This window comes from Pseudomonas sp. EB271-G4-1, assembly GCF_058791355.1.
In genome coordinates this window covers 1-57,671 of the sequence record NZ_JBYTEO010000042.1, presented here as the reverse complement: position 1 = coordinate 57,671, position 57,671 = coordinate 1, and the positions used below count along the sequence as shown (strand labels likewise).

The 57,671-nt window shown below is 53.7% G+C and carries 45 protein-coding genes and 7 pseudogenes (1 of these 52 running past the window's edge); 9 read left to right on the top strand and 43 right to left on the bottom strand.

Features of this window, described 5'->3' with window-relative positions:
* Both AC3WWR_RS20525 and AC3WWR_RS20520 read right to left on the bottom strand, forming a co-directional pair.
* Nucleotides 1–366, bottom strand: the start of a protein-coding gene (locus tag AC3WWR_RS20525) for a DEAD/DEAH box helicase (protein WP_401315330.1). 1,020 nt of this gene lie to the left of the window's left edge; only the first 366 of its 1,386 coding nucleotides appear in the window; it begins with the start codon at nucleotides 364–366; its stop codon lies beyond the left edge, outside the window.
* The gene (locus tag AC3WWR_RS20520; protein WP_401315332.1) at nucleotides 363–944 is read right to left on the bottom strand and encodes a VspR family transcription factor; all 582 of its coding nucleotides are present in this window, start codon (nucleotides 942–944) and stop codon (nucleotides 363–365) included. The genes AC3WWR_RS20525 and AC3WWR_RS20520 overlap by 4 nt, the downstream gene beginning before the upstream one ends.
* Before the next feature lie 111 nt (nucleotides 945–1,055).
* Here AC3WWR_RS20520 and AC3WWR_RS20515 point away from each other — a divergent pair, with 111 nt between their 5' ends.
* From AC3WWR_RS20515 to AC3WWR_RS20505, 3 genes and pseudogenes are all read left to right on the top strand, one after another.
* Entirely contained in the window at nucleotides 1,056–1,310 is a 255-nt protein-coding gene (locus AC3WWR_RS20515; RefSeq protein WP_401315333.1) for a helix-turn-helix domain-containing protein, read from the top strand.
* A gap of 200 nt (nucleotides 1,311–1,510) precedes the next feature.
* Nucleotides 1,511–1,960: an Xre family toxin-antitoxin system antitoxin gene (locus AC3WWR_RS20510; protein ID WP_401315334.1), complete on the top strand. Its 450-nt coding sequence runs from the start codon at nucleotides 1,511–1,513 to the stop codon at nucleotides 1,958–1,960.
* A 960-nt stretch (nucleotides 1,961–2,920) separates the two neighbouring features.
* Nucleotides 2,921–3,257: pseudogene (locus AC3WWR_RS20505) on the top strand (membrane-bound PQQ-dependent dehydrogenase, glucose/quinate/shikimate family); the annotation flags it as partial.
* Nucleotides 3,258–3,682: 425 nt separating this feature from the next.
* Here the strand turns inward: AC3WWR_RS20505 and AC3WWR_RS20500 are convergent.
* From AC3WWR_RS20500 to AC3WWR_RS20430, 15 genes and pseudogenes are all read right to left on the bottom strand, one after another.
* A protein-coding gene (locus AC3WWR_RS20500; RefSeq protein WP_492599014.1) for an IS3 family transposase occupies nucleotides 3,683–5,235 on the bottom strand; the annotation gives its coding sequence in 2 pieces (ribosomal slippage) (nucleotides 3,683–4,773 and nucleotides 4,773–5,235; 1,554 coding nt in all).
* A 289-nt stretch (nucleotides 5,236–5,524) separates the two neighbouring features.
* Nucleotides 5,525–6,763, bottom strand: coding sequence for a hypothetical protein (locus AC3WWR_RS20495; protein WP_492599013.1), 1,239 nt, complete (start codon nucleotides 6,761–6,763; stop codon nucleotides 5,525–5,527).
* Nucleotides 6,764–7,022: 259 nt separating this feature from the next.
* Nucleotides 7,023–8,780: a UvrD-helicase domain-containing protein gene (locus AC3WWR_RS20490; RefSeq protein WP_492599012.1), complete on the bottom strand. Its 1,758-nt coding sequence runs from the start codon at nucleotides 8,778–8,780 to the stop codon at nucleotides 7,023–7,025.
* Nucleotides 8,780–10,669 carry an ATP-dependent nuclease gene (locus AC3WWR_RS20485; protein WP_401315339.1) on the bottom strand — a complete coding sequence of 630 codons (1,890 nt, stop codon included), beginning with the start codon at nucleotides 10,667–10,669 and terminating at the stop codon, nucleotides 8,780–8,782. Before AC3WWR_RS20485 ends, AC3WWR_RS20490 begins: the two co-directional genes overlap by 1 nt.
* A 363-nt stretch (nucleotides 10,670–11,032) precedes the next feature.
* Nucleotides 11,033–11,488, bottom strand: a pseudogene (locus tag AC3WWR_RS20480) (cytochrome c-type biogenesis protein); the annotation flags it as partial.
* Nucleotides 11,485–12,021, bottom strand: coding sequence for a DsbE family thiol:disulfide interchange protein (locus AC3WWR_RS20475; RefSeq protein ID WP_492599011.1), 537 nt, complete (start codon nucleotides 12,019–12,021; stop codon nucleotides 11,485–11,487). The gene AC3WWR_RS20475 and the pseudogene AC3WWR_RS20480, both read right to left, overlap by 4 nt.
* Nucleotides 12,018–14,006 carry a heme lyase CcmF/NrfE family subunit gene (locus AC3WWR_RS20470; protein WP_492599010.1) on the bottom strand — a complete coding sequence of 663 codons (1,989 nt, stop codon included), beginning with the start codon at nucleotides 14,004–14,006 and terminating at the stop codon, nucleotides 12,018–12,020. The genes AC3WWR_RS20475 and AC3WWR_RS20470 overlap by 4 nt, the downstream gene beginning before the upstream one ends.
* A gap of 3 nt (nucleotides 14,007–14,009) precedes the next feature.
* Nucleotides 14,010–14,465 carry a cytochrome c maturation protein CcmE gene (gene ccmE, locus AC3WWR_RS20465; RefSeq protein WP_401318349.1) on the bottom strand — a complete coding sequence of 152 codons (456 nt, stop codon included), beginning with the start codon at nucleotides 14,463–14,465 and terminating at the stop codon, nucleotides 14,010–14,012.
* Nucleotides 14,462–14,638, bottom strand: coding sequence for a heme exporter protein CcmD (ccmD, locus tag AC3WWR_RS20460; RefSeq protein ID WP_008055370.1), 177 nt, complete (start codon nucleotides 14,636–14,638; stop codon nucleotides 14,462–14,464). The genes ccmE and ccmD overlap by 4 nt, the downstream gene beginning before the upstream one ends.
* On the bottom strand, nucleotides 14,635–15,390 hold the full coding sequence (locus tag AC3WWR_RS20455) for a heme ABC transporter permease (protein ID WP_492599009.1): 756 nt from the start codon (nucleotides 15,388–15,390) through the stop codon (nucleotides 14,635–14,637). Before AC3WWR_RS20455 ends, ccmD begins: the two co-directional genes overlap by 4 nt.
* A 182-nt stretch (nucleotides 15,391–15,572) precedes the next feature.
* Entirely contained in the window at nucleotides 15,573–16,334 is a 762-nt protein-coding gene (locus AC3WWR_RS20450) for a 1,6-dihydroxycyclohexa-2,4-diene-1-carboxylate dehydrogenase (protein WP_492599008.1), read from the bottom strand.
* Between the two features lie 64 nt (nucleotides 16,335–16,398).
* The gene (gene benC, locus AC3WWR_RS20445; protein ID WP_401314403.1) at nucleotides 16,399–17,409 is read right to left on the bottom strand and encodes a benzoate 1,2-dioxygenase electron transfer component BenC; all 1,011 of its coding nucleotides are present in this window, start codon (nucleotides 17,407–17,409) and stop codon (nucleotides 16,399–16,401) included.
* A gap of 24 nt (nucleotides 17,410–17,433) precedes the next feature.
* Nucleotides 17,434–17,922: a benzoate 1,2-dioxygenase small subunit gene (gene benB / locus AC3WWR_RS20440; RefSeq protein ID WP_401314401.1), complete on the bottom strand. Its 489-nt coding sequence runs from the start codon at nucleotides 17,920–17,922 to the stop codon at nucleotides 17,434–17,436.
* Entirely contained in the window at nucleotides 17,922–19,277 is a 1,356-nt protein-coding gene (gene benA / locus AC3WWR_RS20435) for a benzoate 1,2-dioxygenase large subunit (RefSeq protein WP_401314399.1), read from the bottom strand. Before benA ends, benB begins: the two co-directional genes overlap by 1 nt.
* Before the next feature lie 159 nt (nucleotides 19,278–19,436).
* Entirely contained in the window at nucleotides 19,437–20,390 is a 954-nt protein-coding gene (locus AC3WWR_RS20430; RefSeq protein ID WP_401314398.1) for an AraC family transcriptional regulator, read from the bottom strand.
* A gap of 570 nt (nucleotides 20,391–20,960) precedes the next feature.
* On the opposite strand from AC3WWR_RS20430, the gene hisN reads away from it, so the two are divergent.
* The gene (gene hisN, locus AC3WWR_RS20425; protein WP_401314396.1) at nucleotides 20,961–21,752 is read left to right on the top strand and encodes a histidinol-phosphatase; all 792 of its coding nucleotides are present in this window, start codon (nucleotides 20,961–20,963) and stop codon (nucleotides 21,750–21,752) included.
* A gap of 136 nt (nucleotides 21,753–21,888) precedes the next feature.
* On the opposite strand, the gene AC3WWR_RS20420 is transcribed toward hisN, so the two are convergent.
* The 15 genes and pseudogenes from AC3WWR_RS20420 to AC3WWR_RS20350 all read right to left on the bottom strand — a co-directional run bounded on the left by AC3WWR_RS20420 (nucleotide 21,889) and on the right by AC3WWR_RS20350 (nucleotide 36,119).
* The gene (locus AC3WWR_RS20420; RefSeq protein ID WP_492599007.1) at nucleotides 21,889–22,044 is read right to left on the bottom strand and encodes a hypothetical protein; all 156 of its coding nucleotides are present in this window, start codon (nucleotides 22,042–22,044) and stop codon (nucleotides 21,889–21,891) included.
* A gap of 407 nt (nucleotides 22,045–22,451) precedes the next feature.
* Nucleotides 22,452–23,132 carry an OmpW/AlkL family protein gene (locus AC3WWR_RS20415; protein ID WP_492599006.1) on the bottom strand — a complete coding sequence of 227 codons (681 nt, stop codon included), beginning with the start codon at nucleotides 23,130–23,132 and terminating at the stop codon, nucleotides 22,452–22,454.
* Between the two features lie 331 nt (nucleotides 23,133–23,463).
* Nucleotides 23,464–23,874, bottom strand: a complete 411-nt coding sequence (locus AC3WWR_RS20410; RefSeq protein ID WP_401314390.1) for an ester cyclase — start codon at nucleotides 23,872–23,874, stop codon at nucleotides 23,464–23,466.
* A gap of 41 nt (nucleotides 23,875–23,915) precedes the next feature.
* Nucleotides 23,916–24,683: an MBL fold metallo-hydrolase gene (locus tag AC3WWR_RS20405; RefSeq protein ID WP_401314388.1), complete on the bottom strand. Its 768-nt coding sequence runs from the start codon at nucleotides 24,681–24,683 to the stop codon at nucleotides 23,916–23,918.
* A 73-nt stretch (nucleotides 24,684–24,756) separates the two neighbouring features.
* Nucleotides 24,757–25,290, bottom strand: a complete 534-nt coding sequence (locus AC3WWR_RS20400) for a TetR/AcrR family transcriptional regulator (RefSeq protein WP_401314423.1) — start codon at nucleotides 25,288–25,290, stop codon at nucleotides 24,757–24,759.
* 197 nt (nucleotides 25,291–25,487) lie between these two features.
* Nucleotides 25,488–26,003: pseudogene (locus AC3WWR_RS20395) on the bottom strand (methyl-accepting chemotaxis protein); the annotation flags it as partial.
* A gap of 342 nt (nucleotides 26,004–26,345) precedes the next feature.
* Nucleotides 26,346–27,455: pseudogene (locus AC3WWR_RS20390) on the bottom strand (PDC sensor domain-containing protein); the annotation flags it as partial.
* A 271-nt stretch (nucleotides 27,456–27,726) separates the two neighbouring features.
* The gene (gene qhpE, locus AC3WWR_RS20385; RefSeq protein WP_401314386.1) at nucleotides 27,727–28,395 is read right to left on the bottom strand and encodes a subtilisin-like serine protease QhpE; all 669 of its coding nucleotides are present in this window, start codon (nucleotides 28,393–28,395) and stop codon (nucleotides 27,727–27,729) included.
* Nucleotides 28,395–29,435, bottom strand: coding sequence for a quinohemoprotein amine dehydrogenase subunit beta (gene peaD / locus AC3WWR_RS20380; RefSeq protein WP_401314384.1), 1,041 nt, complete (start codon nucleotides 29,433–29,435; stop codon nucleotides 28,395–28,397). Before peaD ends, qhpE begins: the two co-directional genes overlap by 1 nt.
* 50 nt (nucleotides 29,436–29,485) lie before the next feature.
* Nucleotides 29,486–29,812, bottom strand: a complete 327-nt coding sequence (qhpC, locus tag AC3WWR_RS20375) for a quinohemoprotein amine dehydrogenase subunit gamma (RefSeq protein WP_126588088.1) — start codon at nucleotides 29,810–29,812, stop codon at nucleotides 29,486–29,488.
* Entirely contained in the window at nucleotides 29,809–31,242 is a 1,434-nt protein-coding gene (peaB, locus tag AC3WWR_RS20370) for a quinohemoprotein amine dehydrogenase maturation protein (protein ID WP_401314382.1), read from the bottom strand. The genes qhpC and peaB overlap by 4 nt, the downstream gene beginning before the upstream one ends.
* 7 nt (nucleotides 31,243–31,249) lie before the next feature.
* The gene (gene peaA / locus AC3WWR_RS20365) at nucleotides 31,250–32,797 is read right to left on the bottom strand and encodes a quinohemoprotein amine dehydrogenase subunit alpha (RefSeq protein ID WP_401314380.1); all 1,548 of its coding nucleotides are present in this window, start codon (nucleotides 32,795–32,797) and stop codon (nucleotides 31,250–31,252) included.
* A gap of 364 nt (nucleotides 32,798–33,161) precedes the next feature.
* A pseudogene (locus AC3WWR_RS20360) lies at nucleotides 33,162–33,372 on the bottom strand (HpcH/HpaI aldolase/citrate lyase family protein); the annotation flags it as partial.
* Between the two features lie 438 nt (nucleotides 33,373–33,810).
* A pseudogene (locus AC3WWR_RS20355) lies at nucleotides 33,811–35,175 on the bottom strand (IS3 family transposase); the annotation flags it as partial.
* A gap of 47 nt (nucleotides 35,176–35,222) precedes the next feature.
* On the bottom strand, nucleotides 35,223–36,119 hold the full coding sequence (locus tag AC3WWR_RS20350; RefSeq protein WP_492599015.1) for a LysR family transcriptional regulator: 897 nt from the start codon (nucleotides 36,117–36,119) through the stop codon (nucleotides 35,223–35,225).
* 136 nt (nucleotides 36,120–36,255) lie between these two features.
* On the opposite strand from AC3WWR_RS20350, the gene AC3WWR_RS20345 reads away from it, so the two are divergent.
* The 3 genes and pseudogenes from AC3WWR_RS20345 (at nucleotide 36,256) to AC3WWR_RS20335 (ending at nucleotide 40,036) form a co-directional block, all read left to right on the top strand.
* On the top strand, nucleotides 36,256–37,596 hold the full coding sequence (locus tag AC3WWR_RS20345) for an MFS transporter (RefSeq protein ID WP_492599005.1): 1,341 nt from the start codon (nucleotides 36,256–36,258) through the stop codon (nucleotides 37,594–37,596).
* A gap of 165 nt (nucleotides 37,597–37,761) precedes the next feature.
* The gene (locus tag AC3WWR_RS20340; RefSeq protein ID WP_492599004.1) at nucleotides 37,762–39,009 is read left to right on the top strand and encodes an OprD family porin; all 1,248 of its coding nucleotides are present in this window, start codon (nucleotides 37,762–37,764) and stop codon (nucleotides 39,007–39,009) included.
* Nucleotides 39,010–39,077: 68 nt separating this feature from the next.
* A pseudogene (locus AC3WWR_RS20335) lies at nucleotides 39,078–40,036 on the top strand (AraC family transcriptional regulator).
* 49 nt (nucleotides 40,037–40,085) lie between these two features.
* Here AC3WWR_RS20335 and AC3WWR_RS20330 read toward each other — a convergent pair.
* From AC3WWR_RS20330 to AC3WWR_RS20310, 5 genes are all read right to left on the bottom strand, one after another.
* The gene (locus AC3WWR_RS20330) at nucleotides 40,086–41,165 is read right to left on the bottom strand and encodes an enolase C-terminal domain-like protein (RefSeq protein WP_401314378.1); all 1,080 of its coding nucleotides are present in this window, start codon (nucleotides 41,163–41,165) and stop codon (nucleotides 40,086–40,088) included.
* A complete protein-coding gene (locus tag AC3WWR_RS20325) occupies nucleotides 41,162–42,346 on the bottom strand; it encodes an alpha-hydroxy-acid oxidizing protein (protein WP_401314376.1) in 1,185 nt (394 codons plus the stop codon). Before AC3WWR_RS20325 ends, AC3WWR_RS20330 begins: the two co-directional genes overlap by 4 nt.
* A gap of 10 nt (nucleotides 42,347–42,356) precedes the next feature.
* Nucleotides 42,357–43,943, bottom strand: a complete 1,587-nt coding sequence (gene mdlC, locus AC3WWR_RS20320; RefSeq protein WP_401314374.1) for a benzoylformate decarboxylase — start codon at nucleotides 43,941–43,943, stop codon at nucleotides 42,357–42,359.
* A 501-nt stretch (nucleotides 43,944–44,444) separates the two neighbouring features.
* Nucleotides 44,445–45,320 (bottom strand): transporter, encoded by an 876-nt coding sequence (locus AC3WWR_RS20315; RefSeq protein ID WP_492599003.1) that lies wholly within the window; start codon nucleotides 45,318–45,320, stop codon nucleotides 44,445–44,447.
* A gap of 151 nt (nucleotides 45,321–45,471) precedes the next feature.
* On the bottom strand, nucleotides 45,472–46,485 hold the full coding sequence (locus tag AC3WWR_RS20310; protein ID WP_401314370.1) for a carbon-nitrogen hydrolase family protein: 1,014 nt from the start codon (nucleotides 46,483–46,485) through the stop codon (nucleotides 45,472–45,474).
* A gap of 164 nt (nucleotides 46,486–46,649) precedes the next feature.
* Here AC3WWR_RS20310 and AC3WWR_RS20305 point away from each other — a divergent pair, with 164 nt between their 5' ends.
* A complete protein-coding gene (locus AC3WWR_RS20305) occupies nucleotides 46,650–47,609 on the top strand; it encodes an AraC-like ligand-binding domain-containing protein (protein ID WP_492599002.1) in 960 nt (319 codons plus the stop codon).
* 226 nt (nucleotides 47,610–47,835) lie between these two features.
* On the opposite strand, the gene AC3WWR_RS20300 is transcribed toward AC3WWR_RS20305, so the two are convergent.
* From AC3WWR_RS20300 to AC3WWR_RS20285, 4 genes are all read right to left on the bottom strand, one after another.
* Nucleotides 47,836–49,635 (bottom strand): sigma-54-dependent Fis family transcriptional regulator, encoded by a 1,800-nt coding sequence (locus tag AC3WWR_RS20300; protein WP_401314367.1) that lies wholly within the window; start codon nucleotides 49,633–49,635, stop codon nucleotides 47,836–47,838.
* A gap of 154 nt (nucleotides 49,636–49,789) precedes the next feature.
* A complete protein-coding gene (locus AC3WWR_RS20295) occupies nucleotides 49,790–51,265 on the bottom strand; it encodes a benzaldehyde dehydrogenase (RefSeq protein WP_401314366.1) in 1,476 nt (491 codons plus the stop codon).
* Nucleotides 51,266–51,589: 324 nt separating this feature from the next.
* Complete coding sequence (qhpG, locus tag AC3WWR_RS20290) at nucleotides 51,590–52,894, bottom strand: flavin-dependent monooxygenase QhpG (protein WP_401314364.1); 1,305 nt, start codon at nucleotides 52,892–52,894, stop codon at nucleotides 51,590–51,592.
* Nucleotides 52,895–52,969: 75 nt separating this feature from the next.
* Nucleotides 52,970–54,688 (bottom strand): ABC transporter ATP-binding protein, encoded by a 1,719-nt coding sequence (locus AC3WWR_RS20285; RefSeq protein WP_401314362.1) that lies wholly within the window; start codon nucleotides 54,686–54,688, stop codon nucleotides 52,970–52,972.
* A 500-nt stretch (nucleotides 54,689–55,188) separates the two neighbouring features.
* Here AC3WWR_RS20285 and AC3WWR_RS20280 point away from each other — a divergent pair, with 500 nt between their 5' ends.
* Nucleotides 55,189–55,476, top strand: coding sequence for a c-type cytochrome (locus tag AC3WWR_RS20280; RefSeq protein WP_401314360.1), 288 nt, complete (start codon nucleotides 55,189–55,191; stop codon nucleotides 55,474–55,476).
* A 243-nt stretch (nucleotides 55,477–55,719) separates the two neighbouring features.
* Here AC3WWR_RS20280 and AC3WWR_RS20275 read toward each other — a convergent pair whose 3' ends face one another.
* Both AC3WWR_RS20275 and AC3WWR_RS20270 read right to left on the bottom strand, forming a co-directional pair.
* Nucleotides 55,720–56,637, bottom strand: a complete 918-nt coding sequence (locus tag AC3WWR_RS20275) for an AEC family transporter (protein WP_401314359.1) — start codon at nucleotides 56,635–56,637, stop codon at nucleotides 55,720–55,722.
* Nucleotides 56,634–57,671 (bottom strand): pyridoxal phosphate-dependent aminotransferase (locus AC3WWR_RS20270; protein ID WP_492599001.1); only part of this gene is annotated, 1,038 nt, incomplete at its 5' end. The genes AC3WWR_RS20275 and AC3WWR_RS20270, both read right to left, overlap by 4 nt.

The window sequence follows — 57,671 nt, the reverse complement described above, 5'->3', positions numbered from 1 at the left end:
GTGATGGATCTCGTCGAATACCGCAAACACGCGATAGTCATCGAAAAGCCTCCAGAAGGCGTCATCCTGGTGTTCCATGGCTTGATAGGTACTTGCGGTTCCAATGGCACCGATAAGTCCATCCAAACGCCTCCCCAATACAGCCGAGAACGTAGTGCGAAAACCGTCGACGACTTGGCACGAGGGAGCAAAACACAGCACGAGATCGATCTTTCCCTGCTCTAACAAACGTCGAGCGAGCTCCGCGGCCATCCGAGTCTTCCCCGCCCCAGGTGTGGCTTGGCAGAAAAAGTGCGGCGTTGAGGTGTAGTGTTCCAACGCGATCTCAATGCATTGGCTTTGCCATTTTCTCGGCGATGCTTTCATCGTGCGGACGTGACTGTCTTGAGCGTCTTTTCGACCGCTCGGAGATGCCCTAAAAGACGAGAGCTTCGGTCTCGGGCTTCCAGATACTCGCCTTCGACTTGGTCTTTCAGATGCGGCATTTCGTCGAGTAGCTGCTTATAACGCTCCGCCTCTCCCATTGAAGAAAGGAAGTCGAGCCGAATCTCTTTGAGTATGGATTCCAGGTGCTCGATCACACCTGCGTCTGGCTGCTCTGGATCAGTACTTTGCAAGGGTTGATGAGACGGTTTGTTCGCCGGCTTAGCGCTGCTTTCGTACCCATTGTCAATGAGCTCCACCTGCAAGTTCGCCGGAATGCTCTGCCAGTGATAGATCTGACCCCGCTTTTGTCGTTTTTCATCCTGAGTGACCCATCCGGTACGCAGCATGCGTCGGATCTGCTCATAGACATATCGACGCAAGTCGCTGCTGTTGAAAGTCATACCCGTCAGCTGCGCAGCGTAGGCGTCACGTAGATCCTGGGTCGTAAACTGGCGTAGATGCCCCTGCTGAAACAGGTCGTAGAGCCGCCTGTCGAGGATGAATGAATCGGGTTTCATGCAGGCACCTGGAAGGGAAATTCGCGGAACGGCCAAAATGCGGATTATAATCCGTGGTTGATTCATCCGCAAACGCACGATAGTGCCGCCTCAGTGGGAACCGAGGCGGTTATGCATCAGCTTGCAAAGGCATTGGGTGAAAGAATACGGAGACAAAGGAAGGCCAAAGGATTTTCCCAAGATGCCTTGGCGCACTCCTGCAGTGTCGATCGTAGCTATATGGGGCGTATTGAGCGCGGTGAAGTCAACATCACCGTGGAAAAGCTATATCGCATAGCCACCGTATTGGAATGCGAGCCGCATTTTCTCTTGCCTGAATCGCTGTCTCTCCATGAATTGGCTTCTGATCTGACGGCAAGCGACTGAGCCAATAATCATGCGTTGACATGGATTTCGCCATCCTTATCGGATTTCGTTCCCGACCGAACGCCCTAGTGACTGGGCGCTTCCCTGCCCCTCGAGTTCCAAATGATCCATGCGGAACAGGCCGTCAAAATCTGCGCGCTGTCATGCGATACGGATCTGCCAGATAATAAGTGGCAAAGATCCAACCATGAAGGTGCACCATGCTTGCCGAAGTGCTGAAAGAGGATTTTTATCGTGCTTTCCGGGGCCGGTTTTCAGAACTACTCAATCTCCCTATTGACGCTTCAGACTCTGATCTCAATGAGATGATCTTTGCAGGTTTTTCAATCGACCGGTTCAATATTTTTTGCGAGCTGGGCAAAATTCCCCCACATCAACGTGAACACATTATCTCTCACAAGACACTTAGCTTCCGGTTGTCGCGCGGGCAGAAACTTACAGTAGATGAGAGTGACCGCCTATTCAGAAATGCCTATATCTTGGCTATGGCGGAGGTGGTGTTTGGGAATGGAGAGAAAGCCCGGTCGTGGCTTTCGAAGCCCAAGAGTCGTTTTTCAGGAAAGGATCCAATAGCGATGCTCGCAACTACATCAGGTTCCCACCAGGTCGAGGAGATGCTAATACAGGTTGCAGAAGGCATTGCGTTCTGATCGCAAACGCCATTGGCCTACATATCGGGTTTTTAGGTTCATTTCTGTGCTGCGGGATATTGCTTTTGTACTTGCTGAGCGTTCAGGCCTCGAAGCCCTGACCATAATCATGCCGACGCGCAATGTTGCGGTGTCAAATCCGCAGTCCTGTAGCCAATGTTTCGCGGCATGACCGTGTTCGCTGCGTTTCGGTGCTCGGCGCGGTTGCATCCTCTTGATCCAATTTTGAAGTTTTTCGTCTCGAGTTCCACCATCCGCTTAGCTCTGTGAGCTACGTCATTTCTAGGGCGCGCCTGTGTTCGCTTTTTTCTTGCGAAGCGTCCTCGCCTTCATTGCCTTTTTGGGCTTGACCACAGCATCTCCGCCTCGCTTGGTTTCGCGGGATTGTCTGAAGATGCCCAACGCTTCCTGCGCCGGATGGCTAGAAAGCTGAAAAGCACTCAATCTTCTCTGGCCTGAAAATATACCGCTACCCAACTGTGCACTACGTTTACTTTAAATCCTCGATAAAGCGTCTCGTCATCTTCCGTGGTGGATTGTTCAGCTAGTTGCGGAATTGATCGACGCCAGATTTACAGCCTCCCAGCAGCCACGCTGCTCTAGTTCCTGAAGAAAGCTCCTGAAGCTACGCCGGCGTTGGTCGGAGCCGCTCGGAATGGCAAGTCGCGTAGTCGAAACCATTACGCTTCCCGCCATACATCGGTTAATCGTCAGAAATTCTGGGATGAGTTTGTTCGGCTCGCACAACCACGCCGTGATCCATACCTGTCATAAATCCGCTCTCCTCTGACAAAAAAGAGCCTTTTGTTTACGTTCAACGTCCCTGCAATTCCATGAGGCGCGCAGCTCTTCGATCAGGCGCGTAATTGAGCAATGAAATACGCTTCATTCCGAATTATGATTTAACTAGATAGTTAGCTATCTATATAATGCACAGATCATTTCAACGGGACACTTAACGTGAAGCAGAGTCACCGCCTCTCGGGCATATCAAAATTCATTCTGGTCGGGTTGGGCGTGATCATCGCCCTCCTCGGTTTGGCGCTTGCTGCGGGCGGCGTGAAGTTGGTCAGCCTGGGAGGCTCCTGGTACTTCCTGGTGGGTGGGCTGGTGATGGCCGTTTCCGGTCTGCTGATCGCTCGCTTCAAAACGGCAGGTGCCTGGTTGTTCGCTGCGTTTCTGCTGGGCACGGCGATCTGAGCGGTGAGTGATGCCGGGCTAGTTTTCTGGCCGGTGTTCTCGCGCCTGTTCATGTTCAGCGCCGTAGGCCTGGCGGTCGCGCTGGTCTCGCGTCTGAATCAGCGCTCGCGTGCGCTCACTCGGCATTGTCATGGTCTCCTCCTCTCACGAACCGTATACGGTCTAACGGCGCTGAGCTTGATGGATGCCGACGAAGTTTTTTGCACCATCAGCCACCTCAAAGCCTACACCGAAAACTAGATTGCACACCGACGCAATCGCCCGGATCCGCCCGGGCTTTTCGCGAATCAAGCCCCACTCTCCTCCCCCGGCGTTCAGCCAATTGCGCCTCCGCGCGCCAAAAACTCCAGTAGGTTTGAGAACCTTGCATTATCAAACCTACTATTCGTTCCCAATACCAGGGAGAGCGGGCTCTCTAGTGTCTTTGAGGTGTTGGGGGATGCGGACAAAAACTTGGACTGGTTATGCCGCGAGGCCCAGGCTCCGGCGTTTTTCAAGGTAGTTGTCGCGTCAACCGTCTAACTATGCCGCTCTTTTCTCGACCTGTTGCTCTCGATCCGGGTTCAACAGCACGGTGCCGATCGGCTCCCAGTTACGTGTTCGACCCGACCACCGTTCCGGCTTTTTCTCTTTGGCTCGTTCGTACAGCTCATGTCGCCGGGCCAGGACCTGATGGTCCAGTCCTCGATGCCGCTCAGTCGGTGTGACGAACCGGATACGGCTATGCCGGTGTTCGTTGTTGTACCAACGCATGAATTCCCTCACCCAAGCTCGTGCGGCGTCCAAACTGGCAAAACCATCCTGCGGCCATTGCGGGCAGTATTTCAGTGTTCTAAACAGCGACTCCGAGTACGGATTGTCGTTGCTGACCCGCGGGCGCCCCCGTGAAGGCGTGATGCCCAGTTCGTACATCTTGCTCAACAGCGTCACCGATTTCATCGGCGCTCCGTTGTCCGAGTGCAGCACCAGCGGTTCGTGTAAACACTGCTCGCCGATCACGCTGCGTTGCAGCAGGGCGGCGGCTTTCTCGCCGCTTTCTGCGTCGTAGACCTCCCAGCCCACGGCCTTGCGGCTGTAAATATCTTCGATCAAATAGAGGTAGTAATACTTGCCGCGTATCGGCGACGGCAAATACGTGATGTCCCACGACCACACCTGATTAGGCGCTTTGGCCGCATGCGTCGTCGGTGCTGCGTACCGCCTGGGGCGCTGACTACGGCCTCGATGTTGCTGTTGACCCGTTGCTCGCAAGACGCGATAAAACGTCGCCTCCGACGCCAGATAGCGCCCTTGATCGGCCAGGCGCGGCACGATCTGGCTCGGCGGCAGATGGGCGTACTCCGGGCTGTTGCACAGCGTCACAAGGGTCTGTCGTTCGACCTCGTTCAGTGCATTTCGCGGCGTTGGCCGTGTGACAGTCGTTCGGGCATCGGCCTGGATAACGTCTGTTTCAGTCCACCGCTGCAAGGTCCGCAGCGATAGACCGATTTCCCGGCAGGCACTGATTTTTCTGGCTCCCGCCGCGACCGCTTGGCTCAGCCAGTCAACCAGTAACTGCCGTTCTGGCAAAGATGTCAGCTGTCCTCGTTGTCGGTCCCCCAGTAGTCGTTGAGCTTTTTTCGCAGCACCAACAACGCGGCTGTTTCAGCGAGCGCCTTGTCTTTGCGGCGCAGTTCGCGCTCAAGTTCCTGGATACGTTTCTTATCTTTGCGAGACTGCTCCCGATCTTCTTTTTGCTGGGCCTTTTCCGATTTCTGGCCGGTGATGAAGGCTTGTCGCCAAGCAGTAATTTGCTCGGGGTAAAGGCCCTTGCGGCGGCAATACTCGCCCAAGTCGATCTCGGACAAACCGGCCGCTTCAAGGACGACAGCAAACTTGGTTTCGGCTGACCAGTTCTGAGTCGATTGTTTGTTTTCGGACACTGCACTTCCTTCAGAACTGAGCTGCTTGCGCCAGTTGGACAAAGACATTTCGCTGACCCCTTCGCGCCGGGAAACCTCGGCCATCGACAGGTTCAGTGGGGGAAGCAGCATCTTGAGTAATGCGGCTCTGCGTTCGGGTGAATAGTACGGCACGACCAGTCTCTTTCCGCCCCCGATATGCTTTTTCAGGAAAAACCGGAGAGGCGACAACTATCCTGACACCGGGGGGCTCTCACGCTGGGTCAATTTTCAATCAGCGCCGACATCTTTGAGGGGAGGCCAGGCACCAACGAGATCTTACAACATGCACGTTGAGGGCACACTGTATCCTCAGGGGTTACTCGCGATCAAAGCCCTACAGTTCTCAACTTCTTGCTCACATCCCATCCCTTAAAGGGCGTCTGCAGTTGAGCCTTCGGCATAAATTGCGGATCGATTCAATTCACAACCAGCGCCCCTGCTCTTTCCGCACCAAAGCGTGCATGGCGTCAACGCTCAATGACAAGGCGGCAGCGCGACGCTTTGCAACATGTGCAGGTGATAGGAAACGCTTGGTGCTCTCGCTAGCGTTGGATAGACAGATGGCCTGGAAGTTCGCTTCATCAGCCCGCCCCGAGAGCATTCGACGGGTGCGATCATCGAACAACATGAAGCGGATGGGATTCAAACGCAGTAACGCCCGCCACTTGGCATCCAACGAGACAAAAAACGGAATGTGAAATGCACCATAGCTATTTTGTGCGGCCATACGCTCCAGTAGTCGTAAGTGTGAGATATCCCAAGCCATTCCCTTTACTTTTTCAAGCATCGTGTGCGAACGACCAGTGACAGGCCCGAAAAAGGGGGCCGGCTGCTTGGTCGCTATCCCCTTCCAGATCAGACTCAAATCGGACATCGGAATGAAACCTAGATCATTGACGCAGTAGTCGATCAGTTTTCCGAAAATCGTCTTCACATCTCGATTGGGAACATGCCAAAGCCCCGCCAGCCTCAGCAGCAAGGCCTCTGTCGCCAAGGCCGATGCCTCATGACGCAAAAAATCTTCGTTCGTGTGAAGGTCGCAAACCAGCTGCACAGCCGCTGGGCGAAGTCTCTCCTTAAGGGCGTCGATCGATTCACCATGGAAGTGCAGCTCCTCCGTATCTTGGTAGCGCTCCCAATCGAGATAGTCCAAAGTGCGGAACGCGACGAGCGTGTCGATCGGTCGCTCGTTACTGGTGTCATCTCTTGCCAGCCGGACATTTTCATAGAGAAACGGCAAGATATCGAATTGAACCTGCGGATTGTTCGCCTTCAACATGAGAACACTTTTGACCCGCGTAATATCCTGATCACTAGAAGCCGTTTGCTGATTGATCAGCCGCCTTAATCTTTCAGCAAAATTCGAGTCGAAGCTGAGCGAGTAATCAAGCAAAAGTTCGGAGCGACCGGCCTGTAGCGCTCCCTGCACCGCCGTCTCCGCTGAGACAAAGAAAGCCCTAGGCCCCTGAATAACCGGTATTATAAATTCATTGCCATCCACACCAAGGCCAAGACTCAGGTCTATTCCACCTGGTTGGTCCGTACTAACCAGGCTTCTCAGTGCTGCGCACTCAGCAGCGCGCTCATCAAGCTGCTGCCAAGCCTCCTGATGATTGAAAACTACCGCTCGATACAACTCATCGATTACTGCCGGCTGCACACGCTTCCTCCTTGATACAACCCACGCCCCTGGAACGCCCTCAGTCAGTTTTGAGGGCCAACAGGCATCTGCTGAGACTTAATTGTTGAGCGCCGAGAGCCTCAGCGCAATTGCAGATGCACTTTGCTTGACGCCTGCTCAGCTATCCAAAACTTGCTAACTTTCAAGGTCGATGACGGAGTTCAAAGTTACAGCACAACTCGCTTCATCGCGAACAAGGTTCGCTTAGCTAGGAGAGCTCCATTTTTTTGGTGCTGGATTATCGCTGGGCTATTTCAAACCCCAGCCGTTGAAGCGTAGTTCGCTCTGCGACTTTCAACTTCTTGACCGCCCAGACCAGGAGATTTTTGGGCCTTGAGCTCGCGACATAGGCGAGCCTTGCCGCCTCCAAGTTCTTGTCACCAATCCAATCCGCCCAATGTGACTGATCCCCTCGCCTGGAAGCTGAAACCAGCATTGTCGCTTCGTGGGTTTCACCCTTGATCTCATGAATCGTCGCCAACCGGACGCGACTCTGGTGCGACGCCACCAAAGAAAGTCTCTGAGTGACAAGTTGCTCACCGAGCCCCGATGGGGAGCGCAACCCAAGCGCTGCCAATGGTGCAATTGCCACAGCGATATCTGCGATGACAAAGACCTGCATTGGCAGCTCATTAAGACGGGCCTTGGCCACCCTACACCACCCTCTCCAGTGCTGCCCTGCGACAGAAGCGCCCGCGCTCGTGACAAATGCCAGCGCCTGATGAAGAAACAACCGCCATTCGAGCTCGGACTCGACATCCACAGGGCAGTGGAAGGAATTGGGTTTTGCCGAATAGCCCAACTTGCTTGCCAGCCACCCTCCAAAGAGCGCGAGCGACTTCTGGATAGCGAACACAGATTCATTGCCCGCCAAGGCGCACGCCAGTGCCAAGCGCTCGGTATCGTTCAGATCGTTGACGCCACTGAAAAAACGGTTCAGCGTCGAATGACCGCGCGAGACGATCACCCGGTTCGCGTAGCTGTCACTGAGGCTCATGAACAGAGGCATAGCTTCAGAGGGACAGTCGTCATACTCGACAATCACTGGCGCAGCAGGATGAATCGCTGGATTGCCGTGAATTTTGTTCCCCGGCACCAGTTCGGAGCACAGGTCGACAATTGCCTGCGAACTGCGAAAGTTTTGACGTAGCTGCAGACAGGTGAATCCATGATCGCGGATGAAACACATGACACGCGCAGGATCCGCATGGCGAAATCCGTAAATCGACTGGTTGAGATCCCCCACGATATGCATTTTCACGCCCAGCCCGAGCAAGCCCTCCAGGACGGCCAATTGCTCCACCGAAAGATCCTGACACTCATCGATCACCAGAAATGGATAACGCAGGGCTAGTCGCGTACAAAAGGCTGACAACTTTGCCTCCTGCAGGATCTGAATCGCGAGATGCTCGACATCCCGGTAGGTGGCAAAACCTGCCGCCTTGAAACGCGTCTTGGTATCCCTGAGGTCACGCAGTTGCCAATCGGCCAAGACCACTGCGTTCAGCTTGCGGTCCAGTCCAGGCTCGCCCGTTCGGAAAACAAATTTGTCCGTTGCCAGATCAAAGTCGTACTGGCTGGCGGGAACGCGGATGTGTTCTATGGCATATTTGGTTTTGAGGTACACCGTTGACGAGGAGTCGACCAACTTCAGCCGGAAATCACCGTCCTTGCCGGCATAGCCGGTTAGCCGATGGGCCACAGGCGCCACGATGCAATTTAGGATGAAGCTGTCAATCGTCGACACCCAGTGCGGGTACGCCACCGGAGCCCGCTGTCGGTGGGCGATCAGCCGAGTTTTCAGTTCATTGGCGGCGCTGTTGGCAAATGACAGCAGCGCGATCCCCCCCGGATACCCCTGCCAATCCTCGATTTCGCGAGCCACCTTGGCAGCAATCACCTCAGTTTTCCCGCTCCCTGGACAGGCCTCAAGGTAAATATTTTCGTCAATGTAGGAAGCGAGATACCCCTGCTGCTCTTCGCTGGGAAAGGTCATTAGAGTGGCTCCTCAGCGATACAGCACGCCCAGCAGATGGCCTGCTTAATGTAGTGCGGTACGGCAAAGGCGCAATCGCCCTGTTCGAGCTTGTCGGCCAGTAGTTGCGCGTACAGCCCCTTCCCCATGCTGTTGGAATCAATGCGCTCCAGGAGCTCGTACGCATACTCGGCTTTCTGCGATTCAGACAGTCCACCAAAGTCGGCCGCAAGCATGTCCTTGAACGAAGCCTTGACCGGGCCATCCGTGGGCCAGTTCTCATAGGCGACTTGCAACATGACTGGCAGATTGTCCGCTGTCATCGCCAAGTCGTACTCAAAGGTTTTTAGCTCGCCACTAAACAATCGCCCGTACTGGGATATCGCAATGGTCGGGATCAGGGCCAGAGCAGGGTTGGTACCGACAGCCAAATTCCCTAGATGCGGTTTCACGACCACTTCGACAAGCTGCTCCTGTACCAACACCTTCTGGGTTTTGGCCGGATCCTTGTCGGTGAGACCTGCGCAGGGAATGGGCAGGTTACGGCTACGCAACTGCCCCTCGACCTCACAAAACAATTGCATGAAATGGGCGAAATAGATGCCATTTAGATTGATTACAGATACCCCGTAGTCATCTAGGGTGTTCAAACCTTTGCCGCGGTTCGCGAGGACGATTTTCGCCAGCTCTGGCAGCGCAATGGCCTCCGCCACGCCTTCTACAAGGATGACGCCTTTGGAAAAGAGCAGATTGGACTTGGTTACATCCAGCCAACGGTCGATAAACCGCCGACTCGGTTCCGACAGGCCGCAAAAGCGCGCAGGAACGGCCAGCGGTTCGACTCCGCCGTTGATATGGATGATGTTGTTGATAGAAACAGCCGACGAGATCACCGTGGAATGGGTGGTGATCACCACCTGAATATTCTTGTTGAGGGCCACCTCCTGCAGGTGCTTTAACAGCCTGATCTGAAGTTGCGGATGCAGGTGCGCTTCCGGCTCCTCAATCAGCAGCAGCTTATGCAGTGTGCGCTCCCCCGGGCCCTCGCCATCTTCGACGATCAACTCGGCGAGGATGGAGGCGATATAGAGCAGATTGTTGTAGCCCAGACTGTTCTCATCCAGCGAGCGGAACTGTGATAGTTCGGCTGGTGATCCATTGGGAAAATACAGCAAACGCAAGCCTTCGACGATCCTGGTGAAGTTGGATTCCGAAAACTGAATCGTCGTGTTTTGCGACAGCCTTTCTCCGAGGGCTGCACGCAGGCTACTGGAGATCAAGGCATTCGCTCGTTTAATGTCTTGTTCATCGGCCAGCTGAGAGTTGAAGTCTGCGACTTTCACTTCAAGCGGATGCAATGTTCCGCTCTTGGCGCACGCCTGTAATTGATCCTTGCACAACGCCTTCATCAGCTTGGAGAGCCTTGACTGTCGCCCCTCCCGCAACTTCTGCTCCGCATCGCGCAGCGGGGGCAAATAGATGCAGTGAATCAGGTCCAACGTCTGTTGATTAAATATCCCCGTCCTTATCGCTCCGCCCCAGAGCTCCTGGCTGTAGCGGCCGCGCATTTCGCGGTTGAGCACAGTTAAATTGAGCACTGCTTCGTCCTGCTCGCCACACCAAGAGTCAAGCGCTACTTTCTCGAAGACACTGAGGTCGCCGAAAATCGCCTGGATGGCGAAACTGGACGCAGGCACTGCGTCAAGCTCAAACGACTTGTGGAAATCGCGTTCGTTGACCGAACGTTTTCCCGACTCCGAATCTTGAAAAAGCTGGCGCAACGCATTTATCACGCCCGTTTTGCCCGCGCCGTTCTCCCCAACCAACACGTTCAGCCCTGCATGAAGCTCAATCGTGAAACGTCTACCGAAACTCTTGAAGCCCTCGATCTCTAGCTGTCTCAAGTACATTAAATTTCATCCCTTCAATTTAACGCTCGGCACGTGCGCTGGCTTGCGCGTGCCCGGTGATACTGACCAATGTCGCCAAATACCCAGGGGATGTCCATAGGCCATTAGCGGCAAAATTGTGACTGGTGCATCAGGAACAATCCCAGCACTGGCGTACCGGACGCCACATCCCCCGCACCGTCCGTGCAAAGTGGCGGTGAGCTTGTCGATGGTGATCCAGCGTATGGTCTTCCCCGACATTTTCAGTCGAGCTGACGTCAGGAGGACTGCTCATTCAATCCAGAGCGTGAGCGACCGCTCTTGGAGCGCCACCGATCGTGATTTTTCCTGGAGAGAAATGACTGGGGTATAGCCAATCCTCATATCCAACAGTTGGTCGAGGCGCTCGCGCTCCTCGGCAGAAAGCGAGCCCGGCGTCTCGGCGCGTTGCACGCGGCGACGGCGCACGATCACCGCGATGATCACCACACCTCCCAGCAGCAGGCCGGCGGGGCCGAACCAGAGCAGCGCGGTCTTGGCGTTCAGGGCCGGTTTGTAGCGGACGAAATCACCGTAGCGATCGACCATGAAGTCGATGATCTGCTGATTGTCCTTGCCCTCGCCGAGCATGCGGAAAATCTCTTTTCGCAGGTCGGCGGCGATCGGTGCGTTGGAGTCGGCGATGTCCTGGTTCTGGCACTTGGGGCAACGCAGCTCCTTGGTCAACTCGCGAAAACGCTCGCGATCACCTTCCTTGGCGAACTCGTAGGTGTCGATGGCGGCGTGGGCCACGCCGGCCAGGCTCAAGCCCAGTGCAACGGCGGCAATCCAGCACTTCATGGCTTGGCCTCGTCGACCAGCGCCTGGTACTTGGCCGCCAGTTTTTCACGCCAGACCTGCTCGTCGATAACGCCGACGAATTTGTCGCGGATGATGCCCTTGGCGTCGATGAAGAAGGTTTCCGGGGCGCCATACACACCGAGGTTCAGGCCCAGGGTGCCGGCGTCGTCGCGGATGTCCAGTTGATAGGGGTTGTGGAAGTCCGCCAGCCACTTCAAGGCGTCGACGTTGACGTCCTTGTAGTTGATGCCGTAGATCACCACGCCCTTTTCAGCCAGCTTGTTCAACACCGGGTGCTCGACCCGGCAGGAAATGCACCAGGTGCCCCAGACGTTGACCAGCGCCGGCTTACCGAGAATGTCGGCACGGGTCAGGGTCTTGTCGCCCTGCACCGCCGGCAGGGAAAACTCCGGGAAGGGTTTGCCGATCATCGCCGAGGGCAACTCGGCCGGGTCCAGGTACAGACCGCGATACAGGAAAACAGCCACCACCAGGAAAATCGCCAGTGGCAACAGCATCAACCAACGCTTCATGCAGTCGCTCCAGACATGCCCAGTGCTTCACGCACACGGCTTTTCACCTTGACCCGATAACGTCCGTCCAGCGCTGCCAGCAACCCGCCCAGACCGGTGAGCAAACCACCGAACCAGATCCAGCGCACGAACGGCTTGACGTGCACGCGTACCGCCCAGGCGCCGTCCCCCAGGGGTTCGCCCAGTGCGACGTAGAGGTCACGGGTGAAACCGGCGTCGATCCCGGCTTCGGTCATCACCGAGTTCTGTACCGTGTAGAGGCGTTTTTCCGGGTGCAGCACGCTGACTTCCTTGCCGCCCTTGATCACCCGAACGGTGCCCTTGTCGGAGGTGAAATTCGGGCCTTCGAAGTGTTTGGCGCCTTCGAAGATAAACTGATAACCGCCCAGGGCCATGGATTCGCCGGGCGCCAGGCGCAGGTCGCGCTCGGCACTGTTCTGGCTCGACAACACCACGCCCAGGGCGCAAACGGCGATGCCCAGGTGTGCAACCTGCATGCCCCAGTAGCTGCGGGTCAGGGTCGGCAGGCCTTTGATCAGGCCTTTGTGGCGAGTCTTGTCGACAATGTCACGCGCACCCGCCAGCAACACCCAGGCCGCGAGCATGAAGGTCGCCAGCACCGCCCAGTTGAAATCGCCGTAAGCCACGCCAGCCACCACCGCCAGCGCGGCGCTGCCCAGCAGTACCGGGGTGAGCATGCTCAGTAGCCACTTCACCGGGGTGTCTTTCCAGCGCACGATCACGCCGACCGCCATCACCAGCATCAACAAGGCCATCAACGGAATGAACAGTGCGTTGAAGTACGGCGGGCCGACCGACAGCTTGGCGCCGGTCATGGCATCGAGAATCAACGGATACAAGGTGCCCAGCAGGATCATCGAAGCCGCCACGACCAGCACCAGGTTGTTGCCCAGCAACAGGGTTTCCCGGGACCAGAGGTTGAAGCCGACCTGGCTCTTGACCACCGGTGCGCGCAAGGCGAACAGCGTCAGCGAACCACCGACCACGAACAGCAGGAAGATCAGGATGAACACGCCGCGCTCGGGGTCCGAGGCAAAGGCATGCACCGAGGTCAGCACGCCGGAACGCACGAGGAAAGTGCCCAGCAGGCTCAACGAAAAGGCGGCAATGGCCAGCAACACGGTCCAGCTCTTGAACACGCCACGTTTTTCCGTGACCGCCAGCGAGTGAATCAGCGCGGTACCCACCAGCCAGGGCATGAACGAGGCGTTTTCCACCGGGTCCCAGAACCACCAACCGCCCCAGCCGAGTTCGTAGTAGGCCCACCAGGAGCCGAGTGTGATGCCGATACCGAGGAAGGCCCAGGCGACGATGGTCCACGGACGCGACCAGCGCGCCCACGCGGCATCCAGACGACCGCCCATCAGCGCTGCGATCGCGAACGCGAACGCCACCGAGAAACCGACGTAACCCATGTACAGCATCGGCGGGTGCACGATCAGGCCGATATCCTGCAGCAATGGATTGAGGTCGGCGCCATCGCTGGGCATTTGCGGCAGGATGCGCTTGAACGGGTTCGAGGTGAGGATCAGGAACAGCAGGAAACCGGTGCTGATCATGCCCATCACTGCCAGCACCCGTGCCAGCATCACTTGCGGCAACTGCCGGGAGAACACCGACACGGCGAACGTCCAGCCGCCGAGGATCAGCGCCCACAACAGCAACGAACCTTCGTGTGCGCCCCATACGGCGCTGAATTTGTAATACCAGGGCAAGGCACTGTTGGAGTTGCTGGCGACATAGGCGACAGAAAAATCGTCGGCCATGAACGCATAGGTCAGGCATGCAAAAGCGAACAGCAGGAAGGCGAACTGCCCCCATGCCGCCGGCTGGGCCAGGCTCATCCAGAATCGGTCACCGCGCCAGGCACCGACCAATGGCACGACGGCCTGAACCAGCGCAAAACACAGCGCCAGGATCATGGCCAGATGGCCCAATTCGGGAATGAAGATGCCGGAAGTCATGGATCAACCCTCCTTAGCGGGTGTTGGGGCGGATTGACCACTGTCTTTCAACGCCTTGGTCACTTCCGGCGGCATGTACTTTTCATCGTGCTTGGCCAGCACTTCATCGGCCACCACCACACCTTCGGCATTGAGCTTGCCCAGGGCGACGATGCCCTGCCCTTCGCGGAACAGGTCAGGGAGGATGCCGCGATAAGCGATGGTCACGGATTTGTTGAAGTCGGTGACGACGAACTTCACGTCCAGCGAGTCGCTGGAACGCTGCAGCGAGCCCGCCTCAACCATGCCGCCGGCGCGGATGCGCGTGTCCTGCGGGGCTTCGCCATTGGCGATCTGGGTCGGCGTGTAAAACAGGTTTATGTTCTGCTGCAAGGCACTTAGGGCCAGGCCCACGGCAGCGCCGACCCCGACCAGGATCGCCAGAATGATGATAAGACGCTTTTTACGCAGCGGATTCACTTGCCGTTCTCCCGGCGCAGACGACGCGCCTCTTGTTGCAGATACCGCTTGCGGGCCAGGATCGGCGCCGCCACGTTGAGGGCCAGCACCGCCAGGCAGATGCCATAGGCCGACCAGACATACAGGCCATGATGGCCCATGGCGAGGAAGTCGCCGAATGAAGCAAAACTCATCGAACGACCTCCAGGCTGTTTTCGACTTCGGCCTTGACCCAACTGGCCCGGGCTTCGCGCTTGAGCACTTCAAGGCGCATGCGCAGCAGCAACACCGCGCCGAAGAAACAGTAGAAACCCAGCGCCGTCAGCAGCAACGGCAGCCACATCTCGGCGGGCATCGCCGGTTTTTCCGTGAGGGTGAAGGTCGCGCCCTGGTGCAGGGTGTTCCACCACTCCACCGAGTACTTGATGATCGGGATGTTGATCACGCCGACAATGGCCAGCACCGCGCACGCCTTGGCCGCGCTGTCACGATTGCTGATGGCGTTGCCCAGCGCAATAAGACCGAAGTACAGGAAAAGCAGAATCAGCATGGACGTAAGGCGTGCATCCCAGACCCACCACGAGCCCCATGTCGGCTTGCCCCAGATAGCCCCGGTGACCAGCGCCAGGGCGGTCATCCAGGCACCGATGGGCGCCGCGCACTGCAGGGCGACGTCGGCCAGCTTCATCTTCCACACCAGCCCGACGATGCCGCACACCGCCAGCATCACGTAGATGGACTGTGCCAGCATGGCGGCCGGAACGTGGATGTAGATGATGCGAAAGCTGTTGCCCTGCTGGTAGTCCGGCGGCGCGAAGGCCAGGCCCCAGACCATGCCGACGCCGATCAGCAGCAACGCCGCGACGCTCAACCATGGCAGCATTTTGCCGCTGATACCGTAAAACCATTTGGGCGAGCCGAGCTTGTGAAACCACGTCCAGTTCATAGTGTTTCCATCACGGCTGGTCTTCGCAATGAGAGTCAAGGTCTGCCTTTTCTGAACGCGCAACCTATTGCCCTTTGCACACGCCTCGCGACCTGTGCAAAGGTTCGCCGTACTGCCGCCAGGTGCAGACCGTGATAAGCGAAGGTTGCCAACAGCATTGCGCCGATCGCAGAGTTCTCGAATCAGCCGAGATCGCCACCACTTACTGGCAGGGTCACGCCAGTGATATAAGAGGCGTCATCCGAAGCAAGGAACAGGATCGCTCCGACCTGCTCGTCGAGGTTGCCGTAGCGTTTCATCAAGCTGCTATTGATGGTCTGGTCGACGATCTGCTGGTACCAGACCTTCTCTTCGGCGCTCTGCTCGGCGGTATTGCGCGGCACCCGCCGTGGCGGTGCCTCGGTACCGCCAGGCGCAGTGGCATTAACACGCACGCCGCGACCGGCAGTTTCGAAGGCCAAGCAGGCCGTCAGCGCGTTCACCCCGCCCTTGGCTGCGCCGTAGGGCACGCGGTTGATACTACGGGTGGCGATGGAAGATATATTGACGATGGAGCCACTGCCCTGATCGAGCATGTACGGTAGCGCTGCATGGCAGCACCATAGCGTCGGGAACAGCGAACGGCGTACTTCAGCCTCAATCTGCGCCGCTTCGTAGTGCTCGAAGGGCTTGGCCCAGATAGTCCCGCCGACATTGTTGATCAGCACATCCACGCGCTCAAAACGCTCGACCGCTGCAGCCATCACCCGGCTACATTCGCTGTGCTGCTCAAGGTCAGCGGTCAGGGTGAGCACGCCCTCGCCCGCCAGCTCGTGGACCAGTTCGGAACGATCAACCGCCACCAAGCGAGCGCCTTCGGCCAGCAGCCGTTCGCACACCTGCCGTCCAATGCCCTGCGCCGCGCCGGTGACCAGCGCGACCTTGTTGTCGAATCTGTTGTTCATGACAACCTCCAGTAAAAAAGGGACCGGCCGTACCAGCACGATGCGGTCGACCCCGTAAACGGGTTCAGGCTACGGCCGCTGCGAACTTCTCGTAGTAGAAGTTCGCAGGCGTGATGCCCTGTTCGCGGATGTAGTGACTGACCGCTTCTACCATCGGGGGCGGACCACACAGGTACACATCGACATCGCCTTCGTTTAGGTGGCGTGGCTCGATGTGCTGGGTGACGTAGCCCTTGAGCGGATATTGGCTTTCCCGGTTGGCCACGCAGGCACTGAAGGTGAAATTGGGGATACGCACAACGAAGGCCTTAAGGCGATCCAGTTCAACCAAGTCGAAATCGTTGGTCACGCCGTAGATCAGGTGCACAGGATGCTTGCTACCCTTTTCGGCAATCTTCTCCAGCATTGCGGTGAACGGCGCCAGCCCCGTGCCACCAGCTAACATCAACAGTGGACGTTGGATCTCACGCAGATAAAAGCTACCCAGCGGCCCTGCCAGGGTCATGCTGTCACCGGTCTTGGCCAGACCAGTAAGGAAGCTACTCATCAACCCGCCCGGCACGTTGCGGATCAGGAAGCTGACCTCGCCGTTTTTCTGCAGAGAGCTAAAGGAATAGGCGCGAAACTGCTCGCTACCGGGCACGCCGAGGTTGACGTACTGCCCAGGGAGGAATGACAGGTTGTCCAGTGCCTCGCCCTTGATTGATAGCGCAATGGTACTGTCGGATAGCTGGCGTACCTCGCTGATGCTGGCCTGGTAGCTGGCCTGTTCGGTCTTGCAGACCTGCGACGAGGTCGGCACCCGCACCACGCAGTCGCTCTCTGCACGCATCTGGCAAGTCAGCACATAACCGAGCTGAGCCTCTTCTTCGCTCAGCGCGTCTTCGATGTATTCCTGGCCCAGGTCGTAACGGCCGACCTCAGCAAAGCACTTACAGGTACCGCAGGCGCCGTCGCGGCAGTCCAGAGGAATATTGATACCCTGGCGGTAAGCGGCATCTGCCACGGTTTCGTCAGCGGTGGCGTCAATGAAGCGGGTGACCCCGTCCTCAAAATTCAAAGCGATTTTGTGCATGACGCACCTCGTGAATAGCTGCAATCAGATGTGGTAGATATCGATAACCTGACGGACGTAGTCGTTCTTGAGGACCACTTTCTTGGCCTTGATCAGCGGGCGCTCGCCGCGCACATCAAGGGTGTAGAAGCTGGTGCCAAAGTAACTGTCGGTGGTCTTGTAGCGAAAGCTCAGGGTGTGCCAGTTGAAGCGCAGGCGACACAGCTCATCGCCTTGCTCGAGCAGTTCCAGATTGCTAATGTTATGCGAGGTACGGGTATCGGGCATGGTCGCGCTGGACCGCTCGGTCTTGATCCGGAATATCCGGTCTTCCAGGCCTCCACGGTTGCCGTACCAGATCAGCGAGATTTCCCGCTGTGGATCTTCGGTAAGTTGGTCGTTGTCGTCCCACGCAGGCATCCAGAAGGTTGCGTCGGTGGCATAGCACTCCAACCAATTGTCCCACTGGTTGTCGTCCAGGTAGCGCGCCTCTTCGTAGAGGAAGTCACGCACTTGCTCAAAAGAAATGCTCATTAAACGGTCTCCACTGGAATCAACTGCTGATCGGTAGCGAGTGCTTTGAGCATGGTTTCCTGCCAGTACTTGTGTTGCAGTACGAACAGGCCTTCATCTTCGGTACGCACGCCGCTGAGCAGTGGGTGCAGATCGATTTCCTGGGCGGCGGCATCGGCACCTTCGACCCAGTGTGCGGCACCACGGGACATGTCGTTCCAGCCACGCCCACCCTGGTAGCCCACCTGGCAGGAGCGGAATTCTTCGAGGTCATCCGGTGTGGCCATGCCACTGACATTGAAGAAGTCTTCGTACTGACGAATGCGTTGCGAGCGCGCATCAGCACTCTCCCCTTTTGGGGCGATGCAGTAGATGGTGATCTCGGTCTTGTCCACGGCGAGTGGCCGTGCAATGCGGATCTGCGAGCTAAACTGGTCCATCAGATAAACGTTGGGGTACAAGCACAGGTTGCGCGAGTTCTCAATCATCCAGTTGGCGCGGGCCTGACCGAAGTCGGCGGCCAGTTCGTCGCGGCGCTCGAACAGTGGACGGTCCTCTGGGTTGGCCCAACGGGTCCAGAGCAGTAGATGACCCTTGTCGAAGGAATAAAAACCGCCACCATTCTTGGCCCACCCACCGGCACTCATGGTTTTTACTTCATCGCCGGCCTCGCGCAGCTTGCGCTGGGCCTGGGTGGCAGCATAGTTCCAGTGCACGGCGCTGACATGGTAGCCGTCAGCACCGTTTTCGGCGGTCAGCTTCCAGTTGCCTTCATAAATATACGAGGAAGAGCCGCGCAGCACTTCCAAGCCTTCGGGCGACTGGTCGACGATCATGTCGATGATCTTCGCCGATTCACCCAGGTGCTCCACCAGCGGTACTACATCGGGATTGAGGCTGCCGAACAGAAAGCCGCGATAGGACTCGAAGCGAGCGACCTTTGTCAGGTCATGGGAACCTTCGCAGTTGAAGCTCGCCGGGTAACCGGCATCAACGGGATCCTTGACCTTAAGCAACTTGCCAGAATTGTTGAAGGTCCAGCCGTGGAACGGACAAGTGTAGGATGATTTATTGCCGGTTTTGTGTCGGCAGAGCATGGCGCCACGATGGCTGCAGGCGTTGAGGAAAGCATTGAGCACCCCATCCTTGTTGCGAGCGATGAAGATTGACTGACGCCCCATGGTGGTAGTGAAGAAGTCATTTTTCTCGGGGATTTGGCTTTCGTGGGCAAGGTATAGCCAGTTACCTTCGAAGATATGTTTCATTTCAAGGTCAAACAGGCGAGGGTCAGTGAACATCTCGCGTTTGCAGCGGTAGACGCCCTTATCACGATCTTCTTCAAGCAAAGAGTTAAGGTATTCGATTCCCAAGGACATAGCCGTAGCCTCCGTTGTTATTATTCAGGCCTACATAAACTAGCGCTCACCATCCCAGATGGATATCCGATTACTGCCGATCACCATCCGTTTTTTGCTGCACTAAAGTAAAGCGAGCTCTTTAATTCTAAAAACAACAATCATGCCGAGACATCCAAATCAAGCCCGACGCATTAAAGTTTCAGATGGCAGTTCGCCAAATCGATCCTTATAAAAATTAGCAAACCTCCCAAGATGAACAAAACCGTAGTCAAACGCCAATTCAGTTATGCTTTTAATATTGCATGCGGAATCAGTCAGGCACTCTCGAACCCTGTCCAATTTTCTGCCTCTTATATACCTCTTCGGAGAGACACCTACATGTCGCTCAAACAGTGTATAAAAAACACGCACACTTACACCGGCTAAATCAGCTAGCTCCTCGACACGTATATCCATATTGCCATCAATATACGAGTCGATTTTCTCCAGCATTACGACGATTGTTGCATTATGCTTCGTGCGAAGCACATTAGACTTTAACAAGCTCAGCATTTTTGCTGCAAAAATGTACTGATAGCTTTTATCAACTCTATAAGTTCTATTTTCTGATTCGGCTTCCTTACACATCATGGCTAGCAAGGCAGCTAGACCTTCAACATCAGCTAAATGATAGAGCGTCTCTATAAAACGAATTCCGTGCTTGGGGTAGGCCCATCGCTGCTCAACACAGACGTCTTCGAGAACCTTCAACGGCACCTTGAGGATAAACTTCTCACAATCTTCAGAGTAAGTAAAATCCACTGGGTCATCTGGGTTAATCACTATCAACTCACCCGGCCGAAGACGAAGGTAACGCCCTTTAACACGCCACAAACAACTCCCGCGCAATATAACCTGGATATGATATACATCATTCAATGCAGACGAGCTTACCCTTACACTCCCCCCGTAGGTGATTCGGCATAGATCGAGATCCGCCAAGGCACGGTGACTCAAGCTAGCTCGCACACCTCGATAATCAGTTAGAGCTATACAATGTCGGCCAATGTATTTATTGACATAGTTCGAAACATCTTGCGGCTCAGAAAATTCAAATATTAGGCTCTGCTCGGTAAGAAATAATACACTCATCGCGATGCCTTCGTATAATTAGACCGTATCACTGCAATGTGTCGCCTCACAGAAACCTTCAGCAATAGGTGTGCCATACACAAAATCATCGTCGCAGACGACCTCAGCGCCCGGATCATGTTCAAACCTTGAACACTTCAGCGCACCGCATGAGCACTTTGGAACACGCATAGTAAGGCCTGCATCGAAACGCACCATCGTTTGGCTTAGCCACCACGATCAAGAACTAAGCGACCTAGACATAGGTGTGGGCATTGGAGTACGAGACCCAGCCCAATATTTACATCAAGAGGAGCGCAGATCTTAGCAAATGGAAAATTTTGCCGTCGATCTAGCTTGCTTAGAAGCTGAAAGCGTAGTCACTTTCATAATTTTCAGTAAAACTTAGCGCATGGCCAATCATTCCACTGGAATGTGGCCATAGGGAAATTTTATTACTGGAAGTAGAGTCGCATATGACCCTTTTCTAGCCGAAACTTTCAACCAACTTGCCTAAATCTGGCACCCTCTGGATCATGGTCGATAACTTCAAGATGTCTTCGTCAATCACTTTGTATATTGGTGCACCCGATGCCACTCACTACCGACCAGCTCACTGAGTACTTGGATTTCGCCGAGCAACTGGCGGAAGCTGCTGCCGCGGCCATTGAGCCCTACTTCCGAACAGCAATCAAAGTAGAGGATAAAGGGGGTCGGTTCTTCGACCCCGTCACCGCGGCCGACAAAGCAGCCGAGCAGGCCATGCGTAAACTCATTCGCAATCGCTACCCCATGCATGGAGTACTGGGTGAGGAGGAAGCCGCCTATGCCGGAGAAAGTGAACTGACCTGGGTCCTGGACCCGATTGATGGCACACGCGCCTTCGTCACCGGACTGCCCCTGTGGGGCACGCTGATCGCGCTCAACGATGGCCAGCGCCCGGTATTAGGGGTCATGAATCAACCGTTTACCGGTGAGCGATACTTCGGTAGCGCCCAAGGCGCCTGGCGCAATGGTACAGCATTGAAAACCCGGACCTGCTCACAGCTCACATCTGCGAAGCTGATGTGCACAACCCCCGATATGTTCGACACAGTCAAAAGAAAAAACGCCTTTGAACAGGTGGCGAGCCAGGCACAGTTGGTCCGTTTTGGCGGTGATTGTTACGCCTATTGCATGTTGGCCTCGGGCTTCGTCGATGTGATCATCGAGGCAGCACTACAGCCCTATGACGTACAGGCATTGATCCCGATCATCGAAGCCGCGGGTGGCCGAATGACGGCTTGGGATGGAAGTACGGCGCAAAACGGCGGCACCGTCGTGGCCTGCGGAGATCCCACGCTGCATACCCAACTGATTGAACTCCTACAGCATGCAAGCTAAGTAAAACGCAGGTCCGCCCGGGGCGTTTCTAACATGTAAAACATACACCAACGCCCCAGAGCAACCCTTGATAACTTGCTCGATTCATCCACATGCAAACCTTCAGCAGTATCCATGCAATCAGTGCTATTCATCATTACGAGACCACGGAAGCAGCCGCTTGACCGCTCGCGGTGCGCACCCTGATAGCGAAGCCTTCGGCCTTCTTGCGCTCAACGAAAGCCCTCATATAGGCTGCACCCGCTTCACGCAGGCGAGGCACGGCCATCACCTGACGAATGGAGGTGAACACACTCTCCAGCACCCGATAACGAGAGCCGGCCGCAGCCATCCTTTCCAGCGGCTGACCCACACCCGCCGCGGCGTCCAATCCTTATCGAAGTACAGGTCTACCGCTGCCCCTGACGTCTCGGCCGGCTCCAGCGGGGCACCTTTTAGGGTGCGCGCCAGAACAGGTCATAGCCGGCGCCCTTGCCAACGGCGAACCGTAAGTCTGTCTGATCGAAATCATCGACTTAACAATCAGGCGTGTCAGCCGCTACTAGGCAACCAACCTAGATGACCAAATACGGTTCGCTCCCTGCTACACCCACTCAACTTATACCCTCAGGATTACAACCCTGCCCACACCCTTTCGGTGATCGTCACCCCCAAGACGACAAATCCCGCAAACTATTGTGCGGGATTTGTCGTTGAACATCAGAAATGAAAAACAAAACCCGTTTGGATCACCAAAGGATTCAAGGTGACCTCAGCCTTAACAGGAGCACCATTCAATGTTCCCGTTGCTTCGCTCTTGAGATAGATTTTTTTCACATCAAGAAATATGCCGTATTCTCTGGTAACCCAGTACTCGGCGCCCGCCTGGATCTGGAAACCCCACTCATCTTTCACCTCTAGCCCTTGAACAGCCCCATCCTTGGAACTAAATATGTGCATATAGGAAGCGCCTGCGCCGAAGTACGGACGTAATGCGTCATCTTCGTTGAACTGATACTGCAATGAAAAGACAGAGGGTGCGTACTTGGCTTTACCCAGGGTACCCACGCCTTTTGCAGTCCCAGTTCCGGAGAGCGTAACCTCTGGAGGCGTTCCGAAGGTAAACCCCAGCGACCAATTAGGAGTTAGATCGTACCCAATCTCTACAATGAACGCCGTATTGTTGTTTGCTTCAGCGTTCGCACCGGGAATTTTAGTGCCAAATGCTTTAAGCGTCGCGTCCTCAGAGTAATCGATATATCCCGGGCCGACACGCGCCCACCATGGAGAGTCCTCCGCAAAAGCTGGTCCGGCGGCAGCAGATAAAAGTCCCGCACAGGCGATTGCAACTAATGATTTACGATCACGACAAGTTGAGTGCTGACACATTTCGTAATTCACTCTTTTTTTGTTAGTTTATTTTTGAGTGCAAAAAACCTCGCCAGCCAATAAAGATCATGCTGATGAGTTATACCTGAACAAATTCAGCCCGCCGAACAAGCGAAGCCCTTGACTTCAAACAAAACACTAACGAGCTTTAGTTTTCAATAGCTCCGAAACTATTAAACTCACGACAAGATAACATCCAAGTTTTTTTCAGAACCAAGTCGATCTTGATATCCGCGTTTTATCGCAAATTTTTAGCATCGTGTAGCGCCAAACATTGGCGTTTTGACATCCCCCTCGACGCTTCATTACTACTGGAGAAATGAAGTCGTCGAGCACCATAGACTCAGGCTGTTGCGGACAGCTGCTTTCGAATGTCCATTCGATCAAAATGCGCCCGTTTCTCGATGATTTTTCCATCAGAAATCGTGAGTAGCATCATCAGGGAAAATCGCACTCTAGTCCCTTTCGGCTCAAACCCGTCGAACACTCCGGTTTGCCGCCCATCGAACAACATGTAGGCCGCAACCTGATCGCCCTCGGCAAACAAAACCTCGATCGTAAAACTGAAACCCTCAAAAGCATCGAAATTCTTTTTCTCCGACTGGACGAAACCTGCAGAGCCAAGAATAGGTGTGTCCACCTGGGTATAAAACACAAAGTCTTCGTGGCAGAAGCTAGCCGCAGCCGCGTAATCCTCGCGCTGAACAGCTGTATAGAACTTGCGGACCAACTCTTTGTTCGCTTCGACTGACATATCCACTATCTCCTTGCTAAATCGGTGTTTGGTTGGGTGAATCAGAGGCTGTAAGTCTCGCCATCCTCGGGGATGAGCAGTCGGTCGGTCATGCCCTTTTGCACAGAGAACTCACGAAGCTCTTGGCGCGTCAGTACGGCATGGTTCACCGACTCCATATGAGTGGCAATTAGCGTTGCTTGGGGTGCGGCACGGAAAACTTCGTAGACGTCCTGCTTACCCATGATGATGGAGCCGAGCTCGATCACCTGGGCATCGCCAGCGTTGAGAATGACAACCTCGGGCTGAAACTGCTGCAGACTGTCCTGAACGTATTGATTCCAGATAGTGTCGCCGGCGAGGTAGAGCGTTTTCTCATTCGGATGGCTAAATACCACCCCACACACCTCGCCTAAAATCTCGCCCATGGCCGCGATGGCGCCATCGGTGCCGTGCTGACCGGATGTCTGGAACAGCGAAACGCTGTTAAATTGCGCCCCTTTTATCAGCCGCACATCGCTGAAACCTTGGGACAGAATCAACTCACGGTCTTGCTCATCCTGGGTAAAAATCGGAAGGTGCTTGGGAACCAACGCCTTGGCTGCCTCGTCCCAGTGATCTGGGTGGGTGTGGGTAACAATGACGGCGTCAACATTTAGAATCTCATCCATCGACACCGCTAAAGCCACCGTAGGGTTGAATAAATGGCTGTTAGCCGTGCCCTCAAAACCTGGATAAGCCCCCTTCTCTGCCAGCAAAGGATCAATGAGGAACCGACTCCCTGCGTATTCGATGATTAGCGTGGCATTACGTATTTGTCTGACTTGCATAATATTTCCTCGGCTCAGGTTGTTTTATATTAAGGACCGATCGGTCCAAAATAGCTAAAAAAACTCTCTAGGATTATCCATCCAAATTTGAGAGTAGCAGATGCAAGGCACTCTCCAGATCATCTTTTATATATCCTGCACGCGCCATCACCTGTAATCCAGGGAAGGCCAAAACCAAAAGACGGGCCAATTCGCGGGCGCTCCGCCGACTGGCCAATGAACAATCTTTTTGTCCCCGCTCAATAGTGCTCACCAAGGCCTCCTCAATGAGACGGAAGTCATCCATAACCCTCAGACGAACTTCAGGATCATGTGCCGCCATCTCGACAGCCTGATTGATGCTCATGCAGCCACGGGATTCCCCAGGTTTAACGATGTCCGTAAAGAGCAGGCGGAAGAACGTCTCGATAGCCTGCCGTGCCGGGCCATTCTCCAGGGCTCTGTACATGTCCCTGGCACGTTCTTGCCTATAGAGGTCGAACGCACTGATGAACAGTTCGTGCTTGCTGCCAAATGTGGCGTACAAACTACTCTTGCTCAGTCCGGTTGCGCTCAGGAGATCAGCCATTGACGTGGCCTCGTATCCTTTGCACCAGAACATGGCCATTGCCTTGTGAAGTGCTTCCTGTGTGTTGAATTCCTGGGGTCTTGACATGATCGATTAGAGGGCTCTAGTGCGAAGAGTGCAAATACTCCTACTTTGCATGAGAAGCACTTTAGCAATTATGGACCGATCGGTCCAGTGCATTTATATACCGCTCATCACTAAGTAGCGTCCGCAGATACCAACTCTCAACCCCTCACCTAAACCCGAAACTGCTCCATCAATCCTTGTTGGTGATTAGCCAACTTGTTCAACGACTGACTTATCTGCGCAGACTTTTTCGACTGATCGGACAACGACTCAGTGACATCACGTATGGACGCCACATTCCGAGTCACCTCTTCAGCGACAGCGCTCTGCTCCTCTGCCGCGCTAGCGATTTGCAGGTTCATGTTATTGATGATCGAAACCGCGTCGCTGATACGCAGCAGTGCCGTCACTGCTTGTTCGACCTGCCCTGCACTGCCCTGAGCCTGTTGGTGATTGTTGTTCATTGCGCTCACTACCTCATGAGTACCACGCTGCAACCTCTCAATCACCAAGCGCACCTCCTCGACGGAGTCTTGTGTTCGCTTTGCCAACCCTCTCACTTCATCGGCAACAACAGCGAAACCCCGGCCGGCATCCCCCGCCCGCGCGGCCTCGATGGCAGCGTTCAGCGCCAATAGATTGGTTTGCTCGGCAATCGCACGTATGACATCCAGTACAGAACCAATTTGTCCGCTACTAGCCGCCAGACCCTCGACTTCTCTTACCGCAAGACTCATGTCTTTAGCCAAACCATCTATCATGTGCGTGGTTTGCTCTATAACCGCAAGACCATCTGAGGTCGCCTGCTCCGCACCTCGGGCAGCTTGAGCAGCCTGTGCCGCGCTATTGGCCACGTCATGAGCTGTGGCACTCATTTCCTGCGACGCCGTGGCCACCTGTTCGATTTCCCTGAACTGGTGCTCCATGCCTGTACTTGTTTGCTCGGACAGTGTCGCTGATTGGTCTGCCGTAATACGTGCATCATGCACCGACGCCTTCACGTCACGGATTATTGGTTGAAGTTTGTCCAGGAAGCGATTAAACCAACCTGCCAACTGACCCAATTCATCACTGCCTTGATAGCTTAAACGCTTGGTTAAATCGCCCTCACCGCTCGCGATATCGCGAAGCATACTGGAGACACCCAAGATCGGCTTACTGACGCCACGGGCGGTCAACCACAGCACAACCAAACCAAACAGAGCCACGCCTGCGGCAAGGCCTGTTTCCCATAGAGCTCCGGTGAGGGTTCGCTCATCCAGTTCTTGATGCAGAGCAAGCGCAGGCTCCAACAAAATTGCTCGCGGAACCTCTATGACCAGTCCCCATGGCTTGCCTTCAGGAATCACATTCAGCGGCTCCAAAATGCGTAAGCTGGTCACCGTATCAATAGCCTGAGACTTACCGGAGCTCAGCATCGACAGGAGGCTGGTTCCGCTCTCCTTGACGCTATCCAATGTCCGGCCTAGGGAACTTGGATTATGACTGTCGCCAGCGATTAGTCCTGCAGAGCTGACTATTCGCAATGTTCCCCTACCGTCATACAACTGCTTGCTTCCATCCAGACTGAGCTGTTGCAGGCGGCTCAAGCTGATATCCGCGCCGATGATCGCGACGACTTTGCCTTTTTCGATCAAAGGAAAAGCAAGGGTGGTCATCAGCAATGGCTGGCCAGACGTGTCGTCGAAATAAGGATTGAGCACGCATGGTCTAAAAGTTTGCTCTGGGCAGCTATACCATGTGTTGAACGGAGTTCCATCCAACATTGGCGTGGTATCCGCAATGATTTTCTCGGGTACAGCCATGTAACTGTCCGTGGAATCCTTCTGACTCCAGTAAGAAGCAAATCGCCCTCTTTCATTACTTCCAGAGTTTGGCTCATCCCTAAAACGCGCATCCTGGCCATCCAGTGCGTCAGGTGCGAACACTACGTACAAGTTCAGTAACGAGGGATTAGCTTTTAGGCCGTCGTGGACCAACTGATTCAGATCCTTGCGCAACTCTCGGGGATCGACCTCATGCTTGGTAGCCTGATCGCGTAGCTGTTGGACTTGTCTGGTGAATTGGTTGCCGTAGTGATAAATATCCGAAAAAAATCGCTGAGTAGTCTCAGCTTGCTGTTGTCCACGAGCCTCCATACGTGCACGCGCAGCAGCCTCAAGCATTTGCGAATTAGCTGATTTTACGAGTTCCAGGCTGGTATTCATGCGATACAGGGAAGTACTAACCAACAGCACTACGGTGCAAAGTAAACAAAATCCTGCTAATAACGTGATTTTCCACTTGATGGAGACGCGCGCAAAACGCATAGATACCTCCCCGTGCCCGGGACATTTTTATTGTGGGGTCAAGCCAGTCACATAACGTGACTACTCTCCGATTGATATTTCTGCGCGAGCAAAAAGCTCATCAGCTAACGCGTTTTTCAGCGCCAAAGAAATCGCAACGCGCTCCCATTAAGGAGAGAGCTTCCTTGAACTCTAGAGCGCGCCCTTCCTCCATGAGGATACTGGCTAAATACCCAGCCACGCGAGCGGCTCCCAAGCTGGCCCCAGCCATGCCCGTTCCGCCATATTCGGGAGAGTTACTCCAGGCTCCGAACAAACGAGGCCCTAGGCGCGAAAGTTGTTCCCACTGACATCTCGCGTCGCCAGTACCACCAATCACACTATCGTAACCAGCCGGATAACAAGCGATACCTCGGGCCGGACTAGCCGCAACAATCAGCACCTTCTGCTTATTGGCACTATGGATTGCCTCGCGTAAAGACGCACGATCAGCAGCTAATCCCAAGCTCATGCAGATAATGTCCACACGATCAGGCGGTGGTCGTGAAACAAACCAATCGACGGCCATCGCGACCTGAAGAGCTGAGGTAACTGGCCGTTCGTGAAACACCTGTGCATGAGTGATCACAACAGCACTACAGCTTTTGCGAATCACCTCAGCGACTTTAGTTCCATGTCCCAGCCGATCCGGCACGCACGGCTCGACGACGCCACCGGCTCGAAAAGCCAGAGAACCTTCGATTTCTGTCAAAGGTCCTCCGCTATCAATTACGCCAATACGAATGACCATTACTGAACCGTGAACAACCGCAAGGCCGAGTTGTTTGACATGTTTGCATTACCAGGAAGCTTCAACTCTCCCACTTTTTCCAATGTCGCACCGTCATAGACAAGTAAATCGCCGCCTGCGCCACCAATCCAAACATATTTATTATCAGAACTAACAACTACAGAATAGAACGTATGAGGAAGATTTACCTGCTTGAGAGGTTTACCTCCATTGGCCAAATCGAAAGATTGCAGCACATTATAAACGGCATACGCACGTTTGTGATCCGGGCTAGCCGCCATCGAAAAATAGATTGTTTGCGTTGGCTCTATGTCGTTCATTTGTATCTTCCCTTGTTTCAGATCAAGGGTAAGCAGACCTGTTTGAAATGCATCCGGGGAAGCTGGATCTTTATTACGTAGCTTTACATAGTACGGCGCAATCATGAGTTGAGAGTTATCGTATTGATACCATACATTCAACATATCCGGAGGAAAGTGGTCCTTTTGCGACCATTTTTGAATGGGCAATTCCTCCAGTTGTCTTCCAGACTCAGCGTCGAATACATACAAGTCTTTACCGAGAGCAAAGATTTTTTTGCCGTCAGTCGAGTACATTAGCATTGTGACTTGACGAGGAGCTGGCGCTGTAAATTTCAACGTCAATGTTTCTGCATCGTATAACGCGATACGCGTGGGCTGGACCTTGAACTCGTTACGAAGATGTTTAACCGGGTTCTGATAAACGGCGATAGTTTTGCCATCCGGTGAGAGATTCATTCCCCAGGTAGCCCACACACGCTCATCCGCCTTGCTCATATCCAGACGGAGCAGATTTTTCCCTGTTTCCATATCCATCTTGACAACACTTTGACCGCCATTAGCCAGTACATATACATATTTGGCATCAGGGCTTACCGCAGAAACAATCGGCGTAGCGCCGCTATTTTCCACAACAAAATTTTTTAATATCTGCCGATTATCCATATCAACAATGAAAACTTTGTCAGGGTGTGCAACAACTGACAAGAAATCTTTGGCGATGACAGGGGTGGCGCCCATTGCACCGACCATCGATAGCGCAGCGAAACATATTGATTTTATCATTATTATTAGCCCTTAGATTCGGGGAAAACGGAATTCAAATTACGCCAATCCTGAGTGGGGTCTGCAGTATCCTTACCCCAGTTAGGATAAGTGGACATCGTGTCGGGTACTTGTGCTGGCCACCAGCAGGGGTCAGAACAAGCGTACAGATCTGCTTCCATCGGTTGACACAGGTTGGAAACACCACCAAACCCGTCGATCTCCCATCCCGGGTCAAAGGAAGTTGAACATCCGACCAGGGCATTCATTGCCACAACTTCTTCCTCACGACCTTCGGCGTGGGCTTCGACAAAAATCTTGGCCTTGGCATTGGCTGGGGTGAGATGTTTCATACTTTGGCGCTCCGTGGTTCGATATGATTACGGAAAAAACTAGGATTGTTTTTCATGATTCGCACGTAAGATTCGATTCCGAAATCAACCCAGTCGCGCAGCAAATCGCAGTAGTGATAAACAGGAGCAAACGGGTCACCTTGTTTCGCATAAGATTCGTGATAACACCCTCCCGCACAAATTGAGCGAATTCGACAGGTTTTACAGCCGAAACTACTACGATCTTGAGCGCCCTCAATGAACGCAGCTAATTTCGGAACATCGATACCGCGATCCACGTTGCCGTAAGTCGGTTGGTCAGACCCAACGAAGCGATGGCATAAGTGGAGGTCGCCATCCTTGTCGACAGCCAGCAGTCCCAAGCCGGCACCACAGGGCACTACTTTTTTAGTACCTTGAGCGATATCTGTTAATAACTGGTGCATATTTGAGAAGCCGATATTTTCACCACGGCAGGCCGCTTCGACATACCGCCGACCCAACGTTTTCATGTCGTTGAACACTTGCTTCAAAGCATCGTTATCCAAGTTAAACGATGCGATTGGACCTGAAGTAGCTGGCCCAAATCCAACTTCAGCAAAACCCAAATCATTTTTCAGATGATTATGGATGCCGAGCACATCTGTAACTCCCCTGGTAAGCGTCACGCGGACACCTACAGCGCGTGCGGTATATCGCGAGAGCAACATACGTACCTTGCGCGCCACCACGTCATAAGTTCCGTTTCCGCCCACCGTAATACGGTTTGCATCATGCATAGCTTTTGGACCGTCCATGGATACAGTTATGCCAAAGCGATGCTCGTTGAGCCAATCAACCATCGACTCAGTTAAAAGAGTGCCATTAGTGGTTAGTGAAAAATCAATTTTCTTGCCCTCCTCCGCGGCTCGAGCTTCGGCATAGGGAACCATTTCGCGTATAAGCGCATAGTTGGAGAGTGGTTCACCACCAAAAAAAACGAGATTGACCTGGTCTCGATTTTTGGCCTGTTTAAGCAACATCTCAAACGAAGCCTTGGCTATATCGAAGCTCATCTTCACGCCCTTGGAAGGGGTCGTGAGGTCTTCTTTGTAGCAATAAGTACAGGAAAGATTGCAGCCTGTATTCACATTGAGAACGATTGTCGAAAGCGGAATTTCTTCGACTTTAGCAATAGCACGAGGTAATTCTGGTGAGCCGGTCTCACGCAAAATATCCAGATCGATAAAACTACTGACACACTCCGCAAGGCTCTCGACGGAATGCCGCGAACCAAGTTCGGTGCGCATGACATCGCTGTCAACGCGGTCGATGCGACTGAATAAGTCATATACATCGCGCCCCACCCCATCAAGCTCGAAAAGGCTGCTACTGGGGACATGCATCATCATCGCATGACCATCCACATTGATTTGATGCGCGTTATGTCGAATAAGAGTAAGCGCTGTCATGGGAGCCTCAACGAATAGGGGTGTCGACGAAACGCTGGACGGTCACATAGAGGTGAGCCTCGCCCGGCAGAGGTTTGCCGTTATCGTCAACTGTGGCGATTACCTTGAGATTGCCAAGGTTGTTGGTGGACATCGGCCGCTCAGGATTGAGACCGGCGTCCGCCGGAGTGAAACGGCCGTTTTGCTCGATGGAGCCTGCGTACTTGGAGTCCTGCATCTTGGCGGCGCCTTCGTCCCAGTTATCTACGGCCCACGATGCGCTAAATGTACCAACACGAATGTCGTCATCCGTTCCTGGTTTCCGGTCAGCTCCGTTCAGGAAGCCTACTGCCTCAAATTGCGCGGGAACCTTTGCGATAGGACCGCCATTGCCACCCACCCGGGCGATAGTTTGTTCAGGCTCTACGCGAACACCGTCAAGCTTTGAAAAGACCACGAGCGGCGCACTTGCCTTGCCGACGCCGACCTTCACAGCCCCCAGTGCTTTTTCTGCGGAAAGCTTCAACACGACCTTGGTATCACTCTGAGAAACAACTGTTCCTGCGACACCCTTCGGCAGAACCGGCTTACCGGACAAGCCTACGCCGACAAGCGTGATCTCACTCTCACCGCCAGTTCTGAGGTAAGAAGGACTAACAGAAAGAATGCGAGCCGGCGCATTGGCTGGAGAAGCTGTCAAACGCCCGCCAATAACTTCATTGGATTTTTCGAACCAACGACCTGAGAGTGATCCGTCGGCATTCAAAGCAAACACCTGACGAATTTCCTGCTTGCCGTCGCTTAACGTAGCACGCCACTCCCCCTCACCCAGCAGCACACCCCGTCCTTGATAGGTTGTAGCGCCGTCCTTGTTGTCAATTGTCATTGAAACATCGTAGCCCTCCTGCGCAGGCTTCAATGACAGTACTCCAGAATAGTCCCCGCTTCCTGGCTGGTGACCTGCGACAATCCAACTCTCACCCAACTTGGTATCCGCTGCCTTGGGAGCCTGACCTAGCGGGTAGTTTTTTGCCAGGAATGGCAAGACCTGGCCATTGACATATGTCCACCAATCTCGGTCACGCGCCATTGCCTGAAGTTCTAGTGTCGGGAATTGCCCAAGGTGGAAGTTGAGCAGTTTTTCCCAGTCTGCTGGGGTTCGCCGTTGTAACGCGACTCGAGCATAGGAGTGACATCTCGAGCAGGTCTCGGTCATCATTTGATTGGGCGCCACGTCCACCGCTACCGGTTCCTTTTCCAGGATGTAACGCCGCCCCTCTGTTTCCTTCACGCTCAATCCGCGCGTCTGGGCTAGATACTTCACTACCGCCGTACGATCATCCTGACTTAGCGGAACATGATGATTGCGCATCATCCGAACTACAGTCATATCCCAAGCTTCTGGCGTTTTTCGCACAGCGTCTATGCGCTCCAAACTACCGTCTGCCGCGATATGGCAAGCAGCACACATAGTCTTTACAACCTGTTCCCCTGTCTGCGCTGCTGCGAACGGGGCAATAGCGAGCGCCAGGACGGTACTACACGAGATGAACGCAAGTCGGCGGAGTGGTTTCATCGATCAGAATTCCTCTGGCTCTTCACAAGGGACGGAGCCCATGCTGGCTATTTTCTTATGATGGTGACTTAAGTTTTTGTAGTTATGGCACCAAAACCCAAGGTAGGTTGCGGGCGCCTGTTCGATCAAATACACATTTCGTGCCATCACATATAACTATCTGTTTAATATAGTTTTTTTATAATTTTGTCTGACATCAACTGATGCGAGTGGTCGATTTCTGAACACAGTGTTCAATCCAACAAATACACCGATACAGTCTAATAAGTGCCTAGGCCATTGCTGGCAAGAACTGGGCGTCCGCCAGGATGGGCGATCAGTGAGCAGGGATGCATAGAACCGAAGCAAACACGTCGGCGTTGAGTCAGGGCGAACGAGCCGCGATGGATTGCGCTCGACCAACGACCGGTGCATCGACCACCTGCCCATTCAGCACGCCCCCCTTCCCCCGAACGGGCGGTCTCGATAATGCTTTGCGCCCAGTGCAGCTCTATTGGGCAGGGTTTCAGCGCCTTATTAATGAGCGCGACTTGACTTGGATGGACACCCAGAAAGGCGTCTTGAGCCATTTGAACAAGATGCCTTCGGGTGCGATAAGCAACGTAATTTGTAGAAGAAACCGTCGTCGTTCTCGATAAAGCCCAAACCAGCGTTACTTCGGTTCTCGCGCAGCTTGCTGGATGGTGCGCACATTAACGCCATGCAGCGACTCGGCAGACTTGTCAATACTGTCCGGCTCTAGGAAACCGGTGAGATATGCCTCAGGAAAACAAAAATGTCGCTGTTAGTCGGGCAATGGGCGATGGGCGATGGCGTCCAAGGTGCGGTTGAGGTTATATGCGGTGTCGCCGTCGCCCCCCCCCTCCCTGCCAGTTGAAGACCTTCGAGCCGTATTGTCAGGCCTTGTTGTCGAGTTGGATGTTGGACTGCATCCACTCGCTTTTGCCAAAGATCGATGCATGTATCTACTTCTGCGGCAAAGTTGGGGGGGTGCGGCAAAAAACTTGGACTGGTTATGCCGCGAGGCCCAGGCTCTCACGATACTCAACGGGACTGAGAGCGCCGAGGGAAATCTTTATCCGTTTCTCGTTGTACCAGCGAATGTATGAATCGAGGGCCTGAATGAACTGCTCGATGCTCGTTGACTGCCAGTTGCGAGGATAGAACAGTTCCGTTTTCAGCCGGCCGAAGAAGCCTTCACAAGCCGCGTTGTCAGGCGAGCATCCCTTGCGCGACATCGAACGAATCAGCTTCGCATCAGCGATGCGCGATAACCAACCGGGCCAGCGGTAAAGAGCGCCACGATCGGAGTGAACGCCGTTTGCTGTTGCGGGCCATCGTTTCGACGGCGGCATCCAGCATCGTGTTCACAAGGCCGGCGTCCGGGCGCGTGCCGATCGACCAACTGATGACCTTTCCATCGAAGCAGTCGATCATGGGGGACAGGTACACCTTGCCGGCCGGGATCTGAAACTCCGTGATGTCAGTAAGCCATTTCTCATTCGGAGCAACAGCCGTGAAGTCGCGGTCGACGAGGTTTTCCAGCCCGGGACTGATCTCCCCCAGGTAGGAACCGTATCGACGCCGTTTCGGCTTGGCGACGACTAGGCACTCCTGCTTCATCAAGCGCTGCACCACCTTCTCCGACAGACGCACACGCTGCCTGCTCAGCGAAGCCCGCATCCGGCGGTAGCCATAGCAGCGATGATTGCGCTCGAAGATGTCCGCCATGGCACGACGCACTTCAGTGTGCTTTTCCGCGACCTGCATTCGGGCTCGATGATAGAAATAGGAGCTCGGGCCAAGCCCAGCGCTTCAAGCAGCTCTGACAAGGAGTATGTCTGCCTCAGGGCATCAGCCAGCAATGTCTTCTCCCGATTGGTCAGGACTTGCCGGTCGATGCCCGTATCTTTTTTTATGAGTTCATTCGCCTTCATCAACAGGTCGTGCTCAAGCTGCAGACGGCGCACGTCGAGCCGAAGAGATTCAAGTTGCCGCTCCAACTCTTCTCGTTCCGGTGACGATGGAGTTTCTTGTCGGCGTTTCATGGATGCGGATGCCTCTGGGCCGAGTAGCTGATTTTTCCAGTTGTACAAGGTCGGCCTGCACACGCCCAGCTTTTAAGCCACGGCTTTCGCACTCTCTTGTCGCGTGCACAGCGCGATGACCGCGGCCTGCTTCATCGCTGGCGGGCGCGCTAGCCCGTCAGATCGACCGACGACGCGCGTGTGCAGTTCGGGGTGCAATTTGTGAATCCAGGCACGCAACGAATCCCGTGCCGGGTAGCCCAGCGCCTTGATGGTGGAGGCGATGCAGCGCCCGTGGTCGAGATAGTACCCGACAGCCTTTTCCCTTTGGCCCAGTGAGCACTTCGGCTTCGAGAGCATGAACATCAAAAGGCCGCCATCTGCACCATGCATTCAGTTCACAAGCACGAGATTGTCTCCTTCAAAAACTGACAAAACCACAACTGAGCGGTGCTGTCCCCACTGTGCTCATGCCAATGCAGGCTGACTTCAAACTCAGGCACAGTGAATGGAAGATCTAACGTCTTCAGACCATTCTTCTGGGCGTAAACCGTGGCTACACGTTCTGGCAAAGTCACCAATAGATCGCTAGTGGAAATGATTTCCGGCAACACGCTGAAGTGTGGCACACGAAGGCTGACGGTTCGTTCCACACCCGCTTCCCGTAATCGATCCTCAACGAAATGATGGCCTGTCCCGGCAGAGACTACGACATGTCGCTCATTCAGGAACTGTTCCATCGAAACAGACGCGCCGATTCTGGGGTGCGGGCCTCGCAACATACAGACATAGCGCTCGACGAACATCAACTCGCACTTGGCCTGAACCGGGACGTAGCTGCGGTTACACACCGCAGCATCAATTTTCCCTGTCCTCAGCCACTCATCCATACGATCAATCTCGACCTGTATGACCTCGAGCTCAACCAGTGGTGCCTCTACCTGTAGGCTTCTCAATACATGCGGCAAGAAAAAAACCTCCCCCAAGTCGGACAGCGCCAATCGGAATCGGCGCGTTGACAATTTCGGGTCGAATTTTCGCGTGAGAGCAACCGCACGCTCGATATCCGTCAGCGAAGTTCTGAGCGACCCATAAAGCTGTGAGGCGAGTACCGTTGGCTGCATACCTTCACGGGTACGCTTAAACAAAGGATCCCCCCACTGATCGCGTAGACGTGCGAGCGCATAACTGACTGACGGCTGTGTGACGTGCAGCCTCCCGGCAGCGCCGCTGACGCTGCCGGTTTCATAGATTGTGACGAAGACTTTAACGAGGTTCAGATCGATCATAATAATATAGATATTTCTTATTTTAATTACAAAAATATATCTATTTGATCTATCAAGCAACTGCCCATAACGTGGCATCTGAAGGGGAATTCGAGACGAACCGATTTGCACCCCACAGAAAACAACAACAAGAGTACATGCCATGCAACGCATCAACGCTGTCGACATCCTCGACACAGCGAAGCTTAACCGCTTCCACCTTTTACTCGTGTTTTGGTGCTCCTTCATCATGCTGTTCGATGGCTACGACCTCGTCATCTATGGCTCGGTGCTGCCCCATCTGATGACCGAATGGAACCTTACGGCTTCACAAGCCGGCGTGCTCGGCTCTAGCTCCATGGTGGGCATGATGTTCGGTGCGGTCATTCTGGGCACTACAGCGGATCGATTGGGGAGGCGCCCGATCATACTGTTCTGCGTCGCTTTGTTCAGCGTGGCTGCATTCATCAACGCTTTCGCATTTGATGCCACTACGTTTGGAATTTGTCGATTTCTGACCGGCGTTGGATTGGGTGGCGTGGTTCCAAACCTGGTGACAATCCTTAAAGAGATGGCGCCCACCCAGTACCGCAATCGTCTGATCAACCTGATGCTCAGCTTCTTTGCAGTAGGTGGTTTGTTGTCGGCACTCGCTGGCATGTACCTGATCCCTTTGTTGGGTTGGCACTCACCGTTCTACATCGCAGGACTTTCATTGCTTTCTCTGCCACTGCTCTACAAGACTCTGCCTGAATCGGTTGCCTATCTCGTTCACCAGCACCGTCACGAGGAAGTGGGCAAGCTGCTACAGGAGATCAATCCCAGCCACAAACCCTCGGGAAAAATTCACTACGAAATCGAAACGGCCGCGAATACAGCTGGTACTTCGATGGCTTCGCTATTCAGTGATTCGCGTGCGGTTGCAACCGTAATGATGTGGGTCGCTTTCGGAATGTGCATGTTGATGGTCTACGGCCTCAACACCTGGCTACCGAAACTCATGAATAGCGGTGGATACCCGCTTGGGTCGAGCATAGCCTTTCTGCTGGTTATGAACATCGGTGCACTCATCGGTCAGCTTGCCAGTGGCTTTGTTGCCGACCGCTGGGGATGCAAGCCAACCTTGCTGTTGTTCTTTGCTCTCTCAGCAGTATCTATCTTACTCTTGGGTGTGCGTCCTGGCCCGATCACACTGTACCTGATTCTCCTGGTTGCCGGCGGCGCCACAGTGGGCTGTCTATCGGTAGTGCACACGCTTGCCGCAGATATCTACCCCGCAAATGCACGATCAACTGGAGTAAGCATGGCAGCTGCCGTTGGTCGTTGCGGTGCCGTCGCCGGCCCTTTGCTGGGTGGCTACCTGTTCAGCCTGAGCCTGCCTTTTGAGCAAAACTTCCTGCTGTTCGGCCTACCGGCTGTCGTGGCCGTAGTCGCGGTGCTGCTGATTTCACAGCAACACTCAAACCAGGTCAACGAAGACACGCGGTTGAAGCAAGGCATTTAAACCTATCACGTAACCCGTTCAGGTTCGTTGCTCACCTGCAACGGGGCTTTGGCGCGGCGACAACGCCGCGTCTCTTTTTTCTAGCAGATCGGACTGTTGCTGCATTCGCGGCTAGGCCAACTGCGCCCGAAAACTCAAACACAATAATAATTTGGATTGGGATTAATGAAAAAAATTGGTCGGATCGGTTGGGCTTTTTCAGGCTTGGCAGCGGTATTTGCAACCTCAGGTCGCGCAGATGTGTTTAAAGACAGTCATCTTTCACTGGGTCTACGCAACTTCTACGTAGATCGTGACTTCAAGCAGTCCGACGCGCCCAAATCGCGGGTTGGCAGCTGGAGCCAAGGCTTCGACCTACAGTTCAAATCAGGCTATTCGGAAGGCCCCGTGCAATTAGGACTGGACGCATCTGGTCAGTATGCCTTTCGCTTGGACGGCGGTGGGGGTCGCGGCCCCGACACGGTACTCCCTTACGATAACAGTAAGCATGAGCAGGCACATGACTACGGCCGAGCTGGCGTGACGGCCAAGATCAAAGCGTCCAACACGGAAATTCGGATCGGTGAGCACAGACCAATGTTGCCGGTTGCTTTCATCGATGACTCGCGGCAACTGGTCACAGTTTTTGAGGGCGCTACCATCGAATCCAACGAGTGGTCGAAACTGACTCTCAACGCTGGCCGCTTCTGGAAAATCGCGACGCGTGCATCGTCGAACCAAGAGGATATTTACCTGTTTGGGGATTCGCCTGCGCAGAGCAGTGATGGTCTGAATTTCGCAGGCGCCCGTTACGACTTCACGCCTGCACTCAATACGACGTATTACTTCGCTCAGCTTGAAGATATCTACCGACAGCACTATGCAGCCGCAGCGTATACCTGGGATATCGGAGACGGATATAGTCTCAAGACAGACTTGCGGTACTACAACACTCAAGACGAGGGCGCAAAGCTTTCAGGTGATTTCGATAACCGCGCTGTTGGCATCATGACTGCCCTGCGTAAAGCCGCTCACACCTTCACCTTCGCTTACCAGCGCATGAGCGGCGACGATGCCTTCCCGCTACTCAACGGTTACGCGCCCCAACCCTTCTTGGTGAACTGGTCAACCATTGCGTTTTACAAGGCCGGAGAGCGCTCCTGGCAGGCGCGCTACGACTATGACTTCGTTGCTATGGGGCTGCCTGGGTTGAAATTCATGACGCGCTACCTGCGCGGTACGGATATTGATCGAGGCCAGGGCTTAGCGGACAACGTTGAAAGCGAAACCAACTTTACTATGTCGTATGTCATTCAGAGCGGCCCACTACAGGGGGTGGCGTTTGAGGGACGTAACATCAAAGTCAAAACACGATACGGCGCAGACTTCGATGAGAACCGCCTGATCACAAGTTACACCTGGAAATTCTGGTAACCCGCGCGGCGACAGCACAGCCGTTGCTGAAGCTAGTCGCCGACGCCTTAGCGCAAAGAGATGCGATCATGGGAATCGAACTGTTGAGTGACCGTAGCAAGGTCTTTGATAAAGCTGATCCCCACATGGTTTCTGCCTATGTGAAGACGCATGTTGGACACCACGAGATATCCCTATCCCAGCCTGGCAACCACGCGATGCTCAGCCACCGCCGACTCGCCGATCTAGACCTCTGCCATATCAGCTATGGGAGCTTGACCAGGGTAACTTCTAAATCCCTTCGAGATAAATACCACCTGCAGATCATGCTGCGTGCTGCCTGCCTGCAACGGGAAACGACCCAGCAACGTACACTCCTTGCCGGCGACCTGGTGGTAATAAATCCCCACGACCCGGTCGATCTAACGTACTCGAAGGACTGCGAGAAATTCATCCTCAAGATTCCGGTGGCGTTGCTGGATGTAGTCTGCAACGAGCAGCACTGGTCTTCTCCCAGAGAGGGGCTGCGTTTCGGTAGCCAGTCTACAAGCTTGAAGAGATTCAAGGGTTCGCTCAGTTGTTAAGCCTTGTCTGTCGTGAGGTAGAAATGGAGGACAATCTGTGGCCGGTAGAGAGGCACTATGTCCAAATCATCGCTCGCAAGGTGCTCACCTGCTTGGCGACAAATTTAGACTTCCAAAGCATAGATAGTCACACACCCTCGCTTCAGCGGGTCATGAACCACATCGAAATGAACCTGAAAAACGAGATAAGCGCTCAGGCTTTAGCCAATTTGGCCAACATGAGCTTGCGCGGCCTGTACCTATTGTTCGATCAGCAGGTCGGAGTAACGCCGCGACGGTACATCGTGAGGAGAAAACTGGAGCGGATCCGGGCTGCATTACTCAACCCCGACTACCAAGTGCGTAACGTGACAGAGCTGGCAATGGATTATGGCTTAACGCACTTGGGCAGGTTTTCGGCTGAGTACAAGGAGCAGTTTGCAGAACTACCTTCCCAGACCTTCAAGCGAAGATCGCAGGTTTAGTAGAGAGGAATGCCCCGGGGCCACAAATTCGGGCCCAGGGCCGCTTCATTTAAGTTAAGTAACGCTCGATTTCTTTCTCCCGCCAGATGATACCTACGCCCGGCAAGTCAGGTATCACTGCATTACCATCCACGAACTCGAGCGTCGGTTCAATCACGCTACCCGCGAGATCCAGACGCTCCAGCCAATGCGCAGTAGGTGATGCTGCTAGTAAGTGCGCACTTATTTCCTGGAAGAGGTGACTGGACATCGGCAAGCCGAATTGCTGTGCCAGTGCACTCGCTCGCAGCCAGCCAGTGACACCGCCAATCTTCATGGCATCCGGCATAGCCAACCGGCAAGCACCAGCATTCAGCGCCTTGAACATATCTTCAGCGCCAAGCCAATTTTCCCCCATCTGAACAGGCACATCCAATGCACTTTGAATGCGCTGATGGCCTGCATAGTCGTACTGCAGCGTTGGCTCCTCGATCCAAGCAACGCCCAGTTCCTGCAGAGCCCGGCCACGTTTTATCGCGGATGGGACGTCCAGACTCTGGTTATAGTCAACCATGATGTCGAAATCGTCGCCCACGGCGTTGCGAATACTGCGAACCACTGCAAGATCCTGGGTGAGCGTTGGATAACCGATTTTGGTCTTCACCGCGCGAAAACCAGCTTCCGCTGCGGTAACTGCACGTTGGGTTGCCAACTTCTCGCCATCCAGGCTGTGACTGTCGTATGTAGGTACCGGACGCGGGGTAGCACCGAGCATTTTCACCAAAGGCATCTTGTGAGCTTTTGCCAAAGCATCCCATGCAGCCATATCGATGCCAGCGGCCGCCATGCGGATCAGCCCCGTGTAGCCAGCAAGGCAAAAGCGTTTGGCCAACATGGATTCGAGGTCTAAGGGTGCCAGTGGTTGATTCACGATCAACTGCGCCATGTCATCCAACAATTGCTTGAGTGACTTCAGCGCCACCGGAGTATAGGCAAACAGATAAGCGTGTCCGACTACTCCAGCGCTAGTTGCCAGGTCTATCAGAACTAACGGAGCTGTTCCCACCGTTCCGACAGCGGTGTGAACTGGATACGACAGCGCCACGTTGATGGCGCGAGTACGCAGATTTGTAATCAGGATGTCGCTCATACGTGTGATCCTTTGACGCGAGATGACTTGATGGAAAGAGGTCGAGCACCTCCATCGTTTTGAAGAAATACCGGAGAGAGCGATGCGATAGAAGGGCAGCCGATCTGCGCTAGGGTGCGATCGATATCTGCCTTCAGCAGTCCCAATACCTCGTCGACACCGACCTCCCCACGTGCTGCCAAGCCATACAGGGTGGCGCGTCCAAGCAACACTGCTTCAGCCCCCAAAGCCAGAGCTTTAACGATATCGGAGCCTCGACGAAATCCACTGTCGATCAACACTGGTTTGCCGGTCATAGAAACTGAATCAGCCAATGACTCCATGGGCGATACTGCGCAATCGAGTTGGCGGCCCCCATGATTGGAAAGAATCACTCCGTCAGCGCCTTCAGCGATGCAACGCTGTGCATCCTCGGCGCTCAACAGCCCCTTAACTAAGAGCTTGTGAGGCCACAGATCTCGCAGCCAGCACAACGCTCGCCAATCGAAGCTTGAATCCATCTGCCGGCTCATCAATGCGGCTTGCATCTCAAGGCTTGATGTCTGACTGCTGACGAAATTGGCCAATTGGGGCATTCCGTGGCGAAGAAGATCGAATGACCAACGTGGGTGCAGACAGCCGTCGATTATGACTTTAGGGGTGTAGCTCATCGGCATTTTGAATCTGTTGCGAAGATCCCGTTCGCGGTAACCATTGACGGCGACGTCGGTGGTCAGAACCAATGTGGTGTAACCGGCGTGCAATGCCTTGAGAACCATACCTTGGGCTACTTCGCGATGGATCACATAGAGCTGGAACCACAGCTCACCATCACACTGGCGTGCGAGATCTTCGATCGAAATGTTGGAGGCAGTAGAAAGGACGAACGGAATGCCGGCTTTGGTCGCGGATTTCGCTAAGGTCAGGTCACCATTTGGCCAGAGTGCCCCGTTCAGGCCAGTCGGCCCGATGAGCAACGGCATAGCCTGACGCTTTCCAAGTATTTCAGTCCGCAAGTCGCGGCGGCTGACGTCTACCAACCGCTGAGGTTTGAACCGCCACTGTTGGAAAACGGAACGGTTGTGCTCAAGACCATGCTCATCTTCAGCACCTCCTTCAAGGTAATCGAACACCGTTTTGGGCAGGCGCTTTTGGGCCAGCCGGCGATAGTCCTCGACACTGAACAAATTTTGTTGAGTCATAATCTGGCACTCACTTAGCAGGGCTAGTGGTGCTGACCTCAATCAGCACCGGCTCCTTGGAAGCCAAAGCTTCGGTAAGAGCACACTGTAGTTCCTGCACTGTCCCGGCCTTCAACGCGTGGACACCATAACCTTTGGCAAGCGAGCAGAAATCAATGCCTGGCACGTCCAGCCCCGGAACATTTTCCGCTTCGAGCACTCCGGCAAACCAGCGCAAAGCACCATAGGTGCCGTTGTTCATGATCACAAAGATGGCGGGAATGTTGTATTGAGCCGCAGTCCACAGCGCGCTGATGCTGTAGTTGGCCGAGCCATCACCGATGACCGCGATGACTTGCCTGCCTGGTTCGGCCAATTGCACCCCAACAGCCGCTGGCATAGCGAAACCGAGTCCACCAGCGGCACAGAAGTAGTAACTACCGGGGTTACGCATATTGAGGCGTTGCCACATCAATGCGGTGGTCGAGGTTGATTCGTTGAGGTAAATGGCATCTGTCGGAGCCATCTCATTGAGCGTGTCAAATACAGTTTCTGGTCGGAGCGCTCCCACACCCTGCTCCACCGCCTCTGGCTCGGTAATTGTGGGTGGCAGCGGGTTGTTTCTTTCGCAGACTCGGGCGGCTAGTGCCGAAGCCATGACCCCAATATCGGCCACGATTGCATCGCCCATCGGGGCCCGCGCGGCTTCGAGCGGATCGCATGTTACAGAGACCAAGCGCGTCCCCGGCATGAGGTACTGTCCTGGATCGTATTGGTGATACCGGAACACTGGAGCACCGAGCACCAACACCAGATCGTGGCCTTCCAGGAACTGGGAAACAGCTGCGATACCCGCAGGCAGCAACCCCCTGAAACATGGATGACGTGTAGGGAATGGACAGCGTGGTGCGGAAGGAGCGACCCATACAGGTGCCTTAAGACGTTCGGCCAAGGTCACGCAGTCGGCGTTTGCATTGGCAGCATCCACGTCCGGCCCAAGGACAATAACCGGATTAGTAGCATTGCTCAGAGCGCTGGCAAGTCTTTCCAGCTCCTCATCATTCACACGTACGGCAGAGCTGACGTTTCGATCAAACAGGTGGTGAGACTGCGGATCTGTTTCCTTATCCCAATCATCGTAGGGAACGGAAAGATAGACCGGCCCACGCGGAGCCATGCTCGCCATATGAATGGCTCGGCTAACTGCATGAGGTACCTCCGCGGCGCTGGCCGGCTCGTAGCTCCATTTGACTAAAGGCCTGGGAAGGTTGGTTGCGTCGACATTCGTCAACAGCGCCTCCACACCAATCATCGCCCGTGTTTGCTGACCTGCCGTAACGATCAGCGGCGAATGCGAGTTCCATGCGTTGCTCAATGCCCCCATCGCATTGCCGGTGCCTGCCGCGGAGTGCAGGTTGATGAAGGCTGGCTTGCGACTGGATTGTGCATAGCCATCAGCGATACCAACAACAACCGCCTCCTGAAGGGCGAGGACGTATCGAAAGTCCTGTGGGAAGTTTTTAAGAAAAGGCAATTCATTGGAACCAGGGTTGCCAAAGACCGTATCAATGCCCTGACGGCGAAGAAGCTCATAGGTTGTGCTATGTACCGAAGCCATGGCGATTTATCTCTTATCAAACGATGAGTCCCAAGATAGAGCTGATGTTTAAATAGATCAAATAGATACTTTTTTGTATTGTTTATAGACAATACTTATATTTATTTAAGCCGAGGCTAGGCGTGTTAAGCAGCGCCTCCTTGCGGAGTTATCGAGGGAAATAAATTCGTACGGCCTTACCAGGGATCGCGCTGCCAAGCCCATCAGTTTGAGTACCACGACTCGATAAAGTGGCGTGGCCCGCATGCCGATGGCATTGTATGAATGCAGGGATGCTCTTACTGAATACCGCTCGAAAGATGTGCAACGCAGATCCGGAGTACCAAGCATAAGTCTGCCGGCTGACTTATCAAAAAATGACGGTTTACCGGTAGGCATTGAATTCGATGGATTGCCAGTAAACGATAACCAGCTTCTAGCTATTGGCGAACGTGACGCGAGAGGACTTTAGCCAACCTTTACTGTAAAGACTGTGGCCTATTCAGACCACAGTCAAATCACTTAAAATACTTTAGTGAAGCGCAGGTTCAAACGGCTATCTTCCTTAAGCCCCTGCTCGACATCAATATCTTTACCAAGCTGCGCCTGTAACTGCACTGTTGGCTCGATAAAATATGTGAGAGTCAGTCGCGCATAGGTAGCACGAATTTCGTCTTGCTGGTCAACACCGTCTATTGAGTTTTCAGCACCCCTGATATGCCCCACCCCAACTGCGAGAGCCGTCGCCTCATTTACATTATATCTCAAACTCGTTTGATACTCGTAACGCGCTCGCTGCTCAGACTTCGAATTGTCAGGGCCATAATCATCATTGTTCGTCGCCCAGGTAACATCCGCCGCCCCATCCAGCGCCCATTTATCCGAGAAATGGTGGCTATAGACGCCCTGCAACACAAATTTCCATCGGTTATCACCCAGATTTAAGCTTCTTTCGTTATCATAATCCCCCGTGGGCAAATATATGAATGGAGCGATGGAAAAAATATCTTTATTTTGCGTAGGAAGTGTCCAAATGAAAGGAGCTCCAAGTATCAGATCCCCCACACCGGTGGTTTGCCCTAGCGCCTCAATATCACCAGACGCATGCAGATGCCCATAAGGCAAAATAAACTGCGGCTGAACAACTAAATTATCACCCAGACCAACAGAATGGATCAAACGCAATAGTGCGACATCAGATCGAAACTTGGAATTATCTGAGACTTTGTCTCCGCCCCGGTAGAACTCCGTTCGCTCAGCATGTTGAAAGTAAGTTAAAAAAGCTGTCATGCCCGCCGGTATCGGCTCATAATCACCAGGAGCAATTTCCAACGCATATATCGGCTTGGAAACGAAAGCAGCAATGAGGAGCAAGCAGGACTTGTATTTATTAGACATCGGCCAGTTCCTAAAAATAGCTGTGCAAGGCGAAAAAGCGCACACTTAGCGTCACACCAAATACCCTATTATTTGACAGAGGTAATTTGCCCATATGTTTTGCAATAATGAACAAATCACTGCGATCTCAGCGTGCCTATCGATTTAAAAATCATAACTCTTGAAAGTGCACTGCTGCCTGGGGTTCATTACTTGTCGCCTGCTGGCTAAAATCAGGGTCGACATGCACTACGGGCGTTTTAGGACTGCGATCCAACAGCAAGCGAGTAACATCCGGACGCGAATAATGACCCGCAGGATCAGCCGCGGTTTTCGCAAATATCCGGGCGCCCGGATCCAATGTTGCGTAAAGAATTCCCTCTTCGTTTTCGGCAAGTGGCGTTGCGAGGTCGCTTCCATCAGGCCCAATGATACGGGAGTAGCCCCCTCCAGCTTGAAGCAGCGCATGCTTGTTCTCATCGGAGCAAAGCATATCGATCATAGTGGGCGAAACAAGGGCGCAGGAAGCTAAAACAAAGCACTGCCCTTCTACGGCATAAATACGTGATGCTGCCACGTTAACTTCAGGCCCCAGCGCGGCTGTCGCATGACGATAAATACTGAAGCTGGGCCAAGCGGCACAGTGGATTTCTTCGTTTTGAGCGTATAGTGCATATTTTGATAACGGTTGCAGATGCTCCCAGCAACACAGCCCCCCAAGATTTCCCAATGGTGTCTCGTAGACGGACAAAGAGGCACCATCTCCCTCGCCAAATAACGTTCGTTCAACGAAGGTTGGCTTGAGTTTCCTGCGAGCGCCAATAGTTTCGCCGTTTTCGTCAATGAACCACTGCCCCATGTAGAGAGTGCCGTTCACTCGTTCACTAGTTCCAAGCACCACCATAATACCTAACCGCTTGGCTGCATCGGCGATACGCTTCGCTTGAGGGCTATCCATCTCTAAAGAGTTTTCATGGTATTGGCGCACGAATTGCATTCCCCATGCTGGAGAATCAAGCCAAAGGAACCAGGGATAGCCAGGAATCCAGGTCTCTGGAAACGCAATGAGGCGAGCGCCGTTATGTGCCGCTTCTTCCATCAGTCCGATGGTTTTTTCCACAGTACCTTCAAGATCCAGATACACAGGCGCAGCCTGCACGCAGGCAACCTTGATAGCTTGTTTCATGGGGTACTCCTCTTTGTTGTTGTGTGCCATGACGATACTGCCGCGCCATCGCTCATCAGTAGGACGAGGAGGAACAGATATTTGGACGTAGAAGAAACCGAGCAGCACTTGCACTGCTTCTCCGGGTATATTGGACACACAAACAGCTAAATGAGGTCGTATTTATGTATCGCTTCGATACAGACCATGTCCGCTGTCATGAGCGAACGTCTTACTGGCAAGAGTCGGTTTGCGACACCTTCGTATCATTGGAATGCCGACCGCACCAAGCGGACAGCTTCTCAGGTCGTCTGGTGATCCAGCCTTTTTCGGATATCAACCTGGTTGATGTAACCGCTACCGGGCAAACTGTGTTGAGGACTCGGGAGCGGATTGCGCGTAGCGATGAAGAGTTCGTGCTGGTCAGCCTCGCGCTGGGCGGTAAATGCATAATTACCCAAGGTGGACGCGAGGCGGTGCTCGACGCTGGTAGCTTTGCCGTTTATGACACCCGCCACCCCTATGAGTTGCGTTTTGAGGGAGAATTTCGGCACACGGTGGTACAGATTCCCCGAGCAATGATGCAAAGCCGTTTGACGGGCCTTGAATACCTCACCGCAATCCCTCTTTCCAGAGCAAATACGCTGGAACGCATAACCTTCGATTTTCTTTTGGCCTTAACTGACTTACGTGAACATACGGAGTCTAGACGGTTACAGTTTCAAGATCAGGCACTTGATTTACTCTCGAAATCGTTAGCAGATCGTGGACGTACCTCCGTACCAGACAATACGCGAGGGACCGCTTTGCTTTTCCGTATCAAAGAGCATGTCTATTCCTATCTAGCGGATAGCGAGATGTCATTATCCAGTGTCGCGGCCTACTTCGGGGTTACACCACGCTATGTAAACAGCCTTCTACACCATGAAGGTAGCTCTTTTGGGCGGTTCGTTCTGGCTGCTCGGCTGGAGCGGTGCGCCCGAGCCATGAGCCAGCTTGAACAGAGAAACAAACAAATTAGTGAAATCGCGTATCAATGGGGCTTTTCGGACATGGCTTACTTTAGCCGAGCATTCAAAATCCGTTATAACCTTTCGCCAAGGGACTACAGGCGCGAGAGCGAGCGCCTGGATCAAGTCAGATAAAACAGCACAGCAAGCTCATAGAGTATGTCTTTGCTATGTGAGCACTGGGAGTGTCTGCGAGAAGAAGGGAGGATTGTAGCTAGGTGGCAACTAAAACAACGGCCATACCCAGTTGATCGTCGCAACGATATTCTAATAATGAAAAATTCGGTAACCACCGAGTTGTTGCGCCACAGCAATAACTCGGCGTTAAAAGCACCCTCTTTACTATGTTCTTATAGCCGCTCTATTCGAGCCTCAGTTTACGATAAACAGTGCCGCGTGCAATGCCTAGCTGCTGTGCAGTAGCTTTCACATTGCCATGATTGGCATCCAGCGCATCTTGAATTTTCTTTCTTTCAAATTCTTTCAAAGATTTTTCACTCCGTTTACAGTCAGGCTGCTCCAAGCCAGGAAAGTGTTCAGGAAGGATCACGAGCCCTTCGCCAGCCAACGCTACTGCGAGACGAATAGCTTGTTCCAACTGCCTGATATTTCCGCGCCACTCCTGATGCTTAATAAGCTCCCACGCATCAGGATGTATTGCACCTGCTTGATAACGTTGAGTCAACCTGGAGATAATGCCATCTATATCCTGCCGCTGACGGAGGGCTGGAATATTAACTTGCAGGCCATTAAGTCGGTAAAAAAGGTCTTCTCTGAAACGGTGATCTTGAATGAATTTTTTTATGTCGCAGTGTGTCGCGCTAATTACCCTAACGTCCACCGGATGGCGCTCGGAACTACCAAGACGGGTGACCTCCCTTTCCTGCAATACACGAAGTAACCGAGTCTGCAGATTGAACGGCATATCACCTATTTCATCAAGCAATAGTGTTCCACCATTCGCTTCTTCAATACGTCCTCTGGTACCTCCTCTGCGCGCACCAGTAAACGTTCCCTCAACGTAACCGAATAACTCGGATTCAATGAGGTGTTCAGGTATCGCAGAGCAGTTAATGGCTATAAATGGAGCGCCAGGGTTGAACGAGTCATGAAGCGCCCTAGCGAATACTTCTTTCCCGGTGCCCGTCTCTCCCTGCAAAAGTATAGGAATGCTTGCTGCAAACGCTTTTGAAGCCATACTAAATTGTTGGTTTAGCGCTGAATCTTGTCCAATTTCATGAGCCGAATGGCGTGCACGAACAGGCGCTTTGGAGGAACTAGGGAAAGATAAAGACTGAGCATAAACTGAAGAGCCGTCATTCAAAGCTATGAGGCTTGGCGCATTTACAATTATAGACTGGGGACCACGTTCGAAAAAATTTTCCCAACTCAACGAAGATTCAAATATCGTCGAAGCATCAATGCCCAGTATTTTTTTCGCAACTTTATTAGCCGCGCAAAATTTTCCATCCTGATCAAATGCGACCAGACCTTGAAATGGAGTTCCGATCAATCGGGCATCAAATTGCAGCGCTACGATCTGACAGTCTAACAAACCCGAATACAACCTACTTTCGATAGCCATCGCCGCGATTTTAAGCTGCTCTAAAACAGCAGACGCATTCCGCTGACCAATGCCCGTAATATCAATCGCGCCAACCAACTCCCCGTGCACCCCGAAAACCGGAACTGATACACAGAAAAAATTTTCAAACTCTTTTAGATAGTGCATACCTCCGCAGACGATAAAAGGCTGCTGCTCATAAAGCGTGCAACTTGGAGCAGTAGTTCCAATATCTATTTCATTGACACGTTTTCCCACTTTCAGCGGGTCTACAACGTCTGGCGCGGACGCGTGTTTGGCATAAACGATGACGCCCTCGGGATTGACACAAAAGAGCGCCCAATCTTGCCCTCCAAATATTCCCCATAATCTGTCTAGCTCGGGCTGAGCGCAGGCGGCTAACCGTGCATCCAGTTTGCTCAATTCGTGGGCGCGCAAGCGTCCGGTCAAACGCTTATCCCAAGGTGTCAAGCCTGCTTTTCTGGACCGTTCCCATGAGCTGGCTACAGCTGGCGGCAACAAATCCGCTGGCAGCGAATGTCCATCCAGAAAGCGACGCCGCACCTCATCAAGGCCATGCATATCTCTAATATTCATGTGCTGACCACTCGTAATCTTCCCCAACACTCTCAGGTGTTTTTATCATCAATGGCAACAATTCACATATAATTACATCACATAAAAAAACGCCCGTTTAGAACGGGCGAGTTTTTCTTAGCATTACCTCAATCGACGTGAGATCATCTCTCATTTATAAAACATAAGGAGTCGCTTCGTCTTTGATGGTCAGCCACTGCCATTGCGTGAACTCCTCCCAATTCGCAGCCCCCCCAACACTCGTACCATTTCCAGACGCGCCCCAACCACCGAACGGATTTACCACTTCGTCATTTACCGTCTGATCGTTGATATGGAGCATGCCGGTACGGAGCTTGTCACCAATTTTGAGTGCCCGCCCAACATTCGAGCTGATAATGCCGGCAGCCAGACCGTACTCCGTGTCGTTAGCGAGCCGTATGGCATCTTCATCAGAGTCGAAGGGCACAACAACTGCCACAGGCCCAAAAATTTCTTCACGAAACGCCGGGTTATCCGGTTTGACGTCGCTGAGCACTGTAGGCTGGAAGAACAGTTCCTCGTAGCGACCTCCAACTTCGAGTTTCGCACCCGCCTGCTGAGCTAGATTGACTATTTTAGCGACCTGATCGCGTTGATGGGCATTAATGAGTGGGCCTAAAGAAACCTTTGTTGTTGCAGGATTACCTACGGTGAGCTTACCGACCTTGGAGATCAGTGCTTTGAGAAAAGCAGGATAAAGACTGCGCTGTACCAGGATTCGACCGGTGGCCATGCAGATTTGCCCTTGATGGAGGAATGCTCCCCAAATGGCATTGGCAACTGCGAGGTCTACGTTTGCGTCATCTAGAATGATTAATGAGTTCTTGCCGCCTAATTCCAATGACACCTTTTTCAAATTGCGGCCTGCCGCTTCACCCACCTTTCGACCCGCGGCGGTTGATCCGGTGAATTGGATCATAGCGACATCTGCTGATTCAACCAACGCAGCACCCGCGTCGCCTGCACCAGGTAGAACATGCAGAACGCCTTTTGGCAGTCCCGCAAGCTCAAACAAACGGCCGATGAGCAACCCACCGCATACTGCGGTGCGCGGATCCGGCTTAAGCACAACGCTGTTTCCAACGGCCAGAGCAGGCGCGACCGAACGCATGGCCAAATAAAGCGGGAAGTTGAACGGGGAGATGACCCCTACGACACCCAGCGGCCGGCGCCGGGCTAAACTGAGGCGACTGGTTCCTGGCGCATTAGGCAATACATCACCCTGACTCTTGCCTGGCATCATGGCGCTTTCATGCAACGCTTTGATCGTCACGCGAGCTTCAAACCCAGCCTTCAACTGAGTCGAACCACTTTCTTTAACCAGCCATTCGACAATTTCACCAAAGTGCAATTCTGCGATATCAGCCGCCTTACGCATGATTGCAGAACGCTCTTCATAGGAGGTACCAAACCATTCCGCCTGTACTTCATGAGCTGCACGGGCAGCAGCTGAAGCCGCCGCGGCGTCAGCCATACCGATACAACCCAACGATGTACCTGTTGCGGGCTCTATAACCTGACTTACATTAGGCGAAATGTTTTTCCAAGTACCGTCGAAAACACAGTTATTCCAGAGCTCTTCTGGCAGAAACTTTGAAGTTTTATTCATGACTTTACCTATAAAATTATTCTTGGATAGTGCGCTGCGCCAGCAACTCCTTTCGTACCAGCATAAGGCGTGCCAATTTGATTTTACGAACAAACACTGAAGAATATGTCTAATACTTGCACACCATCAAAAAAACGTGTCCCACAATTGAACACTTATTACTTACAAAAAACTATATTGTTTCGGCAACTAATGAAGAGCCGGGGATGATATTTGGACATGCACAAGTATTAACCAGCGATCAAAAAAACATTCATGATGAAATAAACGAGCACCGAGCTGAAACGCCGAACATGATTCAGAGAAAGGGATGGGCAAGCAGAATCAAGCGGGCTTGTACCCTTGAGCCAATAGCCAGCTTCGAACCATGCGCCCTTGTTCTGCGGTCAAGCCCGCAAGCACTCGTTCGTGGGGCTCGGAACGCAAACGTCGCACAAGTGGCGCTAGCTCGACCCCCTGCACACACCAAGCACCCATTGGCTGATCTGTGGTGACTACCACCTCTGCCTCAACGACAAAACCGTTGTGCAGCACAGGCGCCCGCACTATTTTCAACGCGCTGAAGTCTGCTTCTGCATGAGTCGCCTCGGCGTCTGGCCACTGTCGGCGCACAAACCAGAACGGTTGTTCTTGCCAGCGCTGCTCCTCAATGTAGAAATCCCGACCGATCCTGGCGAACCGCAAGAACAGCTGCTCCACCCGCTGCTGGTGAAAAAGCTGGGCCAAGACCGCTCGATCAGGTTTACGCAGCAACGTATTGATCACTGTCGGTGCCTGCAACGCCGACGATAACGATTGAAATATCCCGTTGCCCGACAACGGATCGACCGCCATCGCTGCGTCGCCCACTCGAATCCAATTATCGCCACACACCTGAGGACTTAAAATTGCGGTACTGCTACGCGCATGCAACTGCACATCAATTTGCCGATCTGGGCCAAAAAATGCTCTCGCCGCGATCGAAGCCTGACGCCTCTGATGACAATGTTCGAGTAGATGCTGTTTGCCAGGCAGGTCAGCACTGGCAACGTCCATTGTCCACTGCCAATAGCATTGACCATCAGCACGCCGAGCCATCCATACCCAACCGTCTTCCAGGCTTTCCACCGCGCTGGCCATAGCCCCCGGCCGGCCTTGCCAACGATTGAGCAGACTGAGCGTCTCCGGTCCGCGCAGGACTTTACCGAGCGATGGCGCCTGACGTCCACGCGCCTCCACCATAAAATCCACATGCATTGCATTATGGCCTTCGACATCGACGTGATGTCCGATAGCGGAAGTTTGAACACTCAACACCCGCCCCTCGATCAAATCGACGCCAGCCAGGCGCAAATCTTCCCGCAACCCTTCATCGAAGGCTTGGCGGTCCAATAAAAACTCAACGTTCTGCGCGTGCTGCTGACCGTTCCATATCACCTGCCGTTGAGACGGCAACATCGCGTCCATCAAAGCATGATGAAGTCCTGCGCCGCGCAACGCCTCCAGAACACGCACCGACACGCCCTCCAGGGCTTTGAATCGCCGCCACTCGCTGACCACCGAAACGGCATAACCTAGCCGCCGCAACCCCAGCGCCACTGCCGCTCCTGCAGGCCCAGCCCCCAAGATCAGAATTCTGCAGTCAGTCATCTAAACAAAGCCTCACTTCGCAATCGGATAAGTAGACACGGGAAAGTACTGCCTAAACACTACGCCGATCCTCATTCAGATTTCATGCATTGCCGTTTTCGATACCAACACACCATCAACCATTTCGAAATGCAGATCTGCGTGGGCCAAGGTAGACGGGCGGTGACTTATCAAGATCCGGGTTCGCCCTGCAAATAGTCGATCAATGGCTTCGATGACTTCCCGCTCAGTGGCTTCATCTACCGCAGAGGTCGCCTCATCAAGCACCAGAATCATTGGGTCCTGCAGCAGCGCTCGGGCAATGGCGATTCGTTGTTTTTGCCCGCCGGACAGCTGTTGACCGCGCTCACCTAGAGGGCTGTCGAGGCCTTCGGGCAGCGAGGCGATCAAACTCTCGAGCTTTGCGAGCTGTGCCACCGCAGTTATGGCATCCCGATTGGCGTGCGGTGCGGCATAGGCCAGGTTATCGGCGAGGCTGCCACGGAACAGGACGATATCTTGACTGACGACAGCAATCCTTTGCCGTAGCTCAAACAAGTCTAACTCGCGTAGATCAACGCCCCCCAGTAGCACCCGCCCCGTCTGCGGATCAAGATGCCGCTGCAGAAGGTCTATCAATGTTGATTTGCCGACGCCGGAACCGCCACTCAACGCAACTTTCAATCCGTAAGGAATTTGTGCCTTGATGCCGCGCAACGTACTCAAACGACCGGGATGGCTGAAATGCACATCGTCGAAACGCAACTCGCCTTGGGTGGGTATCGGTTTGGGTACAGCTTGATTAACAACAGTAGGCTCCTCACCGCGCAACTCCATGACGCGTCCGAGACTGACCGTCATCCGTTGAATTGCGACGTATAGACCGAGCAAACTCTGGACCGGCCCGACTGCCATCCCAAGGTAAGTGGAAAATGCTATCAGAGCCCCCAGTTGCCATGTTCCCTGAACTACCCAATAGCCCCCTACCAGGAAGGCGCAGGCACGCGCCAACGAAGTCAGCGTGCCGGGTACAGCCTGGGTAAAAAACTCAGTAATCTGCAGGCGCAGCAATTGATGCATGTAGCCCTGCCCCAAGGCCTCCAGGCGGCGAGATTCCCGTTGCTGCTGGCCGGCCGCCTGAATGAACTTCATGACTGGCAGCGTCTCGACCATAAACGAAGACACGTCTGCGGAACGCTCGCGTAATTGCCGTACATCGCGTTCGACCTTGCGCCGCATCCAGCGCAACCAAAGGATGTCGAGGGGAATCAGCACCAAAACCAGCAATGACAGCTTCCACGATAGAGTCAGTAACATCGTTATGGCGCAGATCAGCCCGACCACACTCGATACAGCTGAAAACAATGAGTCTACGGCGAAGCGCTGAATCTCGGCGACATCACCGTCGAGCCGTGACATTAAATCACCGATGCGTCGCTGTGCATAAAAGCTCGGAGACAAGGTCTGCAGGTGCCGATAAAGATCGTCACGTAACGAGAACAAAATCCGTCCAGACAAGCGTGTGTGCAGGTAGCGATTGATCCCCGAAAGAGCCGTACCCAATACGCCAGCAACGATCATCAGGCAGGCGATATTTACCAACGTTGGAAAGTCCCGGGCCAGCAGTCCATCGTCGATCAGCAGTTTGGTTAACCATGGCTGCAGCAACACTAGAAGTGAGGCACAAATTGACAAGCCAAGGAGCCCGATGATTGCCAGCCTATGCGGACGTACGAAGCCGTACAGCCAACGCAATGCCGCCAACAAAGACTCTGGCTGTTCGCTGTCGATCACTCTGAGAATTAAGCGCCGCATCGAACGGCTTCGCCAGTCACAGCACCAGTAATTTTTTTGATCATGGTACATAAAGCCCCGCGCGAATTTCGCATCTAGATCTGCACCGTTGCGTCCAGTGCGCATTGTGTCGAGTGCAATTTCTGCTCCAACCTAGAAACTCGACAGCGCGGCCGCCCGCTGACTTTCGCTCCTTAGCTCTGCAAAAACCTAAATCCAGGTCGCATACCAGGCGAGTCGACGGCACCCACCTCAACAAACACTGCCGTTCTGGCTGGCACGCCCCATGCTTATCGAACCGCGTCGACCGCAATCAACGCAAGCGGCCCTGTGCAGGATGACTCATCGAAGATGAAAAAAGCCCAATGGGCTGCTGTATCAAACGATCGATAGGACCGCCTAACTACGTTCTGAGAAAACACACGTGTTCAGGATCTGAACACAATTCATGATTGCTCAGCACAGCTGATTGAGTGGCGACCGTGGCGGTAGAACCTCAATACAAATTTATAGGGTGAAAATTGAAAAGAATTATAATCTCTGCATGCTTGGTTTTTTTTGCTTCCGCCGTGGCCGCTCAAGAGCCCGAAGCCGTGTTCAATCGTAGCTGCATGATGTGCCACAACGGCCAATTACCGGCCGCGCCCAAGAAAGGTGATCAATCTGCCTGGACGCCGCGCTTGGATAAAGGAATGGACACATTGGTGAAGCACGCTACAGAGGGCTTCGCAGCCATGCCCCCGCGTGGTCTCTGCATGGACTGCAGCGATGAAGATTACCGAGCTGTTATCGTCTGGATGTCCAAGTAACTAGACCTGACTTCTCAAGAAAACGCCGACTTCGATAAAGCATCCGGCGAAAAAAGGTGGAGTGAGTAACTTCACTTTTATGTATTAAGGGCGGGAGGCCGCCCTCTTTTTCCTAGCTCAGCGCAGCCACGTCCCTTCCGGGGCTCGTCGAAGATGGCTTGGCATACCAGCACTGAACAACCCAGAAGCCGAGCGGAGTGACTTAAGGCTCACATACGCTGCTCATCGATCTCTGGATTACTCCTAACCCAGGCCAACAGCTATGACTACCGGTAACGTGAAAGCTGAAAGCAAAGTCTGAATGGCGACAATGTTCGACATCAGCGGCGCATCACCTCCCAGTTGTCTGGCCATCACGTAGGACGAGGATGCAGTAGGAAGTGACTGAAATATGACTGCCACCAATGCCGCGTGCCCTCCAAATCCCAAAGCCCGGCAGGCACCGTAAGTCGCCAAAGGCATCACGAAAAACTTGAAGACAGATGAAAAAACTATTGGGCGAATCTGTAGTTTGATTGACCTCACACTCAAGGCAGCCCCTACACACAGCAACCCCAGGGGCGAGGCGGCTTGACCCAGTGATTTAACCATCGGTGCAAGGTAGTCAGGCACTGATAGCCCACTAAAGTAAGCAGCAATCCCGAGCAAGCACGAAACCAGCAGTGGATTCGTAGCGATGGACTTTGCGACGGATTTGATGGAGCTGTTTGAGTCTGCATGTTTTGCGAAAACCAAGACGCAGAGGATGTTAACGGTTGGAACTATGACGGCATTTGCAACGGCTGCCATGGCCACCCCCTTACTCCCGAAAAGCCCGGCTGCGACTGTCACTCCTATAAAATTGTTGAACCTGACTCCCCCTTGGAAGACAGATGTGAATGCCGGGCCATCCTGGGCTACTCGATTGCGAAAAACGTACAACAGCAGTGCGCTAATCCCAGTAGACTGCAACAAAACCCAAACCATTTCCTGTACAGGAACATCCTTCAAGTCAGCCGTTGCTAGGCTATAAAAGAATAGCGACGGCAACAGAATGTAATAACCGATTCTCTCAGCGCCCTGCCAGTAACTATCGGGGACGAAGCCTTTAGCTTTGAGTGCATAGCCCAAGGAGATCAGCAAAATTATCGGGAAGATGGTTGAGAGTACGAGAGCGATCATTTATGTGCTTTCGCAATAAAATCCACGATCCGTTTACAGCCCTCGATTATCACTTTTTCCTCGGTGGCAAATGAAAGGCGGAAGGCATCCCGCACGCCGAACGCCGAACCTGGCACGACGGCCACGTTGTAATCCTCAAGCAAAATGCTGGCTGCGGTATCACCATCGTTCTGAGCACCAATGAGCTTGGGGAACAGATAAAAAGCACCGTCTGGTCTGTTCACAGCCAACAGCGTCGACGACTTGAGAATTGAGAGTGCAGCATCCCTTCGTTGGCGGTAAATTTCGTTACGCACTTTCAGGCACTCTAGAGAGCCGTTCAATGCAACCGCCGCGGCAATCTGACTTAAGCTCGCGGTCTGCGTGCAGTTCTGAGACTGGATAGCGATCATATTCTTGATCAAAGCGCGTGGCCCGGCACCCCAGCCAACTCTCCATCCCGTCATAGCGTAGGCTTTAGATACCCCATCGACTGTCAAAACTCGATCCCTGAGTTGGGGGACAACAGCAATAAGTGACTGGAACGGCTGCGTCCCACCTAGGAAGTGAATGTGAGCGTAGATGTCGTCTGACATGATCATGACGTGTGGATGCTTGAGGAGTACGTCTCCCAGAGCACCAAGATCTTCAGCGCTGTAAGTGACACCGCTTGGGTTGCCTGGTGCGTTGATGATCAGCCAGCGAGTTCGCTCAGTAATGGCCGCGTTGAGCTGCTCAGGCCTTAGACGAAAACTGTCCATTAGAGAGCAGTTGATGATGATCGGCTTGCCGCCGCACGCGGCGACCATGTCAGGATAGGACGCCCAGTAGGGCGCGGGAATGATGACCTCGTCGCCCGGCTCGATTGATGCTAGAAACGCGTTAAAGATAATCTGCTTGGCGCCGCAGCCAACTGTAATTTCGTCATCGCCGTAGGCCAGGCCTCGATCACGCTCAAAGGCATTTTTAATCGCATTATGCGTATTTCGCTCATCGTGACCGGTCATTTCGCTAACAACGTGACCGATTCCTGCCCCCCATTGCGCGGGGTCTAA

Coding starts and splice junctions, on each gene's coding strand:
- AC3WWR_RS20490 (WP_492599012.1), bottom strand. CDS start 8,780: ATGACCTTTCCCAGCGAAGAGCAGCAGGGGTATCTCGCTTCCTACATT.
- peaA (WP_401314380.1), bottom strand. CDS start 32,797: ATGAAACCACTCCGCCGACTTGCGTTCATCTCGTGTAGTACCGTCCTG.
- mdlC (WP_401314374.1), bottom strand. CDS start 43,943: ATGGCTTCGGTACATAGCACAACCTATGAGCTTCTTCGCCGTCAGGGC.
- AC3WWR_RS20345 (WP_492599005.1), top strand. CDS start 36,256: ATGCAACGCATCAACGCTGTCGACATCCTCGACACAGCGAAGCTTAAC.
- AC3WWR_RS20410 (WP_401314390.1), bottom strand. CDS start 23,874: ATGTCAGTCGAAGCGAACAAAGAGTTGGTCCGCAAGTTCTATACAGCT.
- AC3WWR_RS20310 (WP_401314370.1), bottom strand. CDS start 46,485: ATGAAACAAGCTATCAAGGTTGCCTGCGTGCAGGCTGCGCCTGTGTAT.
- AC3WWR_RS20305 (WP_492599002.1), top strand. CDS start 46,650: ATGTATCGCTTCGATACAGACCATGTCCGCTGTCATGAGCGAACGTCT.
- AC3WWR_RS20470 (WP_492599010.1), bottom strand. CDS start 14,006: ATGACTTCCGGCATCTTCATTCCCGAATTGGGCCATCTGGCCATGATC.
- AC3WWR_RS20340 (WP_492599004.1), top strand. CDS start 37,762: ATGAAAAAAATTGGTCGGATCGGTTGGGCTTTTTCAGGCTTGGCAGCG.
- AC3WWR_RS20405 (WP_401314388.1), bottom strand. CDS start 24,683: ATGCAAGTCAGACAAATACGTAATGCCACGCTAATCATCGAATACGCA.
- benC (WP_401314403.1), bottom strand. CDS start 17,409: ATGCACAAAATCGCTTTGAATTTTGAGGACGGGGTCACCCGCTTCATT.
- hisN (WP_401314396.1), top strand. CDS start 20,961: ATGCCACTCACTACCGACCAGCTCACTGAGTACTTGGATTTCGCCGAG.
- AC3WWR_RS20520 (WP_401315332.1), bottom strand. CDS start 944: ATGAAACCCGATTCATTCATCCTCGACAGGCGGCTCTACGACCTGTTT.
- AC3WWR_RS20315 (WP_492599003.1), bottom strand. CDS start 45,320: ATGTCTAATAAATACAAGTCCTGCTTGCTCCTCATTGCTGCTTTCGTT.
- AC3WWR_RS20295 (WP_401314366.1), bottom strand. CDS start 51,265: ATGAATAAAACTTCAAAGTTTCTGCCAGAAGAGCTCTGGAATAACTGT.
- AC3WWR_RS20330 (WP_401314378.1), bottom strand. CDS start 41,165: ATGAGCGACATCCTGATTACAAATCTGCGTACTCGCGCCATCAACGTG.
- peaB (WP_401314382.1), bottom strand. CDS start 31,242: ATGACAGCGCTTACTCTTATTCGACATAACGCGCATCAAATCAATGTG.
- AC3WWR_RS20485 (WP_401315339.1), bottom strand. CDS start 10,669: ATGTACTTGAGACAGCTAGAGATCGAGGGCTTCAAGAGTTTCGGTAGA.
- AC3WWR_RS20300 (WP_401314367.1), bottom strand. CDS start 49,635: ATGAATATTAGAGATATGCATGGCCTTGATGAGGTGCGGCGTCGCTTT.
- qhpC (WP_126588088.1), bottom strand. CDS start 29,812: ATGAAACATCTCACCCCAGCCAATGCCAAGGCCAAGATTTTTGTCGAA.
- benA (WP_401314399.1), bottom strand. CDS start 19,277: ATGTCCTTGGGAATCGAATACCTTAACTCTTTGCTTGAAGAAGATCGT.
- AC3WWR_RS20285 (WP_401314362.1), bottom strand. CDS start 54,688: ATGCGGCGCTTAATTCTCAGAGTGATCGACAGCGAACAGCCAGAGTCT.
- AC3WWR_RS20475 (WP_492599011.1), bottom strand. CDS start 12,021: ATGAAGCGTTGGTTGATGCTGTTGCCACTGGCGATTTTCCTGGTGGTG.
- qhpG (WP_401314364.1), bottom strand. CDS start 52,894: ATGACTGACTGCAGAATTCTGATCTTGGGGGCTGGGCCTGCAGGAGCG.
- ccmD (WP_008055370.1), bottom strand. CDS start 14,638: ATGAGTTTTGCTTCATTCGGCGACTTCCTCGCCATGGGCCATCATGGC.
- AC3WWR_RS20325 (WP_401314376.1), bottom strand. CDS start 42,346: ATGACTCAACAAAATTTGTTCAGTGTCGAGGACTATCGCCGGCTGGCC.
- benB (WP_401314401.1), bottom strand. CDS start 17,922: ATGAGCATTTCTTTTGAGCAAGTGCGTGACTTCCTCTACGAAGAGGCG.
- AC3WWR_RS20515 (WP_401315333.1), top strand. CDS start 1,056: ATGCATCAGCTTGCAAAGGCATTGGGTGAAAGAATACGGAGACAAAGG.
- AC3WWR_RS20430 (WP_401314398.1), bottom strand. CDS start 20,390: ATGAGTGTATTATTTCTTACCGAGCAGAGCCTAATATTTGAATTTTCT.
- AC3WWR_RS20275 (WP_401314359.1), bottom strand. CDS start 56,637: ATGATCGCTCTCGTACTCTCAACCATCTTCCCGATAATTTTGCTGATC.
- peaD (WP_401314384.1), bottom strand. CDS start 29,435: ATGGGCGCCACCCCTGTCATCGCCAAAGATTTCTTGTCAGTTGTTGCA.
- AC3WWR_RS20450 (WP_492599008.1), bottom strand. CDS start 16,334: ATGAACAACAGATTCGACAACAAGGTCGCGCTGGTCACCGGCGCGGCG.
- AC3WWR_RS20400 (WP_401314423.1), bottom strand. CDS start 25,290: ATGGCCATGTTCTGGTGCAAAGGATACGAGGCCACGTCAATGGCTGAT.
- AC3WWR_RS20510 (WP_401315334.1), top strand. CDS start 1,511: ATGCTTGCCGAAGTGCTGAAAGAGGATTTTTATCGTGCTTTCCGGGGC.
- qhpE (WP_401314386.1), bottom strand. CDS start 28,395: ATGGTCATTCGTATTGGCGTAATTGATAGCGGAGGACCTTTGACAGAA.
- AC3WWR_RS20455 (WP_492599009.1), bottom strand. CDS start 15,390: ATGAACTGGACGTGGTTTCACAAGCTCGGCTCGCCCAAATGGTTTTAC.